Annotated in this window: 51 protein-coding genes and 7 pseudogenes (1 of these 58 running past the window's edge); 33 read left to right on the top strand and 25 right to left on the bottom strand. The window is 68.7% G+C overall.

The window, feature by feature from the left end:
* The 5 genes from ABD374_RS02205 to ABD374_RS02180 all read left to right on the top strand — a co-directional run.
* On the top strand, window positions 1-813 hold the 3' portion of the coding sequence (locus ABD374_RS02205) for an ISL3 family transposase (RefSeq protein ID WP_344489686.1). It extends 768 nt beyond the left edge of the window; 813 of the gene's 1,581 nt are visible here — the last part of the coding sequence; its start codon lies off the left edge, out of view; the stop codon is at window positions 811-813.
* A 64-nt stretch (window positions 814-877) separates the two neighbouring features.
* Window positions 878-1,594 (top strand): transposase, encoded by a 717-nt coding sequence (locus tag ABD374_RS34515; RefSeq protein WP_425577106.1) that lies wholly within the window; start codon window positions 878-880, stop codon window positions 1,592-1,594.
* Complete coding sequence (locus ABD374_RS02195) at window positions 1,491-2,087, top strand: transposase (protein WP_344489680.1); 597 nt, start codon at window positions 1,491-1,493, stop codon at window positions 2,085-2,087. Before ABD374_RS34515 ends, ABD374_RS02195 begins: the two co-directional genes overlap by 104 nt.
* Window positions 2,088-2,652: 565 nt before the next feature.
* Window positions 2,653-3,522, top strand: coding sequence for an alpha/beta fold hydrolase (locus ABD374_RS02185; RefSeq protein ID WP_344489677.1), 870 nt, complete (start codon window positions 2,653-2,655; stop codon window positions 3,520-3,522).
* A 236-nt stretch (window positions 3,523-3,758) separates the two neighbouring features.
* On the top strand, window positions 3,759-4,388 hold the full coding sequence (locus ABD374_RS02180) for a hypothetical protein (RefSeq protein ID WP_344489674.1): 630 nt from the start codon (window positions 3,759-3,761) through the stop codon (window positions 4,386-4,388).
* Here ABD374_RS02180 and ABD374_RS02175 read toward each other — a convergent pair.
* The 3 genes and pseudogenes from ABD374_RS02175 to ABD374_RS02170 form a co-directional block, all read right to left on the bottom strand.
* Window positions 4,357-4,506, bottom strand: coding sequence for a hypothetical protein (locus ABD374_RS02175; protein ID WP_344489671.1), 150 nt, complete (start codon window positions 4,504-4,506; stop codon window positions 4,357-4,359). The genes ABD374_RS02180 and ABD374_RS02175 overlap by 32 nt on opposite strands.
* Before the next feature lie 516 nt (window positions 4,507-5,022).
* Window positions 5,023-5,145 (bottom strand): annotated as a pseudogene (locus ABD374_RS34510) (DnaJ domain-containing protein); the annotation flags it as partial.
* A 30-nt stretch (window positions 5,146-5,175) separates the two neighbouring features.
* Window positions 5,176-5,931: a transposase family protein gene (locus tag ABD374_RS02170; protein WP_344489745.1), complete on the bottom strand. Its 756-nt coding sequence runs from the start codon at window positions 5,929-5,931 to the stop codon at window positions 5,176-5,178.
* A gap of 620 nt (window positions 5,932-6,551) precedes the next feature.
* Here ABD374_RS02170 and ABD374_RS02165 point away from each other — a divergent pair.
* The 6 genes and pseudogenes from ABD374_RS02165 (at window position 6,552) to ABD374_RS02135 (ending at window position 12,617) form a co-directional block, all read left to right on the top strand.
* Window positions 6,552-6,821: a hypothetical protein gene (locus ABD374_RS02165; protein ID WP_344489668.1), complete on the top strand. Its 270-nt coding sequence runs from the start codon at window positions 6,552-6,554 to the stop codon at window positions 6,819-6,821.
* Between the two features lie 35 nt (window positions 6,822-6,856).
* On the top strand, window positions 6,857-8,884 hold the full coding sequence (locus ABD374_RS02160) for a M48 family metalloprotease (protein WP_344489665.1): 2,028 nt from the start codon (window positions 6,857-6,859) through the stop codon (window positions 8,882-8,884).
* A 200-nt stretch (window positions 8,885-9,084) separates the two neighbouring features.
* Window positions 9,085-9,174: pseudogene (locus ABD374_RS02155) on the top strand (IS5 family transposase); the annotation flags it as partial.
* Window positions 9,175-9,461: 287 nt separating this feature from the next.
* Entirely contained in the window at window positions 9,462-11,000 is a 1,539-nt protein-coding gene (locus tag ABD374_RS02150) for a carboxylesterase/lipase family protein (RefSeq protein WP_344489662.1), read from the top strand.
* Between the two features lie 641 nt (window positions 11,001-11,641).
* Window positions 11,642-11,992, top strand: a complete 351-nt coding sequence (locus ABD374_RS34505; protein WP_425577104.1) for a lactate utilisation protein LutB domain-containing protein — start codon at window positions 11,642-11,644, stop codon at window positions 11,990-11,992.
* Window positions 11,989-12,617: pseudogene (locus ABD374_RS02135) on the top strand (LutC/YkgG family protein). The gene ABD374_RS34505 and the pseudogene ABD374_RS02135 overlap by 4 nt, the downstream one beginning before the upstream one ends.
* Window positions 12,618-12,980: 363 nt before the next feature.
* Here the strand turns inward: ABD374_RS02135 and ABD374_RS02130 are convergent.
* From ABD374_RS02130 to ABD374_RS02115, 4 genes are all read right to left on the bottom strand, one after another.
* The gene (locus ABD374_RS02130; RefSeq protein WP_344489659.1) at window positions 12,981-15,572 is read right to left on the bottom strand and encodes a family 78 glycoside hydrolase catalytic domain; all 2,592 of its coding nucleotides are present in this window, start codon (window positions 15,570-15,572) and stop codon (window positions 12,981-12,983) included.
* Between the two features lie 76 nt (window positions 15,573-15,648).
* Window positions 15,649-16,554 (bottom strand): carbohydrate ABC transporter permease, encoded by a 906-nt coding sequence (locus ABD374_RS02125; protein ID WP_344489656.1) that lies wholly within the window; start codon window positions 16,552-16,554, stop codon window positions 15,649-15,651.
* Between the two features lie 5 nt (window positions 16,555-16,559).
* Entirely contained in the window at window positions 16,560-17,444 is an 885-nt protein-coding gene (locus ABD374_RS02120; protein WP_344489654.1) for a carbohydrate ABC transporter permease, read from the bottom strand.
* Between the two features lie 109 nt (window positions 17,445-17,553).
* The gene (locus tag ABD374_RS02115) at window positions 17,554-18,855 is read right to left on the bottom strand and encodes an ABC transporter substrate-binding protein (RefSeq protein WP_344489651.1); all 1,302 of its coding nucleotides are present in this window, start codon (window positions 18,853-18,855) and stop codon (window positions 17,554-17,556) included.
* 236 nt (window positions 18,856-19,091) lie between these two features.
* Between ABD374_RS02115 and ABD374_RS02110 the strand changes: the two genes are divergently transcribed.
* The gene (locus ABD374_RS02110; protein ID WP_344489648.1) at window positions 19,092-20,153 is read left to right on the top strand and encodes a LacI family DNA-binding transcriptional regulator; all 1,062 of its coding nucleotides are present in this window, start codon (window positions 19,092-19,094) and stop codon (window positions 20,151-20,153) included.
* 1,126 nt (window positions 20,154-21,279) lie between these two features.
* Window positions 21,280-23,760, top strand: coding sequence for a glycoside hydrolase family 3 protein (locus tag ABD374_RS02105; protein ID WP_344489645.1), 2,481 nt, complete (start codon window positions 21,280-21,282; stop codon window positions 23,758-23,760).
* A 97-nt stretch (window positions 23,761-23,857) separates the two neighbouring features.
* On the opposite strand, the gene ABD374_RS02100 is transcribed toward ABD374_RS02105, so the two are convergent.
* Window positions 23,858-24,787: a LysR family transcriptional regulator gene (locus ABD374_RS02100; RefSeq protein WP_344489642.1), complete on the bottom strand. Its 930-nt coding sequence runs from the start codon at window positions 24,785-24,787 to the stop codon at window positions 23,858-23,860.
* A gap of 127 nt (window positions 24,788-24,914) precedes the next feature.
* Here ABD374_RS02100 and ABD374_RS02095 point away from each other — a divergent pair, with 127 nt between their 5' ends.
* From ABD374_RS02095 to istB, 16 genes are all read left to right on the top strand, one after another.
* Entirely contained in the window at window positions 24,915-25,916 is a 1,002-nt protein-coding gene (locus ABD374_RS02095) for a fumarylacetoacetate hydrolase family protein (protein WP_344489640.1), read from the top strand.
* On the top strand, window positions 25,913-26,875 hold the full coding sequence (locus ABD374_RS02090; RefSeq protein ID WP_344489638.1) for a cyclase family protein: 963 nt from the start codon (window positions 25,913-25,915) through the stop codon (window positions 26,873-26,875). Before ABD374_RS02095 ends, ABD374_RS02090 begins: the two co-directional genes overlap by 4 nt.
* Before the next feature lie 45 nt (window positions 26,876-26,920).
* Window positions 26,921-28,051: an FAD-dependent oxidoreductase gene (locus ABD374_RS02085; RefSeq protein WP_344489635.1), complete on the top strand. Its 1,131-nt coding sequence runs from the start codon at window positions 26,921-26,923 to the stop codon at window positions 28,049-28,051.
* The gene (locus tag ABD374_RS02080; RefSeq protein ID WP_344489632.1) at window positions 28,048-29,052 is read left to right on the top strand and encodes an amidohydrolase family protein; all 1,005 of its coding nucleotides are present in this window, start codon (window positions 28,048-28,050) and stop codon (window positions 29,050-29,052) included. Before ABD374_RS02085 ends, ABD374_RS02080 begins: the two co-directional genes overlap by 4 nt.
* 10 nt (window positions 29,053-29,062) lie before the next feature.
* Window positions 29,063-30,001 carry a VOC family protein gene (locus tag ABD374_RS02075; protein ID WP_344489629.1) on the top strand — a complete coding sequence of 313 codons (939 nt, stop codon included), beginning with the start codon at window positions 29,063-29,065 and terminating at the stop codon, window positions 29,999-30,001.
* Between the two features lie 121 nt (window positions 30,002-30,122).
* Window positions 30,123-31,094 carry a fumarylacetoacetate hydrolase family protein gene (locus ABD374_RS02070; protein ID WP_344489626.1) on the top strand — a complete coding sequence of 324 codons (972 nt, stop codon included), beginning with the start codon at window positions 30,123-30,125 and terminating at the stop codon, window positions 31,092-31,094.
* Window positions 31,091-31,846, top strand: a complete 756-nt coding sequence (locus ABD374_RS02065; protein ID WP_344489623.1) for an SDR family NAD(P)-dependent oxidoreductase — start codon at window positions 31,091-31,093, stop codon at window positions 31,844-31,846. The genes ABD374_RS02070 and ABD374_RS02065 overlap by 4 nt, the downstream gene beginning before the upstream one ends.
* 154 nt (window positions 31,847-32,000) lie before the next feature.
* The gene (locus ABD374_RS02060) at window positions 32,001-32,756 is read left to right on the top strand and encodes a CoA transferase subunit A (RefSeq protein WP_344489620.1); all 756 of its coding nucleotides are present in this window, start codon (window positions 32,001-32,003) and stop codon (window positions 32,754-32,756) included.
* Between the two features lie 5 nt (window positions 32,757-32,761).
* Entirely contained in the window at window positions 32,762-33,412 is a 651-nt protein-coding gene (locus ABD374_RS02055) for a CoA transferase subunit B (RefSeq protein WP_344489742.1), read from the top strand.
* Window positions 33,413-33,594: 182 nt separating this feature from the next.
* Window positions 33,595-34,809 carry an FAD-dependent monooxygenase gene (locus ABD374_RS02050; protein ID WP_344489617.1) on the top strand — a complete coding sequence of 405 codons (1,215 nt, stop codon included), beginning with the start codon at window positions 33,595-33,597 and terminating at the stop codon, window positions 34,807-34,809.
* A 25-nt stretch (window positions 34,810-34,834) separates the two neighbouring features.
* Complete coding sequence (locus tag ABD374_RS02045) at window positions 34,835-35,875, top strand: cupin domain-containing protein (RefSeq protein ID WP_344489614.1); 1,041 nt, start codon at window positions 34,835-34,837, stop codon at window positions 35,873-35,875.
* A 36-nt stretch (window positions 35,876-35,911) separates the two neighbouring features.
* A complete protein-coding gene (locus ABD374_RS02040) occupies window positions 35,912-36,778 on the top strand; it encodes a fumarylacetoacetate hydrolase family protein (RefSeq protein ID WP_344489611.1) in 867 nt (288 codons plus the stop codon).
* Between the two features lie 101 nt (window positions 36,779-36,879).
* Window positions 36,880-37,323 (top strand): MarR family winged helix-turn-helix transcriptional regulator, encoded by a 444-nt coding sequence (locus tag ABD374_RS02035; RefSeq protein ID WP_344489609.1) that lies wholly within the window; start codon window positions 36,880-36,882, stop codon window positions 37,321-37,323.
* A gap of 134 nt (window positions 37,324-37,457) precedes the next feature.
* Entirely contained in the window at window positions 37,458-37,709 is a 252-nt protein-coding gene (locus ABD374_RS02030; protein ID WP_344489606.1) for a hypothetical protein, read from the top strand.
* Window positions 37,706-38,584, top strand: a complete 879-nt coding sequence (locus ABD374_RS02025; protein ID WP_344489603.1) for a Mu transposase domain-containing protein — start codon at window positions 37,706-37,708, stop codon at window positions 38,582-38,584. Before ABD374_RS02030 ends, ABD374_RS02025 begins: the two co-directional genes overlap by 4 nt.
* Complete coding sequence (istB, locus tag ABD374_RS02020; RefSeq protein ID WP_344489600.1) at window positions 38,581-39,375, top strand: IS21-like element helper ATPase IstB; 795 nt, start codon at window positions 38,581-38,583, stop codon at window positions 39,373-39,375. The genes ABD374_RS02025 and istB overlap by 4 nt, the downstream gene beginning before the upstream one ends.
* 53 nt (window positions 39,376-39,428) lie before the next feature.
* Here the strand turns inward: istB and ABD374_RS02015 are convergent, their stop codons facing one another.
* Window positions 39,429-40,001 carry a suppressor of fused domain protein gene (locus ABD374_RS02015; RefSeq protein WP_344489597.1) on the bottom strand — a complete coding sequence of 191 codons (573 nt, stop codon included), beginning with the start codon at window positions 39,999-40,001 and terminating at the stop codon, window positions 39,429-39,431.
* 556 nt (window positions 40,002-40,557) lie between these two features.
* Window positions 40,558-41,400: a DUF4238 domain-containing protein gene (locus ABD374_RS02010; RefSeq protein WP_344489740.1), complete on the bottom strand. Its 843-nt coding sequence runs from the start codon at window positions 41,398-41,400 to the stop codon at window positions 40,558-40,560.
* A 311-nt stretch (window positions 41,401-41,711) separates the two neighbouring features.
* Here ABD374_RS02010 and ABD374_RS02000 point away from each other — a divergent pair, with 311 nt between their 5' ends.
* Window positions 41,712-41,897, top strand: coding sequence for a hypothetical protein (locus ABD374_RS02000; protein WP_344489594.1), 186 nt, complete (start codon window positions 41,712-41,714; stop codon window positions 41,895-41,897).
* Between the two features lie 120 nt (window positions 41,898-42,017).
* Here the strand turns inward: ABD374_RS02000 and ABD374_RS01995 are convergent, their stop codons facing one another.
* Entirely contained in the window at window positions 42,018-42,917 is a 900-nt protein-coding gene (locus tag ABD374_RS01995; RefSeq protein WP_344489591.1) for an AbiTii domain-containing protein, read from the bottom strand.
* Window positions 42,918-43,159: 242 nt separating this feature from the next.
* Window positions 43,160-44,800, bottom strand: a complete 1,641-nt coding sequence (locus ABD374_RS01990) for a replication-relaxation family protein (RefSeq protein ID WP_344489588.1) — start codon at window positions 44,798-44,800, stop codon at window positions 43,160-43,162.
* Between the two features lie 593 nt (window positions 44,801-45,393).
* On the opposite strand from ABD374_RS01990, the gene ABD374_RS01985 reads away from it, so the two are divergent.
* Window positions 45,394-45,729: a hypothetical protein gene (locus tag ABD374_RS01985; RefSeq protein WP_344489585.1), complete on the top strand. Its 336-nt coding sequence runs from the start codon at window positions 45,394-45,396 to the stop codon at window positions 45,727-45,729.
* Here the strand turns inward: ABD374_RS01985 and ABD374_RS01980 are convergent.
* A complete protein-coding gene (locus ABD374_RS01980; protein ID WP_344489582.1) occupies window positions 45,683-46,072 on the bottom strand; it encodes a hypothetical protein in 390 nt (129 codons plus the stop codon). The two genes, ABD374_RS01985 and ABD374_RS01980, sit on opposite strands and share 47 nt — an antisense overlap.
* Window positions 46,073-46,435: 363 nt before the next feature.
* On the opposite strand from ABD374_RS01980, the gene ABD374_RS01975 reads away from it, so the two are divergent.
* The gene (locus ABD374_RS01975; RefSeq protein ID WP_344489579.1) at window positions 46,436-46,645 is read left to right on the top strand and encodes a hypothetical protein; all 210 of its coding nucleotides are present in this window, start codon (window positions 46,436-46,438) and stop codon (window positions 46,643-46,645) included.
* 158 nt (window positions 46,646-46,803) lie between these two features.
* On the opposite strand, the gene ABD374_RS01970 is transcribed toward ABD374_RS01975, so the two are convergent.
* From ABD374_RS01970 to ABD374_RS01925, 10 genes and pseudogenes are all read right to left on the bottom strand, one after another.
* Complete coding sequence (locus tag ABD374_RS01970) at window positions 46,804-47,232, bottom strand: hypothetical protein (protein ID WP_344489575.1); 429 nt, start codon at window positions 47,230-47,232, stop codon at window positions 46,804-46,806.
* 178 nt (window positions 47,233-47,410) lie between these two features.
* Window positions 47,411-47,746 (bottom strand): transposase, encoded by a 336-nt coding sequence (locus ABD374_RS01965; RefSeq protein WP_344489572.1) that lies wholly within the window; start codon window positions 47,744-47,746, stop codon window positions 47,411-47,413.
* Between the two features lie 187 nt (window positions 47,747-47,933).
* The gene (locus ABD374_RS01960) at window positions 47,934-48,524 is read right to left on the bottom strand and encodes a GTP-binding protein (protein ID WP_344489569.1); all 591 of its coding nucleotides are present in this window, start codon (window positions 48,522-48,524) and stop codon (window positions 47,934-47,936) included.
* A complete protein-coding gene (locus ABD374_RS01955; RefSeq protein ID WP_344489566.1) occupies window positions 48,511-48,882 on the bottom strand; it encodes a DUF742 domain-containing protein in 372 nt (123 codons plus the stop codon). The genes ABD374_RS01960 and ABD374_RS01955 overlap by 14 nt, the downstream gene beginning before the upstream one ends.
* A complete protein-coding gene (locus tag ABD374_RS01950; protein ID WP_344489563.1) occupies window positions 48,882-49,286 on the bottom strand; it encodes a roadblock/LC7 domain-containing protein in 405 nt (134 codons plus the stop codon). Before ABD374_RS01950 ends, ABD374_RS01955 begins: the two co-directional genes overlap by 1 nt.
* Entirely contained in the window at window positions 49,283-51,550 is a 2,268-nt protein-coding gene (locus ABD374_RS01945) for a sensor histidine kinase (protein WP_344489560.1), read from the bottom strand. The genes ABD374_RS01950 and ABD374_RS01945 overlap by 4 nt, the downstream gene beginning before the upstream one ends.
* Before the next feature lie 126 nt (window positions 51,551-51,676).
* The gene (locus tag ABD374_RS01940; RefSeq protein WP_344489557.1) at window positions 51,677-52,450 is read right to left on the bottom strand and encodes a transposase; all 774 of its coding nucleotides are present in this window, start codon (window positions 52,448-52,450) and stop codon (window positions 51,677-51,679) included.
* Window positions 52,348-52,839, bottom strand: a complete 492-nt coding sequence (locus ABD374_RS01935) for a winged helix-turn-helix domain-containing protein (RefSeq protein WP_344489554.1) — start codon at window positions 52,837-52,839, stop codon at window positions 52,348-52,350. The genes ABD374_RS01940 and ABD374_RS01935 overlap by 103 nt, the downstream gene beginning before the upstream one ends.
* A gap of 699 nt (window positions 52,840-53,538) precedes the next feature.
* Window positions 53,539-53,962 (bottom strand): annotated as a pseudogene (locus tag ABD374_RS34500) (IS5 family transposase); the annotation flags it as partial.
* 42 nt (window positions 53,963-54,004) lie between these two features.
* Window positions 54,005-56,005 carry a NucA/NucB deoxyribonuclease domain-containing protein gene (locus tag ABD374_RS01925; protein ID WP_344489551.1) on the bottom strand — a complete coding sequence of 667 codons (2,001 nt, stop codon included), beginning with the start codon at window positions 56,003-56,005 and terminating at the stop codon, window positions 54,005-54,007.
* Window positions 56,006-56,355: 350 nt separating this feature from the next.
* Between ABD374_RS01925 and ABD374_RS01920 the strand changes: the two are divergent.
* Window positions 56,356-56,832: pseudogene (locus ABD374_RS01920) on the top strand (IS5 family transposase); the annotation flags it as partial.
* A 15-nt stretch (window positions 56,833-56,847) separates the two neighbouring features.
* Here the strand turns inward: ABD374_RS01920 and ABD374_RS01915 are convergent.
* Window positions 56,848-57,567: pseudogene (locus ABD374_RS01915) on the bottom strand (IS481 family transposase); the annotation flags it as partial.
* A 15-nt stretch (window positions 57,568-57,582) separates the two neighbouring features.
* Window positions 57,583-57,671, bottom strand: a pseudogene (locus tag ABD374_RS01910) (transposase); the annotation flags it as partial.

Raw genomic sequence — 57,671 nt, 5'->3', positions numbered from 1 at the left:
ACCGAGAACGCCGCAGTGAGCAGCAGGGCCGGGCGCCATGCCCAGCGTCTGTTCGAGGCGGTCCAAGCCCTGACCCGCACCGGCCGGAGCCACAGCTCCGTGGCCCGCGAGCTCGGCCTGGACCGCCGCACCGTCGGCAAGTACGCCCGTGCCCGCACCTGGCAGGAAGTAATGCGCCGGCCGCCCCGCAAGCCCTCCACCCTGGACCCCTACCTCGACTACCTGCGACAACGCTGGGACGAAGGACAACACAGCGCGAAGATCCTGCACGAAGAACTGCAGACCAAGGGCTACCTCGGTCACTATCAGCGCGTGAAGATGGCCGTCGCACCGCTCCGCCGCAGCCTGCCCATCGACGAGCCACGCGAGCGCCCACCCTCACCTCGCGAAGCGGCCCGCTGGATCACCATCCACCCGCACCGCCGCGGCCCGCACATCAACGAGCGCCTGCCCCGGCTCCTCGAACACTGCCCCGAACTCAAGCTCACCCACGACCTGGTCCGCCGCTTCGCCACCATGGTCGACAACCAGGACGCGGCACCCTTGCCGGGCTGGCTGAGTGACCTCGCACAGAGCGGACTCGCTCCTCTCACCGGCCTCGCCGGAGCCCTGCACGAAGACCGACATGCCGTCGCTCAGGGAATCACGACCCCTTACAACTCCGGAGTCAACGAAGGCCGCATCACCGACGTCAAGCTGCAGAAACGGATCATGGCCGGACGTGCTGGCGTCTCTCTTCTCCGCCACCGCGTCGTCCTGATCGCCCACCTTCGCCGACGCTATACGGACCGGCCGACCGTGGCACCGCGATGATCTCCGCCTACGAAAATCTTGCCAGAGCCACTTTAAGGAGTACGCCGACAGCCTGGCCCGACGGATGGGGATGCCGGTAGCGAAGGACACGCTGCTACGGCTTCTTCGAGCCTCCGACCTCGAGGAACCTGGTGCGGTGCGGGTCCTGGGAGTGGATGAGTTCGCTCTTCTCAAGGGGCACAACTACGCAACGCTGCTGGTCGACCTTGAAGCCCGCCGCCCCATCGACGTCCTGCCCGGCCGGGAGGCCGAGACGGTCGCCCGGTGGCTCAAAGGTCGTCCGGAGGTGGAGATCGTCTGCCGTGACCGGGCCTCCGCCTATGCCGAGGCAGCCAGGGCGGCCGCTCCTCAAGCGGTGCAGATCGCGGACGTGTGGCACCTGTGGAACAACCTCGCCAAGGCCGTCGAGAGGACCCTCACCAGCCATTACGCGTGCATCCGCGCCGGTCACGAAGCCGTCAGGCAGCCTGACGAGGAGGCTTCGGTGCCACCACCGGACGGGACACTCGACGTCAACGGGCGCCCGCGCCGGATCGTCGGCCGGATCCGCGAACGACACCGCCGCGTCCACGAACTCCTAGCCCAAGGCCGTTCATCACGTGGGATCAGCCGGGATCTCGACCTGGACTACTACGCCGTCCGCCGATACGCCCGCACCTCGGACGTCGATTACGCTGTTGGTCAAGGTCACCCAGCGACGGACCCTGCTGGACGACCACAAGCCATACCTCTACGAACGCTTCACCGAGGGCTGCCGCAACGCCAGCCAGCTGTTTCGTGAAGTCCGTGACCTGGGATTTCGCGGGGACCGCACGGTCGTCAACCGTTACATTCGCCAGCTCAAGCAAGGTATCGAGACCGCGCCTCCACCTCCAGCGCTGCCCAAACCGCGCCGGGCACTTCGCTGGATGATGACGCACCCCGACCGACTACGGCCACACGAAGTCATCGGCCTCAAGGCGGTCCGGGCCGCCTGCCCCGAACTCGACATGGCCGTCCAGCACGTCCGCAACTTCGCCACCCTCATGCACGACCGGCGAGGAGGGGATGTCCTCGACTGGATCGAGCAAGTCCACGACAGCGACCTGCCCTCGTTGCAGCAGTTCGCCCGCGGCCTCCTCCACGACCAGGACGCCGTCGTTGCCGGCCTCTCCTCAACCTGGAGCTCAGGACAAGTCGAAGGCCAGGTCACCCGCGTCAAGCTGATCAAGCGAGCCGGATACGGCCGAGCCAAACTCGACCTCCTCCGAACCCGGATCCTCCTCAGAACCTGAACACCGCCCCATCACAAGATCAGCGACAGAGTCCTTTAAGGAGTACGCCGACAAGTACCTCCCCTACGCCCTCAACACCTACCGCGTCCTCCTCACCCGCGGCACCCACACCACCCGCATCCACTCCACCGACCCCACCACCCAACACTTCCTCCACACCCTCATCCACGCTGGCTGACGCGACCCCACGGGCGAGGAAGACGAGAAGGCGTCGTGAAGTTCAGCGCGGCGTCCCAGCGGACGGTCAACTGCCGCCCGCGCCTCCGGCCCGCTCGTCCTCCCTCTACAGCACCTCTCCTGACGCCGAGAAACCCCGTGGGCCGATGATCAGAGCCCTCGCGGGGCACGGCCGGCCTGAACGACTGGGCTGACGCGGGCTACGTCGGCGCGCTGCGCCCGCTTGTCACGTTCAGTTCTGGAACTGCACTCCGTGATAGAACGTCGGCGGCCTCCCACCCGCCGACATCGGGGTGGGAGGCCGTATTTGCCGCCCTGACCCGTAACTGGCCCCTCGAAGCGATACGATACGTCTCGTCTAGCCTCAGGTTCACCTTGGAGGAACACCATGGAACGCTTCATCGACGCAGCGCCCGGCGTACGCCTCTGGACGGAAGGTCGGGGTGCCACGGACGCGTCTCCGCTGCTATTGATCATGGGAGCACAAGCACCCGGCCTGGGCTGGCCGGACGAGCTGGTGGACATGCTCACCTCCCGCCATCGTGTGATCCGCTACGACCACCGCGACACCGGTCGCTCCACTTGGACGTTCGACCAGCGGCCCTATCCCCTCAGCCAACTCGCGGAAGACGCCCTCACGGTGCTGGACGGCCTCGACATCGAACGCGCCCACATAGTGGGCATGTCACTGGGAGGGATGCTCACCCAACTCCTCATCGCGGACCACCCCAACCGGTTGCTCAGCGCGACGCTGATCGGCACAAGCGCGCTGAGCGCCGTCCCATACGTCCAGCCGGACGGAACCCCGATCCCGCCCGAGGAACTCCCCGGTATCGCACCCCGCCTGCTGGAGATGTGGTCCCGTCCCGTGGAGGACCTCGGTCTGGAAGCGGAGCTGGAACGGCGGGTCGAGCACTGGCGGATCCTGGGCGGACATCAGCTTCCCTTCGACGCCGAATACGCCCGCGCCCTGGAGCTGAAGGTCATCGAACACACCGGGCACTACGCCACCAGCACCGCGCATGCCCGCGCCGACGCGTCCAACCTGAATCGCACCGAGCAACTCGCCCAGACCACAGTGCCCACCCTCGTCATCTCTGCTCCCGCCGAACCAGTCTTCCCGCCACCCCATCCCCACCACCTCGCCCAGGCGATTCAAGGCGCACGCATCATCGAAATCCCCGGCATGGGGCACGCACTCCCACGTGAGGTGCACACGCCGCTCGCTGCCGCGATCTTGGACCACACCAAACGCTGATGTGCAGCCGGGCCCAAGTGCTGCGGGAACCAAGACTTCCGACCCGTTGGGGGCCCTTGGACCAAACATCCCGCGCCGCCGTGCGCGTAAGGATCATGCGCCGTACGATTGAAGGGTGGACGCGGCCAGGTCGGGCCCGTGCATACCGAGCACTTGGAAGGCTATCCGTTTACCTGGCCGCCACCCCGTGAAGGGAGTCGGCCGCCATGAGTAGCCCCACAACCAAGATCAGCCCCATGACCAAGATGAGAGCCCGTGCCAACAGCGCGCCCATCTGGTGGACGATCATCGTCTGCGTTTCCGTCGGCGTGTTGGGCTACGTGACGCTCTGGGTATCCCATGCCATTGGTTGGCTTGAGTCGGGAGCCGTGCCGTGGCAGCCGGTGGTCGGCATCGTGCTGGTCGTGATCGCTCTGGTGTCGTATGGCGGGTTTTATGTGGCCTCTCGCCGGGCCAGAATCGCCATCGCTTCTAGCTTCCTCCTGACCTTCCTGGTGATGTTGACCTTCGTCCTCACGTTCCCACGCTTCGAGGAAGTCGTTGATCGAAGTTATGCCCGAGGTCTGATGGACGATTTCCGCACCATCGTGATGGCGGTAGTCATCTCCTACTTCGGCAGCGAGGCGGTCGTCGGGTTCACCAAGGTGACGGCGGCGAAGGACGCGGAAGATGCGACAGCTGAGTCCATTCGCCAGTCAGACCGTGATCTGGTGGTGCCTGCGCCGACTAATCCGCCTCCGCCGCCACCGGCGGAGCCGACAACACCGCCTTCTCCCAGCCCAGCTCCAGCCGTCGACCCGGCAGCTGACCCGCCCTCACAGGGCCGCGGCCGTTTCAGTCGCAGTTCGGGGCGTCGACGTATTTGATCCAATCCGCGAGGAAGGCCCACCGCTGTCGGCGCTCGGCCACGGCGTCGAGCTGCGGTTGGCGGCGGTGCTCGTGCAGCCCCTCCAGCGGTTCCCAGTCCGCCTGCTTGTCGACCAAGACCTCGACGTACTCGTACCGTCCATAGGTCCAGCCATCTCGAACGAGACTAGGTTCGACGTTGGCTCGCTCCCAGTACGGAAACTCCGGCGTCCACCAGGCCACGTGGTTGTCAGGCTGGCCGGGGCCGGCCACCGACCAGATGACCTCACTGGCCTTCGTGCTTGAGCCCGGTTTGGCCCGGAAGGAGGAGGTCGCCCGCCCGTCATGGCTGCTCTCAGAGCAGTAGGGGTGATAGGGGTGATTCGCCTGGTCGCTACCCGGCAACGACAACCCCAGCAAGTGAACACTGCCGAGTGCCAGAACAACGGCCAGCAGGACAGCTCCGAGGCCAACCCTCCAGCCAGCGCTGGGTGACGGCTCCGTGGCTGGCGGCGCGGATGAGGGCTCCGGTCTATTCGGCTCTGGTGGCGGCTCCGGGGGTGGTTCTGGCTCGGGCGATGGTTCCGGGGGTGGGTCCGCCGTGGAGCCACCAGCTGTTTGCCGCCGCGTTCGTTCGTCCAGGTCATACGCCCGCCGCTTGGCTTCGTCGCTCAACGTCTCAAAGGCCAGGTCGAGGCAGGCCATCTCCTCGTGGGCCACCGCCTGTTCGTCAGCCGGCCGGCGATCCGGGTGGAGGCGCAGCAGCTGCCGCCGGTACGCCCGCCGGAGAGTGAGCCTTTTCCAACCTCACGTTGATGTGTGATGGAGGACGAGGACGGCCTTCACGATGTCGGTGATGCGGTTCGTGCTGCAGCGGAGCTTCCGCAGGAGCCGCCAGCCCTTCAAAGTGGCCATGGCCTGTTCGCCGAGGCAGCGGATCTTGGCGTGGGTGGTGTTGTGTCGGCGCTTCCATCGCTTGAGGCGGCGGCCTCGAAAGGGCACCCGTACCGGTCGGCAGGCTCCTTGATACGCCTTGTCCGCCCAGCATTTGAGGTCCGCTGCGGCGAGTGCGTCGATGATCCCGTGCTGGCGCGCTGCGGTCAGGTCGTGGGTCGAGCCCGGCAGGGCCGGTGAGGCCCAGAGCAGCCTTCCGGCCGGATCGGTGAGGACCTGGACGTTCATGCCGTGCCGTTTGTGCTTTCCGGAGTAGTACGGGGTGTCGGCGGCGATGCGGTCGATCGGCAGGAGGGTGCCGTCGAGGATGACGAACGCCTTCTTCCGGATCGTTGTCATCGCTTCGGACAGGGACGGGGCGAGGGCGGCCAGGACGTCGACGGCTTCGCGTATGTAGCGGTAGACGGTCGCGATCCCGATGTTGAACCCGGCGGCAAGCTGGGCGTAAGTGTCACCGCATCGCAGGTGAGCCAGAACGAGGAGGGCCTGGCGCCCGGCCGGCAGGCGCCGCCAGCGTGACCCGATCTCTGCCTGTCGGGCTGACAGTTGTCCGGCCAGGAACCGCAGGGTTCGGCTCGACAGATCGATCGAGGACGGGTAGACAAGCACGCGAAGCTCCTGGCGGACATGGGTGATCTTGGTCGAGAACCCGTCTACCAGGAGTTTCGTCATTGCGCAGGAGCGTCCAACTCGCGGCCGCCACCATCCGGTTGGAAAACGCTCAGTCCCCCGCTGCGCGACCCTGAGGCACCAGAACTCGACGATGACGAGGAGTAGGCGGCGTGGACCCGCGGGAGTGAGCGAGGCGAATGCTGATGCTGACGGGCTCGTCCGGGCTAGCGTGGACAGGCTGGACTTCGAGAAGGCGCAGGGGGACAAGTATGGAGACTGAGGCAGCCTCGTACGAGGAGCATACGAACGCAGGAACCGTGCGGGAAGTGGTACACGATGTGGTGGCCCGGGTCGCGCAGGAAGAAGTGCCCGTGATGGAGGGGCTGGCTCGGTTCAGTGACGCCACGGTCGTACGAAGGTTAGGGCACCGGGGCGGGCGGCGGCGTGAGCCGTTGGGCTTTGGGGCAGGTGAGGTTGCCGCGTTGGTTACGGGGGTTGTGTGGCTGGCGCTGGACCAGACCGTACGGCTGCTTGGCGAGCGGGCGGCGGACAGTGCGCTCCGTGGGACGAGGGGCCTGCTGCGCAGGGTACTCCGCAGAAACGCAGAACCGGCGAGAGTGCCTCCGCTGACCACCGAGCAGCTGGCCGAGGTGCGGCAGCGGGTGCTGGAGGTGGCGGCACAGCGCGGCCTGGAGCGGGAGCGTGCCGAGACGGTCGCCGAAGCGGTGGTGGTCAGGCTTGTGCTGGGCACCACGGAGGTGGTACGGCCCGCAGCGCCAGGCGAGTTGGGCGGAGTTGCGGACGGTGGTACGAGCGACAGCGCGGGTGGTGATCCGCCACCGGACACACGAGGCAGCAGCGAGGGCAGCGCACCGGAGAGGCCGTGATGGTGACGGCCACGGGACACCTCACACTGCCGCGCGTGGACGAGCGCTCGATGCCCTCGGGCACCACGCTACGCTTCATTCTGCTGGTGGTGCTGATCGTGGTGAGCAGCGCCCTTATGACCATGCTGACCCTGGGTTCCGGGTTCGGTGCGGCTTCGACCTCGCGCACGGGCAGCACGAATGGTTGCGAACTCGCCGCAGGGGGAGACCCGTCCCGCATCGGCGGGGCGGTCCCGCAGGCGGACACTAGCGCGTACCGGGAGTGCCTGGCCCGCTATGGCCCGAAGGACACCTCGCCCTGGTGGGTATCCGAGGTTTGGCCGCTATTGATGGTGGTGGTCGCCGCCGTACTGATGTGGACGATACCGGCGTGGAAGGCGCGGCGTGGACGGGTCGTCCCGCTGGAGGCGGTGGACGGCGACGGCGCGGTACGGGGCGCGGTGGCGGAACTGGCTACGGCGGCGGGACTGAGGCAGGCGCCGCGAGTGGTCGTCGATCCGACGGCTGTCTCGGCTGGCGCGGTGGTGTTCGGCAGCAACAGGCGGCCAGTGGTGTGTCTGCACGGCGGTCTGCTGGTACGCGCGCGTACCGATCCGGAGGGCTTTCGCGCGGTGCTGCTGCACGAGTTCGCGCATATCCGCAATGGCGATGTCACCCTCACCTACGTCACCGTGGCGCTGTGGCGGGCATTCCTCGGCATGGTGCTGTTGCCGTATGTGGCGCTGATGCTCAGTCTGGCGGTGTGGATGGCGCTGTTCGCTCTGGAGGTACGTGCGCCGCTGGCGCCCGAGACGATGGCGAGTATCGACAGCACCGGGCTGCTCATAGCCCGGCTGCTCGGCCATCCGGCCGTGCTGGTGCTGCTGGTCCACCTCGCGCGGGCGGACGTGTTGCGCACCCGGGAGGTTCACGCCGACCTGACTGCGGTGCGCTGGGGCGCGGCCCCGGACCACTGGGCAGCCCACGCGGCCAGCCCTGGCGGGGCTGCTGTGCCACGCGGCGTGTGGCGGCTATGGGCGTCCTTCGCGGAGCTGTTGCGCACCCATCCGCGGTGGGACCTGCGCCGGGAGGCGCTGGCCGACCCCGCGGAGCTGTTCGGCGTACGGGCGCTGCCGATGTTCCTCACCGGGGTGGCCGCCCCGGTGATCAACGCCCAGGTGTGGTTGTACTCCGGGCGGAGCAGTATCCCGCTGCTGGAGGAGGCTTCCTGGGCGGTGACAGCCGCGCTGGTCGCCGGGGTGGCCGGCGTTGCCCTGTGGCGGGCGGCCGCGCACGCTGTGCTCACCGGGCGGCGCGAGCCTTCCGGTGTACGCGCCGGGTTGTGGCTGGGCGCCGGGATGACCGCCGGGGAACTGGTGGCCTACCAGTCCGGGATCAACACCTGGTTGCCCGGCAACCCTGTAATGCTCCTGTTCCCGTTCGCCGCCGGTGCGGCCTTCGGCTGGTGGACCACCCAGTGCGCCCGGCTGTTGACCAGGACGTGGCCAAGGCGTATCCGGCCAATGGTGGTGCTGGGGGCGGTGGCCGGTGCGGTGCTGCTGGTGTCGTGGTTCGCCTGGTGGCAGGTGTTCGGCGTGACCTACGCGCGCGAGGGCCACTCAACGGCGCGCGCCGCTGCACCCGCCCAGGACCAGACCCCCGCTACCCCGTCCCCCAAGACCCGCGCCCTGCAGGTGTACGCCTGGGAGGTATACGGCGGGAACCGCCTGGAACAACGCTTCATCACCATCAACCGCGAGCTCGAGCCGCTCATCCAGAACCCGCATGCCACCGACGAGTCCCGCACCCGCGCCCAGTGCGCGCAGTTCCGCCGCTTCGCCCACGACGCCGCTCGGTACTTTCCCGTACCCGACCCCCGGGCTCAGACCTTCTGGCGGCGCACCCAGACCTACGCCACCCGCGGCGCCGCGAACTGCGACCGCGCCTTGGACCGCGCCAGTGGACGCCTCCTCGCCACCGCCCTGAACGAATTCACTGACGCCTTGGAATCCATGGGCGCCATGAGCGTCCGCAACCAGAGCATCATCAAACGCGCCGGAATACTGGGACCACGGCGTAGCTGAAGCGACCTTGGGCACCGAGGAGCATCTGCGTCAAATCCTGCGCCTATTAAGCCTCGCAGGCTGGAGCCGATGCTGCGTCAGTCGCCCATCGGGCTGGCGCAGCCTTGGAGCACGATCTGTCCTAGATCGCCCTAAAGCCCCGAAACACGGCGCTACGGACAGCCGATCGGGCGGCCTCCGGCCACGGACGTCGCGCACGGTGCTCCGAAGCCATGATCCCCGTCGCGATGATCGACCTCATAAGCAGACGTCTCACCCGCGAATCCACTCCCAACTGGCGCGACATCTGAACCTCGAACCAAACAACATCGCCGGGACAAAAAGCTCTTTTATTCGGGCGGGAGAGCTGCCGTCGACGAAGTCGCGTCCCGCTCCCGACTCCGCCAGTGCCGGGCCGGCCATGGGCATGACCGGTGATTCGCGCGATGCGGAGGCGCGCACGGGCGCCGAGACTGCGGTGCCCCTGTCACCATCCGAACCCCGCACGGAGGTACCGATGCCCGGTCCGTACACGAGGCACGAGTCAAGGACGGCGCGACGATCGCCGTTGTGGAGGCACCGCTTACGGGGTGTGCTGGTGAGCGCGCTCCTGCTGTCGGCGACCGGGCTGGGCGCCACGCCCGCCGCGGCCGCTCCGGCGGTCGACGACACGACCGTCACCACCCGCTACGGGCAGGTGCGGGGAACGGCGGGTGAGAGGGCCGTCGACTATCTCGGCATCCCCTACGCCGCGCCGCCTGTCGGCGGCCTGCGCTGGAAGCCGTCCGCCCCGCCCGCGCGCTGGACAGGAGTCCGGGACGCCACGATCCCCGGCAACCCCTGTATGCAGACGGACTCGTCGACCCCCTGGGGTGATCTGGCCGGACCCGGCACACCCAGCGAGGACTGCCTCTACCTCAACGTCCACACGCCCGCCGAGCGTTCCCTGCGCGACCGGCCCGTGATGGTCTGGATCCATGGCGGCGGCTTCACGATCGGTTCGGGGACCTTCTACGACGGCGGAGAACTGGCCGCCCGGGGTGACGTGGTCGTTGTTACCCTCAACTACCGTCTGGGCGCCTTCGGTTACCTCGCTCACCCGGGCCTGGCGGGAGAGTCGGCGGACGGCATCTCCGGCAACTACGGTCTCCTCGACCAGCAGGCGGCCCTGCGCTGGGTGCGGCAGAACATCGCTGCTTTCGGCGGTGATGCCGGCAACGTCACGGTCTTCGGCGAGTCGGCGGGCGGCGGCAGCGTCTGCCAGCACCTCGTCTCCCCTCGGGCGGCCGGCCTTTTCGACCGGGCCATCGCCCAGTCGGGCTGCGGCTTCCCGCTGCCCACCCAGGATTCACAGCAGCGCACCGGTGCGACCTGGGCCGGCTCCCTGGGCTGTGCCGACGTCGCCTGCCTGCGCGGCAAGCCCGCCGGTGATCTGCTCACGGCCTCGACGAACCCCACCGCCCGCTGGGTCCCGAACGTCGACGGCCGGGTCGTCCCGCTGCAGATCGCCGACGCCCTGGAGAGCGGCAAATTCCGCCGCGTGCCCGTCCTGCAGGGCACCACCGCCGACGAGGGTCGGCTCTCCGTGGCATCCACCTACGACCTGGCCGGCCGCCAGCTCACCCCGGCCGGGTACCCTGTGGCCGTCCGCGCCCTGTACGGCGACCGTGCCGACGCGATCCTGGCCCGCTACCCGCTGTCACACCACGGCTCCCCCGCCGAGGCACTCGGCGCGATCCTCACGGACTCGCAGTTCGCCTGCCTCCAGTCCCGCACGGCGCGGCTGATGGCCAGGCATACCCGGTCCTACCAGTACGAGTTCGCCGACCGCGGTGCCGTGGACTACCTGGGCCTGCCGGTCAGCTTCCCCCTGGGCGCCCCGCACGGCTCCGAGATCCGCTATGTCTTCGGTGGCGTCTCCGGCACCCCCGCCCAGAACGCCCTGGCCTCCACGATGCTCGGCTACTGGACCCACTTCGCCCACACCGGCATCCCGTACGCGGCCGACGCCCCCCGCTGGAACCAGCATCCGAAGGTGCAGGTGCTCGCGCCCGAGGCGATCACGGCATCGACGACGTTCCCCAAGGACCACAAGTGTGACCTGTGGCTCCCGGAGGCTGTGACCGCCCGCCACTGAACGATGCCAGACACGCGACGGCCCCGCCGCCCGGAGGGCCGGGGACGGGGCCGTCGTGGCGTCGTCACCGAGAGACGAGCAGAGGCACTGTCCGGCCGGCACCGCGCAAAAATCCGTTCGGCGTTTCTGCTCATACGAGAGCGAACGGGTTTTCCGAACGCTTGACAGACGTAGTGAGCACGGCTACTGGGCGGTGAGAGCACGGGCCTTGATCCCTGATGTTGGACACACGAGACACTGGATCCTGAGGATCTGAGAACGGACATCTCGTGGTCATGAAGAACTATCCGCCGGAGTTCAAGGCGGACGCGGTCACGTTGTACGAGTCGCGGCCCGATGCGACGATCAGGTAGGTCGCCGCCGATCTGCGGGGCAATCCGGAGACCTTGCGGAACTGGGTCCGGGCTGCTGGAGCAAGCCGCCCACGGGGACGGCGGACGCAGGAACCAGCCCAGCCGCGGCCCCGCTGGAGTCGGAGAACGCGGCTCTGCGGAAGAAAGTCCGCGAGTTGGCGGAGGAACGCGAGATCCTGCGGAAGGCAGCAAAGTATTTCGCCGGGGAGACGCGCTGGTGAGGAGCCGTAATTTATCTACTGCCGGATTCGACTCAACTTAGCTGCTCAATATGGTAGTTGGGTTGTTGTGATGATTCTGGGTGAAGTCCTGGCGGTGCTGGATGTGGAGTTCGCGGTGATTCTGCCGCATCTGGATGAGCGTCAGCGTCGTCTGTACCTGGCCTCCGAGGCGGAGGTGTTGGGGCATGGCAGGATCGCGGCGGTGGCCAGGCTCGCGGAGGTCTCCGAGTCGGCGGCCGTAAGGGGGCGTGAGGAACTTGCTGCAGGAGCAGCACCTTTGCGTCTCGCCTCCCGGACGCGCAAGCTACACCCCAGAACTCTGCCCGGCCCAGGCGCCCGGCAGTGGACGCAGAGCCGTGACCTGCCCGAACTGCCTGCCGAATCGTTCCGCGACTGGTGGAAGAAGAACCACTCATGACGTCCTCCCGCGACCTCGTCCTGACCCGCGTGCGTGCCGCGATCGCCGACACCACGCCCGCGGCCGACCTCCCCCGTGACTATCTGCGCACCCACACCCCTGACGACCCCGGCGTGATCCTGGACCTGCTCGCCGAGAACCTCACCGACTACCGGGCCGTCGTCCACCGTTGCACCGGCGCCGGACTCCCCGCTCTCCTGGCCCGCATACTCGCCGAACAGGGTGCCGGAAGCGTGGCCGTCCCTCCGGGACTGCCCCCGCGTGGTTGGCCGCCACCGACGTGCGGCAGCGGCCCGACACTCCCCCGCTCACTCCGGGCGACCTCGACGGGACCGACGCCGTCGTGACGGGGTGTGCTCTGGCTGTCACCGAGACGGGCACGATCGTCCTGGACGCGAGTGAGGGGCAGGGGCGCTGCGTCCTCACGCTCGTACCCGACCTGCACATCTGCGTCGTCCGGGCCCCGGTTCAAGTGGTGGCTTCCGTTCCGCAGGCCATGCCGAGGCTGGATCCCACGCGACCGCTCACGTGGATCTCCGGCCCGTCCGCGACCAGTGACATCGAGCTGGACCGGGACGAGGGAGTGCATGGCCCCCGCGCCCTGCACGTCGTGCTGGTCGACTGAGCACCGGCTGTACTGAGCCCGAGAGCGAGCCCTTCTCGTCGCGGTGCACGGGGCGACCGCGCTCAGGTTCTCCCGGCGGAGGCGCCCAGGGCGAGCGCTGGAGGGGACTCCTGACCTGTCGAGGTCAGGAGTCCCGCTGCTTCTCGTAGCTGTTCGCTGCACATGCGGGCTCTTGCGCGAGAACGACCATCAGGGCTGTCTCAACGCGAGATACGGCGGCGAAGTGCCCGTCGACGCCCTCCGAGCGAGGACGACGGAGCAGGGAAAGGGCCCACGGATCGTGAGGATCAGCGAGAGCTGCGGTGCCGGTCCGGGTCAGGCCGGCCCGGCACCGCAGCGGTCTGTGTCCGCGCGGGAAGATCGTCAGACGGTGCTCCGGTGGAGCGCGACGGTGCTGAGGGTGTGCTCGCCGGGTCCAAGCACCACGGCGGCGCAGCCGGGAAGCTCGGCGTTGCCGGTGCAACCCGGTGGCACGGTGACGCGGGCGGTCATGCCGTTCGCGTCCAGCTCCCAGGACAGGGCCGCCGTACCGTACGGCGTCTCGTGGCGGGTCTCGGCCCAGGTGATGCCGCCGCCGGGGCGGGGGCGGAAGGTGAGGGCGCGGTAGCCGGGGGCTGCGGGCGCGATGCCGCCGACGACGCGGTGGAGCCAGTCGGCGACGGCGCCCAGGGCGTAGTGGTTGAAGGAGGTCATGCCGCCGGGGTTGAGGGTGCCGTCGGGGCGCAGGCTGTCCCAGCGTTCCCAGATGGTGGTGGCGCCCTGGGTGACGGTGTAGAGCCATGAGGGGCATTCGGTCTGGGTGAGCAGGCGGTAGGCGATGTCGAGGTGCCCGGTGTCGGTGAGTGCGTCGCAGATGAGGGGCGTGCCGACGAAGCCCGTGGCGATGCGGGCATCGTCATCCAGCACGAGTGTCGCCAGCCGGTCACCGGCGTGCCGCCGCTGCTCGGGTGTGAGCAGGTCGAAGACGAGGGCCAGCGCGTAGGCGGTGGGCGCATCGCTGGTCATCCGGCCCGACGGCAGCACGTAACGGTCGCGGAACGCCTGGGCCACCTCGTCGGCGAGCTTGCCGTAGTGCCGGGTGGAGTCGGTGTCGCCCAGGGCTTCGGCGGAGCGGGCGAGGTGGCGGGCCGAACGCGCGAAGTAGCCGGTGGCCACCAGGTAGCGGTCGGTGCGGCCGGCGGCCGGGTCCTCCGGGGGCGCGGCCGGGTCGAGCCAGTCCCCCAGCTGGAATCCGCTGTCCCACAGCCGGTCGTCCCCGGCCAGCCGCTCGACGAGATCCACCCAGGCCCGGCCGGTCGGGTAGTGGCGGCGCAGCAGTTCCAGGTCGCCGGACCGCTCGTAGAGCACCCAGGGGGTCAGCGGCGCCACGTCGCCCCAGGCGGCACCGGGCTGGACGGGCGTCCAGATCGGGCCACCGGGTATGACGGGGACGTACCAGGGGACGGTGCCGTCGGGGAGCTGTTCGACGGCGACATCGGTGAGCCAGGAGTCGAGCATGCCGACGCAGTCGTAGAGGAACGCCGCGGTGGGGGCGAAGACCTGGAGGTCGCCGGTCCAGCCGAGGCGTTCGTCGCGCTGGGGGCAGTCGGTGGGTATGTCGACGAAGTTGCCGCGCATGGACCACACGACGTTCTCGTGCAGCCGGTTGACCAGGGGGTCGCTGCACTCGAACCAGCCGGTGCGGCGCATATCGGTGTGATGGACCAGCGCCGTCACCGCCCCTTGGGGCAGCTCGCCCTCGGGCCAGCCGGTGATCTCGGCGTAGCGGAATCCGTGCAGGGTGAAGCGGGGCTGCCAGGTGCGGGGCCCTCTCCCGGCGGCGATGTAGGTGTCGGTGGCGTGGGCGTCCCGGAGCGGCCGCACGGCAAGTTCGCCGTCCTCCAGCATCTCGGCGTGGCGCAGGGTGACCGTCGTTCCTTCCGGGGCGTCGAGGGTGAGGCGCAGGCGGCCGACGAGGTTCTGCCCGAAGTCGAGCAGGTGGCGGCCGGGGCCGCGCCGGGTGACGGTGACGGGGGTGACTTCCTGGGTGGCGCGTACCGCGGGGCCCTGGGGGGCGACGAGGGTGCCCGGGGCGCGCTCTCCCACCGCGACCGGGGACCAGTCGGCTCCCGTCCGGCCGGCGGGGGTCGCCCAGTGCGGGTCGTCCAGGCGGGCGTCGAAGGTCTCGCCCTCGTAGAGGCCGCTGAAGAGGATCGGCCCGGGAGCGGCCGACCAGGTGGCGTCGGTGGCGACGAGGGTGGTGGTGCCGTCGTCGTGGGTGATCTCGAGTTGGGCGAGCAGGCTCTGGTCGGTGCCGTAGATGTTGCGGGTGCCGCCGTCGAAGCCGATGTGGCCGCGGTACCAGCCGTCGCCCAGCCACGCTCCGACGGTGTTCGCGCCTTGGACGAGGTGGCCGGTGACGTCGTAGGTGTAGTAACGCAGGCGCTCGCGGTAGACGGTCCAGCCGGGTGAGAGGGCGTCGTCGCCCACCCGGGCCCCGTTGATCTCCGCCTCGTACAGTCCGTGCGCGGAGACGTACAGGCGGGCGCGGGTGACGGGCCGGGAGAGGGTGAAGTCCTTGCGGACGCGGGCGGGGCGGCGGTCCTCGTCGTGGTTCTCCTCCCAGGCGGCGCCCACCGGCACGGCCTGCCAGTCCTGCGCCCGGAGCAGTCCCGCCTCGACGGCGCGGGGCTCGCTCCACCCGGACGGCGCTCCGGCCCCGGTCCATACCCTCACTCGTACGGTGACGCGTTCTCGGGAGGTCAGCGGCCGTCCGGGCCAGGGCACCAGGTTCTGGGCGGCCCCCTCGATGTGGCCGGTCCGCTCGGCGCGGCCGTCGCGCCCGAGTTCGATCTCGTATCCGGTCTGAGTTTCGGTGGAGACCGGCAGTGTCCACGAGAGGCGTGGTGCGGCGACGCCGATACCGAGGCCGTCCGGCAGGTGTTCGAACGACACCGGGGCAGGCTGAAGCAGCATCAGGGGGGCCTTCCGTGAAGTGAGCGGTGGAGCGGTCGCACCGTGGTGCGACGGGGCGGTGCGTGGGGTGGTCGGTTCAGCCCTTGACGGCGCCGCCGGCCAGTCCCTTCATGACCTTTTGGTTCAGGAACAGGTAGATCAGCAGGGTGCCGAAGACGTTGATGCAGATGGCGGCGAACAGCGGTCCGTACTGGGTGGCGCCGAAGTCGCCGGTGAAGTTGAGCAGGCCGACCTGGATGGTGCGCAGGTCCTGGTTGTTGGTGAAAGTGAGCGCGATGAGCAGGTCGTTCCAGATGAAGAAGAACTGCACCAGGCCGACGGTGAGGATGGCGTTGCGGACCATGGGAACGCTGATGGTCCAGAAGGCGCGCAGGATGCCGGCGCCGTCGAGGGTCGCGGCCTCGAACAGCTCGCGCGGGACGGTCTTGTAGTAGGTCGCCATCATGAACACCGTCAGGGGCAGGCCGGTTCCGGTGTAGGTGAGGATCAGCGGCCACAGGGTGCCGGAGAGGCCGGTCTGGAAGTACACGGTGAACAGGGGGAGCAGGATCATCTGCGGCGGAACCATGATGCCCGCGAGGAAGACCAGCAGGGTCAGGTTCCGGCCCTTCCACACCATGATCTGCAGGGCGAAGCCCGCAGCCGTGCCCAGGAGCAGGATCAACGCCAGGGACGGGACTACGGCCAGGAGGCTGTTCTTGACGTACAGGCCGATGTTGCCGGTGGTCCAGGCTTCGGTGTAGTTGCCCCACTGCCACGTGCTGGGCAGGCTCCAGGTGGAGTTGTTCAGGTAGTCGTCGTTGGACTTCAGCGAGGTGAGGAACATCCACACCAGGGGGTAGATCTCGACGACCAGGAGGAGGGTGACGGCGATCTTGACCCAGAGGCCCTTCCACGTGCGGCGGGAGCGGGGCCTCGGCGCACCGGTCGTCCGGGGACCGGGGGCAGCGGTGGGCGGCTTGACGGGCGTGTCGACGGACATGGCTTTCAGCCCTTCGTGAGGTCGCGTCGGGACACGCGGAAGACGACCAGGGTGACCAGCAGGCTCAGCACGGTCAACAGGAGCGCGATCGTGCTGCCGTAGCCGTAGTCGCTGTAGGTGAACGACGTCTGGAACATGTAGAGGGTCAGCGGGGTGGTGTCGTTGCCCGGCCCTCCGTTGGTCAGGGCGACGATGGAGTCGAAGACCTTGAGCGTGCCGTTGATGCTGAAGATCACCGACGACATCAGCACGGGGAAGGACAGCGGCAACACGATGTGGCGGATCAGGCTCAGGCCCGAGGATCCGTCCATCCGGGCGGACTCCAACACCTCTTCGGGGATGTCGAGCAGGCCGGCGAAGAGCAGGACGGCGTAGAAGCCCATCGAGCGCCAGATGTCCATGATGATCAGGACCCAGAAGGCGCTGCCTGCGCTGCCGAAGAAGTCGATCGAGTCGATGCCGACGGCGTTCAGCAGGGAGTTGACGGGGCCGGTCTGCGGGGCTACCTGGAAGAACTTCTGGAAGAGCAGGCCGACGGCCACGGTGGGCAGCACCACGGGGAAGAACGCCAGGGTGCGCACGAGCGCGGACGCCTTCTTCAGGAAGAAGACGTACAGCAGGGCGAGCAGGTAGCCGGCCGCGATCTGGCCGATGGTGACGACGGCGGCGTACTTGAGGGTGAACCAGAGTGCTTCGTGGACGGCCGGGTCGCTGAACAGGCGCTGGAAGTTGTCCACTCCGTTGCCGGAGAAGCCGTCGATGGTGTTGCCCTTGGTGAAGGAGTACCCCAGTGACCACACCATCGGGACCAGCATGATGAGGGAGTACACGAGCAGGGCGGGACCTACCAGGATCAGAATGGCCCTGCGGTCACCGAGGACGCGATGCATGGATGGGTGTCCACTTCGTTGGTCGGGGGCAGCGTGCACGAGTGGTGAGGACGACTCAGGAACGGTGTCCGCGGGGAGGCGGGGGTTCCTGAGCCGCGCGGCGCCGGTTCTACTGGGCGGAGAGGGCGTCCTGGACGGTCTGCATGAAGTCCTGCGGGCTCATGCTGCCGGTCGCCAGTCCGGCGGCGTTGGTCTGACTGACGGTGGTGGCCTTGGTGCTGAACAGGGCCTCGAACCACAGCACGTTCTGCTTCGAGGCGCTGACCGTCTCGCGCACCTGGGTGGTGACGGCGGTGCTGTCCTCGACGGGGGTGTTGACCTTGAAGCCGGAGATGGTCCCGTGGTCCTTCAGCGCGGTGCTGCCGTAGTTCTTCGCGATGCAGGAGACCCAGTCGCCGGTCTTCTTGTCGAAGGTCTTGGCGCCGAGTCCGATGCCGAGGCCGACATTGGAGGGGTACTGGTCGACGGATCCCTTGCCGCCGGCGACGGCGGGGAAGGGCATGAAGCCGACGTTCTCGGCGCCCACCTTGTTCTGCTTCGCGTCGGCGATGTTCGCCAGCGCCCAGCTGCCCATGTAGAACATGCCGGCCTTGCCGCCGAGGAACTGGTTCATCGCGGTGTCGTAGTCGATGGAACCGACGCCCTTGCCGAAGTAGTTCTTCTTGCCGAGGTCGGCGACGGCCTGGGCGGCCTCGACGTACTCGGGATCGGTCAGCTTGGCCTTGCCGTCGGCGACCGCCTGGAGCGCCTCGGGGCCGAGACTGCGGTACAGGTAGGTGCTGACCAGGCGGGTGATGGGCCAGCCCTGCTGTCCTGAGGCGGAGAACGGCTGGATCTTCTTGGTGTTCAGCTTCGCCGCTGCGGCCACCAGCTCGTCCCAGGTGGCGGGGACCGTGATGTCGTTCTCGGCGAAGAGCTTCTTGTTGTAGAAGATGCCCTCGATGTTGTACTCGTACGGCAGCACCTCGACCTTGCCGCCGTACAGGGCCTTGATGGTGGAGACCGCCGCGGGCTCGAGCTGGTCGAGGACACCGAGGTCCTTCAGCTCCTTCTCCAGGTCGGCGACCTTGCCCGACTTGAAGAGCTGCTGGGTCAGCGAGGGGGCATTACCGGCGGCGAACTGCACCGGCAGCGCGTCCTGACCGGCCAGGAGCTGGAGCTTCTGGTCGAGGCCGGACTGCGGGACCGTCTCCACCTTCAGCGGCAGCGCCTTGTTCTGCGCCTTGCAGGCGTCCTTGGACAGGGTACCCAGAGCGGTCTTGACCGTGGTGTTCTCGGTGACGCTCAGGTAGCTGAAGTCCTTCGGCCCGGAGGCCCCGGTCGAGCCCGAACCGCCGCACGCGCTGGCAAGGAGGGCGACGGCGCCGGCCGTGAGACCGGCGCGCACCGTGCGGGAAGAGGGGTTGTTCACAGCGGACTCCTGGTGTGTTTCAAGAGACGGGGCGCGAAGAGAAGGTCAACGGCTGCGGGTCCGACCGGACCTATGTGTAAAACGTTCTCCATATGAAGTGGGCACCACCCTGCATGTCACTGCCAACCTCGTCAAGACGTGAGCGTGTAACAGCGAGGAAAAGCCTCTACTCGTTATGTTCACGGCGTGACACTATGTAGACCGTTACATTGATCGCTTCTTTGGAGGATCCCGACATGGACGCTGCGGCGAAACGTGCGAAGCGCGTCACGATCACCGACGTGGCCCGGCACGCCGGGGTGTCCACCGCCGCCGTCTCCAAGGTCCTGCGCAACGCCTACGGGGTCAGCCCCGCGATGCAGGAGAGGGTGCGCGCGGCCATGGCCGAACTCGACTACCGGCCCCACGCCGCGGCCCGTGGCATGCGCGGGCGGACGTACACGATCGGCATTCTGCTCGACAACATCCGCAACTCGTTCTTCGCCGACATCCTCGACGGCATTCGCGACGAGCTGCACGACAGCGACTACACGGTCCTCATCGGCGCCGCCGGCTTCGGCGCGGACGACCAGGCGCGCACCATCCGTTCCATGGTGGACCGTCAGATGGACGGCCTGATCCTCGTCGCCCCGAGCTCGCCGCGCAGCGAGGTGCTGAGCATGGCCGCGACGACTCCGACCGTGGTCATCGGCCACCACGACGAGTCGGACGTCTACGACTCGGTCGTGGACGCCGACGGGGTGGGCGCGGGCCTGGTGGTGGACCATCTGGTGTCGCTCGGACACCGTGACATCGTCCTGGTGGCGGCTCACGGCACACGGAACAGCCGGTGGAGAAGGACGCCCGAGGCGGTCCTGAGCAGCGGTTACCTGGAGGCCATGGCACGTCACGGGCTGGAGGGACACGCCCGTGTGGTCCAGGCCGCCTATTCCGACGACGGCGGGTACAAGGCCGGCCTGCGACTGATGACGGGAGACCGGCCGCCCACCGCGATCATGAGTGGTGCGGACGTGGCGGCGCTCGGGATATACCGTGCCGCCGACGAGCTCGGCATGCGCGTCCCCGCGGACCTCTCCCTGGTCGGCTACAACAACACCGCCATCGCCGCACTGACGGCGGTCCAGCTCACGAGCGTCGACCAGGCGGGCCAGACCATGGGTGCCACGGCCGCGAGGATGCTCATCGAACGGGTCGAGGGAACACGGGACCGCCCGATGCAGACCACCATGACGCCCCGGCTGGTGGTCCGCCGCAGCACCACTGCGCCCCGGGCCGAAGAGGGCTCCGGCCCGCACTGACCGACACGTCCCAGGTCCTCCGATCTCAGTCCACCGGACCAGGACGAGCCTGACCGGGCCCGGGGCGTCGCGTCGCGGGTCGATGCGGTGCGGTCGCCGAGATGCGCGCGTGCGGTTCACCACGGCATCGCGGGCGGAGAGCCGTTTCGTGCACACCGCCTCGCCCTCGACCGGCAGGCCCGGACGGCTGTGGTGTTCCTCGGCGTCACGGACGCCTTCCGTCAGCATGCCCGGCCGGCCGTGACGTCTCGCTCCGGTGATCGCCGTCGGCACGTCCGCGCGGCCGGGTCCTCCCACGCTGTCATGGACGCCCTCCAGGTGCTTTCACCTGGTCATCGTGGGGCCTCGCACATCCTCGGTCCAGGCCGGCCACTGGGCCCTCCGGCGTGCGGGCACCGGGACGAGGCACGCCGACGGCCCGCAGGCACTCCGGGAAAGTATCGGCTCTCGGCACTTACACGGGTATAGCGGTCACCCATCGGCCTTCGAGAAGAGCTGCCGCATCCAGGACGTGGATGCCGCTCATCCGAACTGTGCATGGTCCTCTTCGTTGTGCCGGCAGCGGACGGGTGCCAGTGTCTTGGGCGTGGACATCGACAGATCCCCACACCACCGCGCCCCCCGGCGGAGCCCTTCCGCCATCGGACATCCGAGCGTCACACGTCCGACAGCGTCGGTGACCCCTGTTCCGTAGACGGACTTGCCCGCCCGCACCCGCGCCTCGCGCGGGGCGGGCCCCGTCGACCGGTCCCCGGTTTCCCCCGCGTTCCACGCCGTTCTCCCCCGCCGCACCCCCTCTACGGAGACTGCCTTGAGAACCTCCCGCCATATGTGTGCCACTGCCGCGGTCGCAGTACTCGCCACAAGCCTGACCGCCTGTGAGGGAACGGAGTGGGGGTCGTCGGACACCGACGGCGACACCCTGCGGATCACCGCCAATCCGACCGATCGCACGGCCATGGAGACCGTGGTATCGACGGCGTGCTGAACGCCCTTGATGAGGTCTACCGGAAGAAGTAACGCAACCGGACCGCTCATGTGCGCCTGAGCGCCATGCCAGGCATCACCTTCCCGTGCTGACCGCGACATCCCACCGTCCCACCCGAATCGTCATGGAAGAGCCGCCATGAATCGCCGTACATTCCTCTCCGCCGCCATCGTGACCACGCTGGTCTCCGGTATCGCCCCCAGCGTTGCCGCACCCCGCCGAGCCGCGGCCGCCGGTGCGGCCCCCGACAGCCGGGCCGTCGCTCTGCTGGCCAGGATGACCCCCGCCCAGAAGGAGGCTCTGGTCCGCTGCGACTTCGCGGCGCTGAGCTCCCTGGGCATACCCGCCCTCACCATGGCCGACGTCTCCGCGGGTCTGCGCGGGGAGACCGGCGTGACCGCCTTCCCCGTGCCCCTCGCCCAGGCCGCGACCTTCGACACGGAACTGGCCGGCCGGCTCGGCCAAGCTCTCGGCACGGAAGGCCGCGCCAAGGGCTACAACAACCTGCTCGGTCCCACCGTCGACACCGCACGCACCTGGCACTTCGGCCGGCAGGCCGAGAGCATGGGCGAGGACCCGCTGCTGTCGGGCACCCTTGGTGCCGCCATCACCCGCCGCATGCAGGCTCAGCACGTCGTCGCCACCGTGAAGCACTTCAGCGCCTACACCCAGGAGGTCAACCGGTTCTTCGTCGATGCCCAGGTCTCCGATCGGGCGCTGCACGAGATCTACCACGCCCCGTTCGAGCACATCATCGACGCCGTGCCCGTCACCTCGGTGATGATGGCCTACCCCAAGATCAACGGGACGTTCGCCACGCAGAGCCCCGCCCTGTTCGACGATCTCAAGAAGACCCTCGGGCTCCAGGGGTACACCGTCCCCGACTTCTGGGCGGGCGACGACCCCATCGCGGCGATCAAGGCCGGTATGGACCTCGGCGGCCTCGGTCCCGGCGGCGTCAAGATCCCCGTGGGCAGCCTCACCAATGGAAGCGTCCCCGTCGCCCGCCTGGACGACGCTGCCCTGAGGATCCTGAACACCATGTACGCCAACGGTCTGTTCGACCACCCCGTACCGGCGCCCGCCGCGAACGTGAGCACCCAGGCCCACAAGGACCTCGCGCACGAACTCGCCGTCAACTCCACCGTGCTGCTCGCCAACCGCGCTCAGGCACTGCCGCTCACCTCCACGGTCAGGTCCGTGGCCGTGATCGGCCCAGTCGGCACCGAAGCCCTCACCGGAGTCTCCGGTTCCACCTATGTCAGCCCCGGTACGTGGACCACCCCGCTGGCGGCCATCAGGGAGCGCGTGGGAAGCACGGTCACCGTCACCCACCGCCAGGGCTCCGTGGGTGACGTCCCCCTCACCCCCGTCCCCGCCGCCGTCCTGCGCACCACTTCCGGAGCAGCCGGGCTGACCGGCGCCTTCTACGCCGGAGCCCAGCCGACCGGCACGCCTCTCTCCACTCAGGTGAGTGCGGGCATCGACTTCACCAGTGCGCCCGTGGCCGGTCTCCCTGCCGTCTGGTCGGCCCGCTGGAGCGGCACGCTCACCCCCACCACCACCGGTCTGCACCGGTTCTCCCTGCTGCCCTCCGGCACGACGAAACTCGTCGTCGACGGCAGGACCGTCATCTCCGGCACCCGTCACAGCCGCCAGTTCTTCCTCGGCCCCTACGACTATCCCCTCCAGGGAACCATCGAGCTCACCGCCGGGAGGACCGTGAGCATCAGCGTCGAGTACACCAACAGCACCGCCGACGCCGGAGCCTGCGGCCTGACCCTGGGCTGGCAGCCGCAGTCCCTCATCCCTGACGCCGTCGCCGCCGCGCGGATCAGCGACGCCGCGGTGGTCGTCGTCAACCGGGTCGCCGGCGAGGACATGGACCACGCGACCCTCGACCTGCCCGGCGACCAGAACCAGCTCATCGCCGCCGTCGCCGCCGCCAACCCCCGCACCATCGTCGTGCTGAACACCGACGGTCCCGTCGCCATGCCCTGGATCAACGACGTGGAAGCGGTGGTCCAGCTCTGGTACGCCGGACGCGCCACCGGCACCGCGCTGGCCGCCGTTCTCTTCGGCGACGCCGACCCGTCCGGCCGCCTCCCGGTCACCTTCCCCGCCACTGCCGCCCAGGGCCCCGGCACGACCTCGGCCGCCTACCCCGGCAACGGACCCACGGTGTCCCACAGCGAAGGCCACCTCGTCGGCTACCGCTACTACGACGCACAGGGCCAGAGCCCGTTGTTCCCCTTCGGCCACGGCCTGTCCTACACCACGTTCAACCTCGGTAGCCTGGAAGTCTCCTACGACGCCAGGAGCAGGACGCTCACCGCCGCTGTCACCCTCACCAACTCCGGCAACCGGGAGGGCACCGACGTCGTACAGCTCTACGCCGCCCTGCCCGGCAGCGCTCAGGCCGAGCCGCGCCGCCTGATCGGCTTCCGCAAGGTCACCCTCGCCCCGAGAGCGAGCACCCGCCTCACCTTCACCGTGAGCGCCCGCGACCTGTCCGTCTGGAACGCCGGCGCCTGGAAACTCACGCCCGGCTCCTACACCATCCACGCCGGCCGCTCCTCGCGCAGCCTGTCCGCCCAGCGCGCCCTGAGCATCGGCTGACCAATACCGCGTCCCGGGACCGGCCGGCTCCTTCCCTGGAGCCGGCCGGTCCCGGAGCGTTCGCGTACACAGGGGCGGGTCGGGCGCCGGGCACTGGTCAGGCCGGGGCTCGGGTCCCCTCCGCGCCCGCCAGCCCCCCGCCGACGCGAGCGGCCGTCTCACGCAGCCAGATGTGGGCCGCGTCGTGCGTGTGCACGGGGTGCCACCACATCGCCTCACGCAGCGGGACCGCCTCGTAGGGCGGCTCCAGCACGCGTACGTCGGCGAGCGGCGCGAGGAGGCGGGCGAGACGGGCCTGGATCAGGGCGATACGGCTGGTGCCCTCAACCAGCAGGGGCAGGAGCTGGAAGCTGTCGACGGCGATCTCGACCCGCGGCTCGATGCCGAGCATGCCGAGCTGGCGCACGGCCGGTGCGTCGTAGGTACGTTGGTAGGTGACCCAGGGGAGCCGGGCCAGGTCGTCCCGGTTCAGTTGATCGCCGACGCTCGGATGGTCGCGCGCGACGAGGAAGACCCAGCGGTCGTCGTAGAGGTCGGTGGCGGGGAAGTCGCTGATGACGCCGTGCGGCATGAAGAGGCCGTCGGTGGTGCTGAGCAGGGTGCCGGTGTCGTCGACCACGGTGGTCGGGGTCTGGGCGAAGCGCAGACGGATGCCGGGGGCCTCGTTGTGCACGACCCGGGCCAGTTCGGTGCCGAAGACGGCGACGGCGTAGTCGGAGGCGACCAGTTTGAACTCGCGGCTCTCCACGGCCGGATCGAAGTCGGCCTGGCTGGCGAAGAGGCGTTCCAGCACGTCGTAGGCGGCGGAGGTGCGGTCGAGCAGGACCTGACCGAGGGCGGTGAGCTCGTAGTGACCGCCGACCCGGGCGAGGAGGTCGTCGTCGAATTGGCGGCGCAGTCGGGCCAGCGCCGCGCTCATGGCCGGCTGGCTCAGGCCGACACGCTGTCCGGCCCGAGTGACGTTGCGCTCCTCCAGCAGAGCGCGCAGCGCGACGACGAGATTGAGATCGAGCCGGCTCAGATTCACGGGTCATCCTCTAGCTGTAGGGCCTCGACCAGGGGACATTCATGCAACAGATGGCAGCCATCCACATAATCGATTTCCCTGATCCTAGTGGGCGGGTCCAGATTAGTCCCACCGCAATCAGGAGGACATGTTCGTGAAACCTGAAACCGAGTCCGTGCTCTTCGCAGGACCGTTCGCCCTCGCCACGCTCTCCGCTCCGGACAGGCCCGCCTTTCCCGCCCTCGTCACGCCGGACGCCCGGATACTGGATCTGCGAACCGTCCTCGACGACGATCAGCTGACCGTCCGAGGAATCCTGGAAGTCTGGGAGACGGCCCTCTCCCGGCTGCGGGCGCTGGCCGGTGACGACGGACTCGGACGGGAGCCGCTGGCGGACTTCCGGGTGCACGCCCCCGTGGAAGCGCGCCAGGTCTTCCAGTCGGGGGCGAACTACCGGCAGCACGTGATCGACCTGCACGTCGCACACCGGGCTCCGGGTGAAGACCGTTCCGAGGAGGAGCGGCGCGCGGAGGCTGCGGAGATCATGGACCGGCGGGCGGCGGAGGACCTGCCGTACGTGTTCATCGGTCTGCCGAGTGCGGTCACCGGTCCGTACGACGACGTCGTCCTGCCCGCCTGGGCCGCGAAGCCGGACTGGGAGCTGGAACTGGCGGCCGTGATCGGCCGTCCCGCGTACCAGGTGTCGGTGGAGGAGGCGCTGGACCACGTCGCCGGTTACACGATCGCGAACGATCTGACCGACCGCGCCACCGTCTTTCGCCGGGACATGCCGCAGATCGGCACGGACTGGCTGCGCAGCAAGAACGCGCCGGGGTTCACGCCGCTCGGCCCGTGGATCGTGCCCGCCGAGTCGATCGCCGACACCGGTGATCTGCGGGTGACGCTGAAGCTGAACGGCGACACCATGCAGGACGAGTCCACCAAGGACATGATCTTCGACGTCGCCCGTGTGGTCGCGTACGCCTCGCAGAGCGCCCGGCTCCTGCCCGGCGACCTCGTGCTGACCGGCAGTCCCGCCGGGAACGGCATGCACTGGGGCCGGCTGCTGCGCGACGGCGACGTCATGGAGGGTTCGGTCACCGGACTCGGCGTCCAGCGCACCCGCTGCGTCGCGGAGGGAACCCCGTGATCCTGGACCCCACCGATCCCGCGTCCTCGGTCGCCCGGGCGGCGAAAACCTGCTCAAACTGGGGGCGTTGGGGCGAGGACGACGTGCTCGGCACCCTGAACTTCCTCAACGAGGCCAAGCGGCGCGAGGGAGCCGCGCTCGTACGGCGGGGTGTCAGCTTCTCCCTCTCCCAGCGCTTCGACATCAACGGCCCCCAGAAGGGCTGGCGGCGGCGAACGAACCCCGTCCACACCATGCTCGACACCGGCACCGACGCCGCCCTCGGCAACCAGGGACTCCCGCACGGCATCGGCGGCGCCGACGACGTGATCACCATGCCGCTGCAGTGCTCCACCCAGTGGGACGGCCTCGGGCACATCTTCGACCACGGCAGGGCGTGGAACGGACGTCCTGCGGAGAAGGTCGTCACGTCCGACGGCGACCTGGTGACCGGCATCGAGCACATGGCCGCTCACGTCGCCGGGCGCGGTGTCCTGCTGGACGTCGGCCGCGCGGTCGGAAACGACGGCGAACTCCCCGACGGATTCGCGATTACCGAGGACCATCTGACGGCCACCGCCGAAGCGCAGGGGGTTGCCGTGGGCCGCGGTGACATCGTGCTCGTGCGCACCGGGCAGCTCGCCCGGGTCCGCCGCGACGGCTGGGGCGACTACGCCGGCGGGCCGGCCCCGGGCCTCTCCTTCACCTGCGCGGGCTGGTTGCACGGCAGCGAGATCGCGGCCGTCGCCACCGACACCTGGGGCTTCGAGGTCCGGCCGAACGAGTTCGAGCACGCCTTCCAGCCGCTGCACCAGGTCGCCATCCCCCACATCGGGCTGTTGATCGGCGAGATGTGGGATCTGGAGTCCTTGGCCGAGGACTGTGCGGCCGACTGCGTGTACGACTTCTTCCTCACCGCGGCTCCGCTGCCCATCACCGGAGCCGTCGGCTCACCGGTCAACCCGATCGCCGTCAAGTAGCCAGTCCGGTCTGCTGACAGGCCGATGGAACAAGGGAGTTCCCTCATGAGCAAAGCCCGTACGGTCCTGGTGATCGGCGGTGGCGCGGCCGGCAACGCCGTGACGGTCCTGCTGCGCCGGGCGGGCCTCGACGTGCATCTGATCGAGGCCAAGGACGACTGGAACGCCACCGCGGGTTCCGGCATCACCCTTCAGGGCAACGCCCTGCGGGTCCTGCGCGAACTCGGCGTCTGGGAGCAGGTGCAGGCGTCCGGGTTCGGTTTCGGGTCGGTGGGCATCACCGCCCCGGACGGCACCGTCCTGCACGCCGCGCGCGACATCCGCTCCGGCGGTGACGACCTCCCCGCCACCGTCGGCATGCAGCGCCCTCAGCTCCAGCGGATCCTCATCGACGCCGTCCGCGCGAGCGGAGCCACCGTGCGCCTGGGCGTCACGGCCACCGCCCTGGACCAGGACGCCGACGGCGTCACCGCGCACTTCTCCGACGGCACCTCGGACCGCTACGACCTGGTCGTGGCCGCCGACGGCGTCAATTCCGCCACCCGGGCCGCGATCGGCATCACCGACAAGCCCGAACCCACCGGCATGGCCATCTGGCGCATCGCCACCCCCCGCCCGGCCGGCGTCACCCGCACCGACCTCGCCTACGGCGGCCCCGCCTACATCGCCGGCTACTGTCCCACCAGCGAGACCACCCTGTACGCCTACGTCGTCGAGGCCAACCGTGACCGGGCCTCCATCCCGCCGGAGTCGTACGCCGACGAGATGCGCTCCCTGGCCTCCGCGTACGGCGGGTTCTGGCCGGAGATCACCGCGCACCTCACCGACCCCGCACAGGTCAACTACACCTGGTTCGACCGGATGCTGGTGGAGGGCTCCTGGCACCGCGGCCGGGTCGTCCTCGTCGGGGACGCCGCCCACTGCTGCCCGCCCACCCTCGCCCAGGGCGCCGCGCTGTCCCTGGAGGACGCGCTCGTGCTCGCCGAGCTGCTGAGCGGGGCCGAGAACTGGGACGACACGCTGTTCCAGGCGTACTACGAGCGACGGATCGCCCGCGTCCGCCCGGTGGTGGAGGCGTCCGTCCAGATCGGACGGTGGCAGCTCGACGGCGTCCGCGACGCCGACGTTCCCGGCCTGATGGGCCGCACCATGACCATGCTCCGGGAGCTGCCATGACCTCGCCGACCGTCGACGTGCACGCCCACGTCCTGCTGCCCCAGGTCGAGGCGCTCGTCGCCGGACTGCCGGGACTGGCGGAGGCCAAGGCGCTGGACGCCCGCCGCAACGGCCCGGCCGCCCTCGGCGTCAGCGGTCCCATGGTGGGCGAGCGCCTCCCTCGGCTCACCGACGTGAGCGTGCGGCTGGCCGCGATGGACGCGCAGGGCGTGGACGTGCAGCTGGTCAGCCCCTCACCCTCGCACTACCACTACTGGGCGGACGAGGGGACCGCCGAGAAGGTCTACCGGCTGGCCAACGAGGCCACCGCCGCCCACTGCGCCGAGGCACCGCACCGGCTGCGCGGCCTGGGACTCGTCCCCCTCCAGCACCCGGACCACATGGTGCGCGCCCTCGACCACGCCCTGGAACAAGGGCTCGCCGGGGTGGAGATCTCCAGCCACGCCCCGGGACGGGAACTGTCCGACCCGGCGTACGAACCGTTCTGGAACCGGGCCGAGGAGACCGGCGCGGTCCTCTTCCTGCACCCCTTCGGCTGCACCCTCGACGAGCGCCTGGACCGGTGGTACCTCTCCAACACCGTCGGACAGCCGACGGAGAACGCTGTCGCCCTCTCCCACCTGATCTTCTCCGGAGTGTTCGACCGGCACCCCGGGCTGAAGCTGATCGCCGCGCACGGGGGTGGTTACCTGCCCACGCACATCGGCCGCTCCGACCACGCCTGGTCGGTCCGCGCGGACGCGGGCGCCGACTGCGCGCACCTGCCCAGCAGCTATCTCAAGCGGCTCTGGTTCGACTCCCTCGTCCACGACCCGCACGTCCTGCGGGAACTGGTCCGCGTCGCGGGGGCCGACCGGGTACTGCTCGGCTCGGACTTCCCCTTCGACATGGGCACCGACGACCCGGTCGCCGTCCTGCGCGCCGCCCACCTGTCCGTGGACGACTTCGACGCCGTACGCGGGCGGAACGCCGCATCCCTGCTCCATCTCGCCTCTGCCTGAGGAGGATTCCATGAACTCCCGTCTGCTCACCCATCTGCGGCACGTCGACCTCGCCGTGCCCGACTACGACAAGCAGCTCGACTTCTACAGCGAGACCTGGGGTCTGACCAAGGTCGCCGAGGACTCCGGCATCTCCTTCCTGGCCGCCGAGGGCTCCCCCGAGCAGTACGTCGTGCGCCTGCGCAAGGCCGAGGAGAAGCGTCTTGACCTCGTCTCCTACGGCGCGGCGACCCCCGCCGACGTGGACACCCTCGCCGAGCGACTCCTGGCCGGCGGCGTGCAGCTGATCTCTCGGCCCGGCGCCGTCGACACTCCGGGCGGCGGCTACGGCTTCCGCTTCTTCGACGTCGACGGCCGCACGATCGAGGTCTCCGCGGACGTCCGGGCACGGCAGCACCGCAAGATCGAGGAGAAGGAGGCCATCCCGGTCAAGCTCTCCCACGTCGTGCTCAACTCCCCCGATCTGGACCGCACCCGCGAGTGGTACGAGCGCCACCTCGGCTTCCGCCTCTCCGACACCCTGAGCTCGCCGCACATGGGCGAAGTCATGCACTTCATGCGGATCAGCAACCAGCACCATTCCATGGCGCTCGCGAAGGGCCCGCACACCTCCCTGCACCACGTCTCCTTCGAGATGCGCGGCATCGACGAGTACATGCGCGGCTCCGGCCGGGTCATGCGCGCCGGCTTCAAGAAGGTCTGGGGCCCGGGCCGCCACATGGCGGGTGACAACACCTTCACGTACTTCCTCGACCCGCACGGCAACACCGTGGAGTACACCACCGAGCTGGAGGAGCTCGACGAGGACACCTGGCACCCCCACGTCTACGACTTCTCCCAGCCCGAGGTCACCGACCAGTGGGGCACCGCGAACCCGATGAACGAGCTCATCGCCAAGGAGTCCTTCAACGACCCCGACCGCGGTGTGTTCGTCGCCCCGCCGGTCTGAGAGGCCCACCCCGTTCCCGGGGACGTGGCAGTCGTGCCCCTGCCCTGGCTCACGCCGCCGCGTCCCCGTGGCCCCGCGCTCCGATGTGCGCGAGGCCCTTCATCCCCCTCCGGAGCCGCACATGCGTTTCGCCGCGTACGAATATCAGCACCGCCGCCGCGTGGCCGTCGTGGAAGAGGACGGCACTCTCTTCCCGCTGCCCGGGGTCACCTCTCTCACCGCCCTCCTCGCCGAGGGCGACGGCTTGCCGGGGCTGCTCGCCGCCGGTGCGGCGGCCCTGGACGTTCCGCCCGGTCCGCACGTCTCCCGGGCACGCCTGCTCCCCCCCTTGCAGCCGGCTTCCGTGAGGGACTTCGTGACCTTCGAGGAGCACGTCGAAGGGGTGCGCCGCACTGTGGAGGGCGTGGCGGGCGTCCCCGAGCAGTGGTACGCGGCGCCGACCTTCTACTTCACCAACCCGCACGCGATCTACGGCCCGCACGACGAGGTGCCCGTGCCGCCCGGTTCGGCCGTGCTCGACTTCGAACTGGAGGTGGGCGCGGTGATCGGCCGCGAGGGCCGCGACCTCACCCCTGAGCAGGCGCGCGAGCACATCGTCGGCTACACCGTGTTCAACGACTGGTCCGCGCGGGACCTGCAGTCGGCGGAGATGAAGGTCGGCCTCGGCCCCTGCAAGGGCAAGGACACCGCCACCACCCTGGGCCCCTACCTGGTCACCGCCGACGAACTCGAGCCGCACCGGGACACCGACGGCTTCCTGCGCCTCGCGCTGACCGCCGAGGTGAACGGGCAGGTGGTCGGCGAGGACCTGCTGTCCAACATGAGCTGGACCTTCGAGGAGATGACCGCCTACGCCTCGCGCGGCACCCGGGTCGTGCCGGGCGACGTCCTCGGCTCGGGGACCTGCGGCAACGGTGGCTGCCTGGCCGAGCTGTGGGGGGTACGTGGCGAGCAAACCCCGCCGCCCCTCGCGCCCGGTGACACCGTCAGCCTCACCGTCGAGGGCATCGGCACGCTGACCAGCACCGTCGTACCCGGTGTCCCGTCTGTGCCGCTGCCGGCCGGCCGACGGCGCACACGGGAGCGGCCGTGAACGACCCGCGTCCCCAGAGGCTTCTGGGCAAGGTCGTCGTCGTCACGGGCGCGGCCCGCGGCCAGGGGGCTGCCGAGGCGGAGGCACTCGCCCGGGAGGGCGCCCACGTCATCGCCACCGACGTGACGGAGTCACCGGGCTGCCGCCGCCTCGACGTCAGCAACGAGAAGGACTGGGCCGAACTGGCCGCCGAACTGCGCGAGGCGCACGGCCAGGTGCACGGACTGGTGAACAACGCCGGCATCACCTGGCGGGCCCGGCTCGGGGACGTAAGGCCCGAGGACATGGCGCGCGTGCACGCCGTCAACGTCACCGGCCCGCTGCTCGGCATCCAGCACCTCGCACCTCTCATGCCCACCGGTGCGTCCATCGTGAACGTCGGCTCCTCGGCGGCGCTCACCGCCCACTGCCCGGTCGCCTACACGACCAGCAAGTGGGCCCTGCGGGGCCTGTCGAAGGCGGCCTCCCTGGAGCTGGGCCCTCGGGGAATCCGCGTCAACACGATCCACCCCGGCTTCATCGAGACCGAGATGACCGCGTCGGCCGTGCCGGCCTTCCGGGAGGCAAACGTCCGCGAGACCCCGCTCGGCCGTACCGGAACCGTCGACGAGGTCGCCCCGCTGGTGGTCTTCCTGCTGTCGGACGAGTCGTCGTTCATCAGCAGTGCCGAGATCCCGGTGGACGGTGGCCTGACGGCGCACGGCGGCGTCAAGTCCGTCTCCGACGCACTGCGGCCGGAGCCAGGCGGGTGACGCGGACCGAAGGCTCGACCTCCCCGAGCACGGGTTCCGACCGCAGCACCACCACGCCCACTCTCCTCCCCGTCCCTGACGAGGCCGCCTCCCGTCACAGGCGCCAGCCGGTCGTCGGCGGCGGACGGATCCACCTGAAAGGAAGGCCCACAGCGTGAACAAGGTCCGAAGCAGTGCCGGTGAGGCGGTCGCCGACCTCCCCGACGGCGCCTCACTGGCCGTCGGCGGCTTCGGCCTCTCAGGTATTCCCGCCGTCCTCATCGACGCCCTGTACGAGCAAGGGGCGACCGGTCTGGAGGTCGTGTCCAACAACTGTGGCGTGGACGGCCGCGGACTGGGGGTCCTGCTGGCCGCCGGCCGCATCGCCCGGGTCACCGGCTCCTACGTCGGGGAGAACAAGGAGTTCGCCCGCCAGTACCTGGGCGGCGAGCTGGAGGTGGAGCTGACCCCCCAGGGCACCCTCGCCGAGCGGCTGCGCGCGGGCGGCGCGGGCATCCCCGCCTTCTACACACCGGCCGGTGTCGGTACCCAGGTGGCGCGGGGCGGTCTGCCGTGGCGGTACGCGCCCGACGGAACGGTGGCCATCGCCTCGCCGGCCAAGGAGACCCGGGAGTTCGCAGGACGTCCTCATGTGCTGGAGCACGGAATCACCACCGACTTCGCCCTCGTACGGGCCTGGCGCGGCGACCGGCACGGCAATCTCGTCTTCCGGCGCGCCGCCGCCAACTTCAACCCGCTCGCCGCCATGGCCGGGCGCATCACCGTCGCCGAAGTCGAACAGCTCGTGGAACCTGGCGAACTGCACCCCGATGAGGTCCACCTGCCGGGCATCTACGTGCAGCGCGTGGTGGAGCTGACCCCGGCCGAGGCCGCTGACAAGCAGATCGAGAAAAGGACCCTCCACGCATGAACACCCTGGGCTGGAACCGCGGCCAGATGGCCGCCCGCGCCGCCGCCGAACTCAGCGACGGTTCCTACGTCAACCTCGGCATCGGCCTTCCCACTCTCATCCCCGGGCACCTACTGCCCGGGGTGCACGTCGTGCTGCACTCCGAGAACGGCATCCTCGGCACCGGCCCCTACCCGACCGAGGAGCAGGTCGACCCGGACCTGATCAACGCCGGCAAGGAGACCGTGACCGTCCTGCCCGGGGCGAGCTTTTTCGACTCGGCGCTCTCCTTCGGCATGATCCGCGGCGGCCACATCGACACCGCCGTTCTGGGTGCCATGCAGGTCTCCGTACGTGGCGACCTGGCCAACTGGATGATCCCCGGCAAGATGGTCAAGGGCATGGGCGGGGCCATGGACCTCGTCCACGGTGCCCGCCGCGTCATCGTCCTGATGGAACACACCGCCAAGGACGGCACGCCGAAGATCCTTCAGGAGTGCACTTTGCCGCTGACCGGTGAGCGGTGCGTGCACCGGATCATCACCGACCTCGGCGTCATCGACGTCACCGACCGCGGCCTCGCCCTCGTCGAAACCGCCCCGGGGGTGACCGTCGAGGACATCGCCGCACGCACGAGCGCTCCGCTGCGCCTGGACAGCATCACCACGGCCTGCTGACCGACCACCACCTCGACGCCCGAGACTCGGGACGGCCGCCTGCGGGCCGGTCCGCTGCCTCGCCATCCCATTGACACCAGAGAAACACCCTCGCACGATAGTCAGTACACCAATGATGGGCATGCTGACCATATGGAATCACTCTCCCTGTGCCCTTCACTCCTTCCCTGCCAGGAGGCCGTATGTCCGTGATCCCCGCCCCGCTCCGTATCGCCGTGGTCGGCGGTGGCATCGGCGGACTGGCCGCGGCGCTGGCGATCGCCCGCGCCGGGCACCACGTCACGCTGGTCGAGCAAGCCGCCCGGTTCGGCGAGATCGGCGCCGGTCTGCAACTCGCCCCGAACGCCTCTCTCGCCCTTGAGGAACTCGGCGTCCTCCCTGCCGTTCAGCGCACCGCGGTCGCCCCGCCCCAGCTCGTCATGATGGACGCCCTGACCGGCGATCAGGTCGCGTCGCTGGACCTTCGCAGTGCCGCCTACACCGAGCGTTTCGCCCACCCCTACCTCGTCACACACCGCACCGATCTGCACGCTGCGCTGCTCGCCGCCTGCCAGGAACACCCCGCGGTCACACTGCGCACCGGCCATACCGTCACGCACGTCGACCAGGACGAGTCCGGGGCCCGGCTGCTCTTCGCCGAGCACCGGCAGGCTCTCGCCGTGGACGCGGTCGTAGCCGCGGACGGCTTGCATTCGCGCCTGCGTCAAACCCTGGTGGGCGACGGAAAGCCGGTCTGCTCCCGGTACGTGGCCTTCCGTGGCGCACTGCCCATGGAACGGATGACGGGCCCGATGGCTCGGCATGCCGCCTCCGAGGCGGTCATGGTGTGGGCCGGGCCCCGCATGCACCTGGTGCAGTACCCCGTACGCCGCGGCCAGTTGTACAACCAGGTCGCCGTCTTCGAGAGCGACCACTACACCCCCGACTCCGACGACTGGGGCACCGAGGCCGAACTCGAGGAGCGCTTCACAGGAAGCTGCCAGACCGTACGCGACGCCCTGCCGCTCATCTCACGCGACCGGCGGTGGCCCCTCTACGACAGGGAACCCATCGAGGACTGGGTGCACGGCCGGATCGTCCTGCTCGGCGACGCCGCCCACCCGATGCTGCAGTACCTGGCTCAAGGCGCCTGCCAGGCACTGGAGGACGCGGTGGCGCTGGGACGCGCACTCGGCCGTCTCGACGACCCCACCCCAGCCTTCATCGCCTACGCCGCGCAACGAAAGGACCGGGCGGCACGCATCCAGACCAACGCCCGCCGCTTCGGTGAGATCTGCCATCTGGAGGGCATGGGCGCCACCCTCCGCAACCTTCTCCTCGCGTCCCGCGGACCCGACGACTTCGACGACATGTCCTGGGTATGGACGCCGGCCGCCGCCGGTGCCCCCGCCCTGTGAGCCGACCACCTCAGGAGGACACACGATGACGACCGACGACACCGTCTACCAGGCCCTGGAGGGTGCGGGCGCCGCGCCACTGTGGCGCTTCTACGGCAACCTGTTCCCCGCCGAGCCCAAGAGCCGGGCCGTACCTTACCGCTGGAGCTGGCAGGAGCTGCGTCCGCACCTGCTGCACTTCTCCCGGACCCTGTCGCTGGAGGAGGCGGAGCGCCGGGTGCTCATGCTGGTGAACCCCGGCCTGACCGACCCCCCGGCTACCGTCAACACCCTCTACGCGGGCTTGCAGATCATCCTGCCCGGCGAGACCGCCCAGGCCCACCGGCACACCTCCAACGCCTTCCGCTTCATCCTGGAGGGGTCCGGTGCCTGGACGACGGTCAACGGCGAACGCGTCCTCATGTCTCCCGGCGACCTCCTCCTGACGCCCGGATGGCACTGGCACGACCACACCCATGAGGGCGACACGCCGATGATCTGGCTCGACGCCCTCGACTACCCGCTGGTCAACGCGCTGGAAGCCGGCTTCTACGAGAAGTACCCCGAGCGCCTCCAGCCCGTCACCCGCCCGGACGACGCCGGCAGCAGGCAGTTCCTCCACGGCCGGCTGAACCCGGTCTGGCTCAAGCAGGACGGCCCCAACTCCCCGGTGACGCGTTACACCTGGGAGGAGACCCGCCGCGCCCTGGACGGCATCGCCGACTCGGCCGAGGGCAGTGACGTCGACGGCATCGTCCTGGAGTACACCAACCCGTGGACGGGCGGCCCGGTCATGCCCACCATCGGCTGCCGCATCCAGCGGCTGCGACCGGGCTTCCAGGGAGCCGGCCGCCGCCACACCGCCTCCACCGTCTTCAACGTCGTCCGCGGCGAGGGCGCCACGATCGTGGACGGCAAGCGGCTGGAATGGTCCGAGCACGACACCTTCGCCGTGCCCGGGTGGGCGTCCTACCGGCACGTGAACACCTCTCTCTCGGCAGACGCCGTCCTGTTCTCCTACAGCGACGAGTCCGTCATGCGCTCCCTCGGCCTCTACCGCACGGAAGACGCCGACCCCGGCGCCTGACCCGACACCGATCCGACACCTCACAAGGAGGCTCTGATGCGCTTGACCCTGTTCAACGAGGGACGGCTCGGACTCGTCGACGGCGATGACCTCGTCGACGTGACCGACCGACTCGCCGGCCCCGGCACACCTGGCCCGGCGGGAGCTCTGCACCGGTACATCGAGACCGCGGCCCGCGACGGCGCCGCCCGGCTCGACGTCTCCGGCCTCCCCCGCGTCCCGCTCACCGAAGCGGTTCTCCGGGCCCCGCTCCCCCGCCCCGGGAAGATAGTCGGCGCCCCGGTCAACTACCTCGATCACAAGGCCGAGATGGAGTACAGCACGTCCATCGCCGACCTCGGTGTCTTCCTCAAGGCCAACTCGTCGGTCATCGGTCCCGGCCAGGACATCGTCCTGCCCTACACCGACAAGCGCACCGACCAGGAAGGCGAACTGGGCGTCGTCATCGGCCGCACCACCAGCCACGTGAGCGCCGGCGAAGCGCTGGACCACGTCTTCGGCTACACCTGCGTACTGGACATCACCGTCCGCTCGGGCGAGGACCGCTCCACCCGCAAGTCGTTCGACACCTTCACCCCCCTCGGCCCGTGGGTCGTCACCGCGGACGAGATCCCCGACCCGGACTCCCTCGACCTGCGCTGCGACGTCGGCGGCACCACCCGGCAGCGAACGAACACCGCCGACCTGATCTTCGGCGTTCGTGAACTGATCGCCTACACCTCCTCCGTCATGACCCTGCACCCCGGCGACGTCATCGCGACCGGCACCCCGGCCGGGGTGGGACCGCTCAGCCACGGCGACCGGGTCGTCCTGGACATCGAACGGATCGGCCGTCTCGAAGTGGGCGTCGACGGGTCACGGGCCGCCCCCTACGAGCAGCGTCCCGGACGTCGCAGCGGCTGACGACGCCGCGCCCGCGAGACGGCGCCGGCGCTCGTAGACTCGCAAGGTGCCGGCCGACACTCCGGCCGGCACCTCTCGGAGACTGCACGAACGGAGCACGGGTGGCGCGCGCACTGGACCTGGACAACTACGTCGGACACCTGATCCGGCGCGCGGAACAGGTGCACACCGCACTGTGGGCCCGGCACGTGTCCCGGGAGATCACCTCGCAGCAGTTCGCCGTCCTCAACGCACTGCGCCGGGAGCCCGGCATCGACCAGCGCACCGTCGCACACCGCACCTCCCTTGACCGCTCCACGATCAACCAGATGGTCCGACGCCTGACCGACCAGGGTTATCTGAGCCAGGTGCGGGACGAGGAGGACCGCAGGCGGACCCTGCTGGGTCTCACCCACGAAGGCGCCGGACTCCTCGATTCCCTGATCCCGCCGGCGAAACGGATCAACGAGCGCCTCCTGGAGTCGCTGCCGGAGAGCGAGCGGGTCCTGGCCACGAAGATCCTCCGCGAGATCGCTTCCACGGACAGCGGGCCGTCCGACGATTGAGCCGGCTTCTCACACTCCCCGTACCGGTGCGGGGTCCGGCCGCGTCACCACGGGCCGCGTCGTGGAAGCCTCGGGGACGATGTGTCGGCCGTTTCTCCTTCCGGCTGTCGTACTCGGGCAAGGCCGTCCACCGTGTGTTCGCCTCCTGCGGCCAGGAAGCTTTCTTCGAAGGCCACGTCCACGCACTGCGGACCCTGGGCGGGGTTCCGCGCACCAAGGTCCGTTACGACAACCTGAAGGCCGCCGTCGCCAGGGTGCTGGGGCAGAGCAGGGGAAGAGTCGAGGCCGACCGGTGGATCGCCTTCCGCTCGCACTTCGGCATCGAGAGCTTCTACTGCCGACCTGGCATCGAAGGCGCCCACGAGAAGGGCGGAGCGAAGGGATGATCGGCTACTTCCGCCGCAACCACTTCGTTCCCGTCCCCGAGGTCGCGTCGCTCGCCGAACTGAACGAGATGGTCGAACAGTGGGACCGGCAGGACGACGCCCGCCGCATCGGCTCTAGGCCCAAGACGGTCGCGGAGTACTTCGCACTCGAACAACCGTTGCTCATGTCCCTGCCCGAGGAACCATTCGAGACGGGCCGACTGTTCACCCCGCGAGTCGACCGCTACGGCCAGGTCCCGGTCCGCACCAACCGCTACTCGGTCCCGATCCGGCTGATCGGAAAACGCGTGCGCGTCGTGCTGCACGCTTCCCAACTGGTGGTTTACGACCAGAACGTGGAAGTCGCCCGGCACGAACGCCTGATCGCGAAGGGCGCCGTCCGGCTGGACCTGGACCACTACCTGGAAGTCTTGGTCCGCAAGCCCGGCGCCTTCCCTGGCTCCACAGCCCTCGAACAGGCCCACTCGGCAGGCAGGTTCACCCCGGTCCACGATGCCTGGTGGGACCAGGCCCGCAAGATGCACGGTGAGCGGGACGGCACCCGGGCTTTGATCGAGGTCCTCCCGCTGGGGCGTCACCTGCCCCATGAGCATGTCGTCGCCGGCCTGGCCGCGGCCCTGCGGGCCGGAGCCATGACCGCGGACGCGGTCGCTCTGGAAGCCCGCAAAGCCGCCCAGGCCGAGACCGAACCTGCACCTGCGGCAGGCCCGCTGATTCCCGGGAACTCGCCAGCGACGGTGACGTCCCTGCACGAATGGCGGCTCGCGCACCTTCCCGCGGACACCAGGCCACTGCTCTCGGTGACCCCCTATGACCAGTTGCTCCGACGCCGCCGCATCAGCGACGGTGACCACCGTGAGGGAGAAGCCCAATGATTCTGCCCCGCCAGCGAGGCTTGACCGAACAGGCCGCCGACGCCGCCATCGACAGCGCCTTTCGGCTTCTGCGGTTGCCGTCGATTCGCAACGAGTTCTCCGACATCGCCGACCGGGCGATGAAGGACCAGATGACCTACCGGGGCTTCCTTGCCGAACTGCTGATGACCGAGTGCGACGACCGGTCCCGCCGCCGCTCGGAGAGGCGGATCAAAGCAGCCGGCTTCCCGCGGGAGAAGTCCCTGCGAGCCTTCGACTTTGACACCAACCCGAACATCGACGCGGCCACCATCCACACCCTTGCAAGCTGTGAATGGATCAAGAAGAGTCAGCCGCTCTGCCTGATCGGCGACTCCGGCACGGGCAAGTCCCACCTGCTCATCGCCCTGGGCACCGAAGCGGCCATGAAGGGCTACCGGGTCCGCTACACGCTCGCCACGAAGCTGGTGAACGAGCTGGTCGAGGCCGCCGACGAGAAGCAGCTGAACAAGACCATCGCCCGCTACGGCCGCGTCGACCTTCTCTGCATCGACGAACTCGGCTACATGGAGCTGGACCGCCGCGGCGCCGAACTTCTCTTCCAGGTTCTGACCGAACGTGAGGAGAAGAACAGTGCCGCGATCGCCTCGAACGAGTCCTTCGGCGGCTGGACGAAGGCGTTCACGGACCCGCGGCTCTGCGCGGCCATCGTCGACCGCCTCACGTTCAACGGCACCATCATCGAAACCGGGACCGACCCCTACCGCCTCGCCACCACCCGAGCCCGAGCCGAACAGGCGCCTACGGGATGAGCAGGCAGTCGGTCCCGGTCAGCAGGCGAACGAGGCCGATCCAAGGAGAGCGGTCAAAGATCGAGACCCGCCCGGTTGATGTCGACCAGGTCCGGGTCCTGGGCCGCGAGCGCCTGCTCGAAGGCTTGCCAGCCCTGGGCCCGGACGAAGTCGGCTTCGACTGAAGTAATGGGGACCAACCAGATGATTGCGACGTCACTGCCGTTCTCGATCGTCACGGAGAAGAAGTCGTCGTCGAAGTAGACCGGCAGGGCGGCATAGAGAGCCGTCTTGCTCCCGCCCGGGAGAGGGACCGGCAGAGGGATCACGTCACCGCGCAACACTGCGTGGCCACCTTGCACCATGCGCTCGGCCACGAATTCCACCACCCTCGGCAACGGGCCGGACTCCTGCCCGTCCTTCAAGTAGTCGCAGGCCACGAGTTCCAGGTGGTAGTGACGATCCGACGTCCGGACTCGCAACGGAGTCCGAAACAGCCCGATCGTGGCGAACGCCTGGACCTGCGGGAGCTGGCCATCCCGGAACCACGCCACCTGGGGACTGCCCTGAGGAGCCCCGTCACGGACCGGCCAGGCACCGCCCATGCGGCCGAGCCGGCCCTCAAGGTGATCTATCAGCTCAGGCATCGGGCACTCCTCATCCGGCACTCGCTGTCCGCGCCACTCGCGTTGGCGATGATCTCCAGACAATAGCCCTGGCAAGGCCGAACCGAATCCAGACCCCCAGCTGTCATCACCCGCCAGTCAGCCGCTCCGTGACATCAAATCTCAACGACATTTCCCGGCCTCCCGATCCACAGGTGCCATCCGAGCTCGGCAACAAACACCTCCCTCAGTCGTCGACAGAGCCACCGCGTAGGCGGCGTCGCAGTGGGCGCCGGCCAAGCTGTTGCAGTCGCCGCACAGGCTGTAGAACCATATGCCGCCCTGGGCGGCGCGTCCGTGGCCCAGGACCCGGTCGGCCAAGCGTACGTTCGCGCTGACTACCCGGTCCCTGTTGCCGGCGGCCTGGGGCGGCACGTGTGCCTTGGTCATTTTGCGGACGTCACCGCAGAGACCACACGGGCGGCTGCCTGCGCTACGCAGGTCAATCCCCAGAGTTCCAGGCGGTCTTCTGTCAACCACGCGGAGAGCCTAACCGGAGCCTCGGACAAGGCCGGAACGGTTTACGCCTGCTCCCACCTCAGAGGCCCACCCCCTGCTCTGCCACCTTGTCCCGGTCAGGGGTGTGCCACAGCTGGGGAGCGAGGCGGTGGGTGCTCCACAGTCCAGCGACGTTCGATGTTCTGGCGAGCGGAAAAACGGGATACTCCAAGACGTAATGAGGAGCAGAGTGCGTCTGCCCGTCCCATGGTTTGGGCTGGCCCAGGCTGTTCGGCTTCCAATGCTTCCAGGGGTCGTGCTGCGGGTGGTGGATCACGAACTGGTCGGCCACGTCATAGGCGACCTCCACGAGCGCGAAGCCGATGGCACCCTTGGCGTGCATCAGGTGGTCCACCCACTTGCGCGGGTCGGCGGCTCGGGTAGCGGGACCGGGCAGGAACAGGAAGCAGTGAGGGTCCAGCGGGAGCATGACGTCGCTCAGTGCGGCGGCGCGCAGTTGGTCTTCGTCGTCAGGGCGGTTCCATACGGCGATCGGGGTGTCGCTGGTCAGCAGACACATGTCGCTGAAGCCGAGCGCCCACGGACGTGCTTCCAGGGCGAGTGCCAAGGTGGCGATGTTCTCGACGATGTAGCGCAGGTGGGGGTTGTTCTGCGCGAGCGTGCGCACTTCCGGCGGAAGGCCGGTGATGTCCGGTGCTTCGGCCCGCTGATGGATGAGCCGTTTCCGCTGGCGGGTGGTGCGCAGGATCTGGGCAGCCATCCACCAGGCGAGGACATGGCGCTGGTACGGGCCCAACGGCCAGTCCGGCGTGAGCGCCCATTCCGGGTCGTGCAACAGCACCTTCAGTACTGGGTCAGCACGTGTCTCAAGGGAGGTGAACAGCTTCTCAGCAGCATGGTGAGGGACTCCCTCAGCACTGATCCCCCTCCGAGCAGGGCTGGCTCACGCGGCTTGGTCGGTTTGCTGAGCGTGAGCCGCCCGGCGCAGCTCGTAGCGTGCGGCCGGTACCGAGGGGGAGGTCTGCCAGTAGGGGTGCCACCAGAGCCGGAGGGACAGGCGTAGCAGGTGGCGGCGTAGGGCGGTGGTGTCGCGGGGCGGGGTGCGGCGAGCACGCTGTAGGTGGCGTTCCAGGCGGCTTGCGTCTGCATGAGGTCGTCGGGGAAGTCAGTCGCGTCCATACCTGTATCAGATCGCTTGTTCGATTTTGGTGTCACTTCAGGCCCCGCCGCCGCTTGGAGGAGCTGTTGCGGGCGTACGGGCCGGGCAGCAGGCCCGCCTCGCACAGCTGGTACGCGTTCACTGGGCAGCCCAAGACGCTGGTCATCCTGGAGCAGATGGAGACCAACACGTCCGGTCCGCGCGGCCAGTGGGAGAAGGAGCTGGAGACCATCCTGCCGGACGACCTCGATTTCGCATAGGACCGCGGATCCGCCTCAACCGGTGAGCAGCCGGGAACCAACAGCGGGGCCGGGCAGGATGATCCTGCCCGGCCCCGCTGTCGTCGGTCCAAGGGTGACTTCGAGCAACCTGCAGCAGTATCAGGGCTCTCCGTCGTGGGACGGGCTCAGGGTCAGGATCTCGCCGAGGGCTATGTAGGTCTGCAGGAATACGAAGCGTGCTTCGCCGATGGTGACCTCGGCATGAGTGCCTGCAGAGCACCGCTCGTAGAGATCGGACAGTGTTCGACGCAGCCGGTCCCTGCGGCTCTTGGACGCCCCGCAGACGTGGGTGTGGGCTTGGAGCCGGTTCAGTACTTGCTGAGGACCGACCTTCAGGGTGGCCTCGGCCCCGATCGCATACGGCTCGTCCCGGGCCGGGAACACGTAGTCCGCACAGGAGTCGATCAGGCGGCGGCAGGTGGTCAGGGCCTGGCTCACGGACTCCGGGTCGCCGTCCCGAAGGCGGTCAGAGACGCGCTCGATCTTGTCGAGCGCAGTCCCGCTCGCCGCCGCCAACGATCCGTCGATCAGCTTCTGAGTGTCCGCGAACAGACTCGCCTGGAGCGCGCTGAACAGGAGCTCGTGGTAAATCTCGGTGACCATGTCGTAGACGGTCGCGACGACTTGCCCGCAGACGCCGTTCGCCGTGCTGAGCGCTTTTGAAAGATTGATGATCCGTTTGTCATGGTTCCCCGACGCAACAAGGGCCATGTCGCCCGAATAGTTACCTCCGCCCTGCATGGCGTCGATGGCCCTCTGGTTGGACTCTGCATTGGCCTCTATCTTCGCGATCGAGCTGGTGTAAAACTTCTCCTCCTCCTTGTCTGCCCAGCGGCCGGCTCGTCCGACCCACTCCCGTGCCGAACCGTCGGTCGGGTACCCGCTGCGCTCGAATCCGAGGAACTCCGTCAGCTCGGTGTGTCCGACCAGCCGGGCAAGCCTGCTCGCCTTCAGCACGACCTCGGACGCCTTCAACCGCTTGAGCTCGATGTCGGTCAAAAGCTCGTCTGCAACGTGGATCGCTTCTTCTTGTCGCCCCACTGCCGACCACCCGTCTGCTCGAACTCTGCTTGGTAGGAGTCGTATCACGCAGGGCCGACACCCTGTCTCGATTATCCGGCGGGCATGACAGCAGCTCGCCCGGCACTGACGGTAGGGGCGTGTCGGTCTACAACCGCACCAGGATCCTCGACTCCCACCCCCACCTTGGGCTTGCCCACGCCGCCGGAGGCTTGCCCGCATCAGCGGCGCAGACGTGAGAACCAGCCGGTGCCCTTCTGCTCGTTACCCTTCTGTTCGGGCACGGCCTGGTCCTGCTCCCGGCCCCCGATCTTCACGCCCGGCCAGGCTTCGTCCCAGTCGGTCTCGTGCCGCTGGTCGCAGTCCCCGCACAGGGTCGGACGGGCCTCCGGAGGAAGGGCGTCCCAGCCGGTGCGCTCCACCGCCTGCCACCGCTCGTCCGTGAACGCCGCCCTGCACTTGGTGCAGCGGGGACGACGGGTGTAGCGCAGGAAGTGTTTCCGCTTTGCCCAGTCAGGAAGCGGCTCTGGGTGCTCCTGCCGGTCATCAGCCTCGTGAGCGGCGGCGGCCGCGTGTTTGCAGCCGTCATACAGGTGCGGGTGGGGGTCCTTCGGGGTGCCCCAGTCCGTCGCCTGTGCCGCCTCCCACCGTTCGTCGGTGAACCTCGCCCCGCAGCCGGTGCAGACGGGACGGCGGGCCTCACGCTCGGCTGCCTTCTTCGCAGCCTGCTCCTGGGCTGCCCGCCGCACCTGTGCCTGGTACTTCTCCCGGTGGGCCTTGGCCTCTTCCCGGGAGCGGGCATCGGCCGCCTCACGGCGGGGATTGCCGATCGCTTCCCGCAGGGGCTGCATGTGGGTACGGCCGAAGCGGAAGAACACCGGTCCGTCCGGGCCGTGCTCCGTCAGGTTCCCCAGGCCGGTCGCGATGATCGGGATCTTCCCGTCGTAGACGGTGAAGCCCTTCTGCCGCTGCCCCTGCCACAGGTGGGAGGTGAGCGCGCTCAGCTTCGAGACGGTGGTATCGGGGTTGCGCTCACCGAGGCGGTTGAACACCAGCAGGACCGGCGGGTGCGTCCGGTCGCCGGACCAGGTGTCCGGAGCGCTCCAGCGGGTGCGCCACATCGGGCGCTCCTTGCCGTCGGTGTCCTTCACCTTCCGCCGGAAGAAGCGGGCGTACTTCTGAAGCTTGTCGGCGAGCTCCTCCGGCGTCTCGTGGCAGTTGTCGACCTCGATGAACAGCAGCGGCACCTGGTCCTGCGGTGCGATGAGCACCAAGTCGGCCTGGGCGCCGCCTTTGCCGGGCGCGTTCCACGTGCCGGTGGCGGGCAGCGGGACCTCGGTCCAGAACGAGGCGATGGTGCCGATGCCGTCCGGTCCGTCGACGGCGGCCTGGGCGGCGGCCTGGACGTGCGGCGGGTCGTCGGCGAGCCGGGTCATGTTCGGCTTCGGGCGCAGCAGCGCGATGACGGTCTCGTTGACGGACATCGGGTGGGAGGCGCCGCTGGAGCCCGCGCCGCGCGCGGTGGAGCCCATCTCCGTCACCGGGCGCCGCATCTCGTAGGAGGCGGCCTGAAGGCCCTTGAGGGTCAGGTTCCGCAGGGAGTCGCCGGTCTCCGTGGAGCCGCCGTTCTCGGACAGGCCGTGCTTGCACATGTCGGAGAGCGCGCCGGTGTGCGAGGCGGTACGGGCCTGCTTCCGCTTCGACGCCGGTTCCTTGTCGGCGTGCCCAAAGCTCAGGTGCGGTGCACCGATCCGCTGGATCTGATCAGCCGTCGCCATCTTCAGCGCTCCGAGCACGCGCAGCACATCACCGCGGTAGCTGTTCGTCGGCCCCGCCGGATTGTTCTTCCGCTTCCCCGCCATCAGCTCTGCCCCCTCGTTGCTCGCGACCGGCCGCCGGCCGACCGCCGCTGCTGGCCGCGCCCGGCCTGGGAGATCATCGGGCTCCCCGGAACCCGATGATCTCCTCCACTACGGACAACAAGAGGAGAGAAGAAGGTTGTGGCGGTACGGAATTCACGCAGATTAGCGTGCTGACCACGGGTTTTACCGCGCCCGTGGGTGCCGGGCACCAAAGGGGGATCCCAAGGGGCCTCCGAAGGGGCGCCCGCAGGAGCCTGCCACGGCCTGCCCGCCACCGGCCGGCCTTCCACCCCCGTCGGCCCGCGGGCTGCCCGCGCCCGGTCCGTGAGTGGGTGGTCGTCATCGTTCGTCTCCCTCGCTGCCCCGGTCCGGAGCCTTGGCCCGAAGGAGCAGCGTGCGGGAGACCCCCTTGTCCGCGGTCTGACGGCGGCCGACAGCCGGGGTGGTCAAGCGCGAAGCCGGACCCGCGTGTCTACCTCATCGCTGCCGAACGACTCGGGGCGCCAGTCCACCGCTGCGAAGACGTCCTCGCCGAGGCCGCCGCCGAAGCGCGGGCCTTCGGCGCCGGCCCGGCGACCGCCGTCGACGAGCTGGTGGGCGGCCTGGTCGGGCAGTTGGCCGACTGGCAGCAGTCGATCGGCGAGCTGGGCCGCGCGCTCACCACGGCAACTGAAGGCCGACCGCTATCCGGCTGGTCCACCGGCGCCGGCCGCACCGAGGACATCGGGTGGCGCCAGGCCCGCACCACGCTGCTCCAGGCCGTCACACGCCACCACCACGCTCACCTGCTCGCCGCCATCGTCGAGCTCAGCGGTGAGCTGGAGCTCCCAGCTACCCGTAACGGACGCTTCAGGGGCGCGGTCATCCCAGAAGGCTGCGCGGTCAGCGCCGGCCGCCGCCGATGCGGCGGTCGTCGGCCAGTCCGGTAAGCGGACCGAACTCGCGGGCAAGCTCGTTCCACGTCAGAACCTCACCACAGCGGGCCGGGAACTCCTTCGGGTTGAACTCGGGCATGGTCCAGGTGCCAGTGCCCCGGTCCCGCAGCCACAGGTCCCCGTCACCGTCGACCACAGTCGGCGGGACCGGTACGGGCTCGGCCTGATCGGTGGGCTCCCAGGTGACCCGGCCCGGGTGGGAAACGCGGCGCAGCTCGGTGGTGGCCAGCCGCGCGGCCAAGTCACGGGTGGACTCTTCGGCGTCCTTGACCGACGCGAGTCGGAATGCGTCGTCAAGTACGGGCAGGGTTGGATTCTTGCTGCGCTTTGAACTCATACGCTGACTACCTCCGGTGGGGGGCGTCACATCCGTTATGGCACCCCGTAGAGGAACACGGTATCCGAGGCGGGAGCCGGGCCGGCTACGACCACTGTCCAGGTGGAGGCGCTGGCACACCGGGCGGTGGGGCTAGGTGGTGAGCTGGTCCTGGACGTGGCGCAACCCGTGGTGGTAGCGCTCAGATATGGCGGTCCGGGTCTGAGAAGGTGAGGCCGCCGGGGGCGAGCGGACGTCGGGCCGGGGCGGGTGCGGGCTCAGGCTCGCCGGGCGGCTGGCGGAAGTCGGCGCCCTGCTCGACCGGCATCAGCCGGCGCCCACCCGCCTGGGCGGGTATTCGCCTCCAAGTGCCGCATCACCGCGGTGAGCATCGCCGTGCGCCTGGGCTCCGCCGCCCGCTCCAGCAGCGCCGCCTTCGTCCCCAGCGCGTACCGGGCCAGCACCGCCATCCGGTTCGTACCGACCGGCAACCAACTGACCTGGCCGGTCCAGCGCCGGATCGGCATCCATGTCACCACCCGAACCACTCACAACAACCCACTGAACAGCAGAGACTCCGCACCTACGCACTGACATCACAATGCCGAACCACCACCGACAAAAACCCGCAGATCATCAGGCCCGCCACGGGTCGGGGCATGGGAATCGTGCGCGGCTGTCGGACACGCCTCAAGGTGTGGTGGAGCCCTGCTTCTACCTACCCGAGCTCTACTACCGCTGCCAGGACTCTGTCATCGGGGAATCTGGTAGTAGCCTGCCGGCGGCAGGGTCAGCGCGAACACCGTGCCGTGCCGGCGGCGGATGCCGCCCACGCTCGCCGCTGAGGGCTCGCAAACGAACCGGTAGGCGTTAGCTGGTGGTTCGGGCTCGGGAACCTGCGAGCCTGGTTGGTCCCAGGTAAGGGTGTGCCCGGCATGAGTCATTCCGCCCCCTCTGTCCTCGTGAGCATTGTCGTGAGTGAAGGGGATACCGGACAAGGCATGCTCCCCTGCGGCGAGAATCCTGGTGATGGCTTCAGCTGATGGCAGCGGGGAACTGTAGTAAGCCTTCAGACGCATCCGGCAGGACACCCGATAGGCAGGCCTCACCGGGTTGAACAGGTCCCAGCCGACCATTCCGCGGGTGTAGCAGTCCTCCAGGACCACGAGACGCAACACCAAGGGCGTGCTCTCCGTGTAGGCCTGGGCGATGCGAGCCCGGCCTCGGCGGTTTGCCGGGCCGTCCGCGCGGCCGCGGTGCGGCGCCAGTAGGAGAAGCTCGAGCGGGAGAGGCCGAGGATGTCGCAGAGCCGCTTCACGCCGTGACGGCGCTGGTGGTCGTCAACGAACTGGTAGCGGTTCACCAGCGCGTCTCCGTCGCGGAATACCGGGCTGCCCTGCGCAGGATGTCGTGCTCTTCCTCCAGCTCACGGATCCTCTTCCGGGCCGCGGCGAGCTCCGCCTGAACAGCGTCGCCGCCGGCTGGCGCAGCGGCCGCCGGCGAGGAGTGGGCGCCTGGGCGGCGCCCGTCGGCGGCCCGGATCCAGTGCCGCAGCGTCTCGGTGTTCACCCCGAGATCCCTGGCGACCGATCTGATCGTCGCTCCCGGCCTCGACCGGTACAACGCGACAGCATCCGCCTTGAACTCGGCGGGACAGTGCTTCATCCCCACGGGGACTCCGTTCTCCTGAACCATCAAGATTCAAGTGTCTCCGGTGTCCAAAACCCGGGGTCAAGGACCATTTTTACAGTCCCCCGACACCAAACCGAGAGATCGTAGCTGGACAGGCCAGGCCAGTGACGTCCTGGGCCCCTCTCTCAGCTCGGTCACCATCCCCTGGTCGCGGTCGTGAGCCTCCACGCCATCACGTGGCAGGCCGCAGTCAGCCGGTCGCCGCGACCCCAGCTTTGGTGATGAGCATGTCCAGAAGCGAGAGCAGCGCACCGCGCGCGTCGTCACGGGAGCGGGCATCGAGCAAGTGGATGGGTGTGTTCGGATCACGCAGATGCAGCGCCGCCCTGATCTCCTCGGCGGTGTAGGGCTGTTCGCCGTGGAAGCAGTTCGCGGCGACCACGAACGGAAGCCCTCGGTTCTCGAAGAAGTCGACGGCCGGGAAACTGCGGTCGAGGCGTCGTGTGTCGACAAGGACGATCGCCCCGAGTGCCCCGTTCAGCAGGTCGTCCCACATGAACCAGAAGCGCTCCTGGCCAGGTGTGCCGAACAAGTAGAGCACGACCTGTGCGTCGGTGAGGGTGATGCGGCCGAAGTCCATCGCGACGGTGGTAACCGCCTTGGACTCGATGCCGTCGAGGTCATCGACGCCGATGCCCGCGCTCGTCAGCCGCTCCTCGGTGCGCAACGGCTCGATCTCGGAGACCGTCTCGACCAGGGTCGTCTTGCCGACGCCGAATCCCCCAGCGATGAGGATCTTGACGGGGGTCGCTTCCTGGGCAGGGCTGTCATATCCGGGCAAGGTTGTCCCTGATTCTCATGAGCAGGTGGACATTGGTGGTCTCGGTCCCTTCCAGGGGTGACCGGTGCTCGATCAGCCCCCGATCCGCGAGTTCGCCGAGAAGAAGCGTCATGGGAGTGAGGCGGATGCGCATGCGCGCCGCGATCTCGGCGACCGCCCGGCCGCCCGGAGGCGAGCACATCGCGAGGATGGCCTGCCACTCGCTGGGCAGGCCGCCGTGGCCGTCCGCGACGGCCACCGCCGTGATCGTGGTGTCCATGGTGAGGGCGGTGTGTGCAGCCGCCGTACGTCCATCGGTCAGCGCGTACAGCCGCGTCCGGCGGTGGCCTCCCTCTCGCGGCCCGGGCTCGTCCGCCATTACGACGGCTGCGCCTGGCCGCGATCAGGCGTGCTCAGCCACTCACCGAGCGCCTGAGCGGTGCGTACGGCTTCACCGCCCAGCTCCCCCAGCCGCGCCTTGCGGGAGGTCACCACGATGAGCGTGCTCCCCTCCCCGCACCCGACGATGCAGAGATAGCAGTCGTCCATCTCGACCAGCTGGCGGATCACCCGGCCGCCGTCGACCTCCCTGGATATCGCCTTCATCGTGGAAGCGATGCCGGAGGACGCGGCGGCTATGCGCTCCGCCTGTTCCCGTTCCAGCTCGTACGAACTGAGCTTGATCCCGTCGTTGGACAGGAGTACGGCTCCCTGGATGCCGGCGATCCTGCTCAGGTTGTTGTCCAGGACGCTGTAGATCATGTCGTTCGTTGTCATCGTCATGGCTGATCCTGTCGGAGTTCTTCTTCCACTGTCTGAGTCCCGTGTTCATAGTCCGCCCAGGCGTCGGCCACTTCTTCAGGTGTCGCCGCATCCTGATGGACGGCAGTCTTCGGTACGTGTGGCGCGCGGAGCTGCTCGGCAATGTGAGCCTGTGGGACCCGCTCGGGGAGGGCCGGCTTCGCGTCACCGTCCCGTGTCACGGAAGGGACCGGCGGCTTACTCTTCACCGGCCGCTCGGGCGAGCGCCCCGGCGTCCTAGGGCCGGCCGCCCCGGTCTTCGCGTGCAGGACCAGATCGGGCTTACGTTCGTCGAGCGGGCCCGGTGCCGGGGCGGGCGTCGCCGCACGCGGCGCTTCCTTTCCCGCCCGGACCGGTTCGGTCGGCACAAGGAGTTCCTCGGGAAGAATCACCACGGCCGACGTCCCTCCGTATACCGAGCGGCGCAGCGTCACTGTGGCCCCGAGCTGTTCCGCGATGTGGCCGACCACGAAGAGTCCGAGCCGGTGCGCGTTCTCCGCCAGGACGGAATACGGCGGGGCCGAGTGCAGACGCCCGTTCATCTCCTCGTAGGTTGCGGCGGTCACCCGAGGCCCGCGGTCCTCGATGTCGACCAACAGCCCGTCTGTCACCAGTTCGGCACGGACGACCACCTTCGACTGCGGCGGGGAGAACCGGGTGGCGTTGTCGAGGAGTTCTGCCAGGAGGTGGCTGATCTCGCTGATCACCCGCGGTACCACGCTGATCTCGTCCAGGGCCTGGCGCTCGATCCGCCGGAAGTCCTCGACTTCCGCGGCGGCTTCGCGCAGCAGGTCGGCGACGCGCATGGGCTCGGTGTGCGGATCGGGAATCTCCCCACCTGCCAGGATGAGCAGGTTCTCGATCTGCCGCCGCATACCCACTGTCAACTGGTCGGATCGCATCAACCGGGCGAGAAGCTCCTCGTCGTGCCCGAAGGTGTCCTGCAATTCGTCGGTGAGGGTCAACTGGCGGCTGACCAGGTTTCCGGTGCGCGAGGCGATGCCCGCGGCGAACATACCGAAGCCCTGACGCTCGGCCGCGAGCCGCGCATGCCCGTCGACGGATACGGAGACGACCCGGGCGAACGCGTCGCTGATGCGTCCGACCTCGTCCTGGTCTCCGCTCACCGCGGGCAGCGCATCGTCGTCGACGGGCTGCCCACGCTGGAGCCTGGCCACGACATCCGGCAGCGTGTCCTCAGCCATGGCCACCGTACGTTGGTGCAGACCGCGCAGGCGGCGGAGCACGGAGCGCGTGGTGAGCACGATGACAGCCGCGACGGCAAGGACGGCTGCACCGTTTCCGACGATCAGCCAGATGACCTCGTTCTCCAGCTGCGTAGCCTTGGCGTCGGCGCGCACGAGCAGTGCTCGCCCCTGTTCCGCGTCGAGCGCGGCAACGCGCGCCGCGAACTTGTCATACGCGGCCCGCCAGGCGTCGGCCTCCTTGGGCAGCTTGATGCCGGACGCGGTGTTCTGGTGGTCGGAGATGACCGCGTCCTCGATGCGGACCTTCGTCTTCCAGCCGTCCGAGGCGAAGACCTGGTCGTAGGCCGCTTTGTCCTCGGCCGTCAGATACGGCGCGACCCACTCGTCGTACTGGTACCGCTGGGATCCGACGGAGTTGACGAATTCGGCGAACCCGGAGGGGCTCAGACGCCTGGACGGCCCGGCCATGGCGAGGATGGTGGTCTCGCGTGCCACCATCTCGGACACCGTGAACACCGTGACGACCACGCCGCTCTCCTGGATAAGCTCGGCGTCTTCCGCATGGCTGAACTCGTTCTGGTACACCCGGATGATGCGGTCGACGAGGTCGGAGTAGTAGCCGATCGTCCGATCCGCGTCCCCGCTGCGGGCGTCCGCGCGCTCGCGGAACGCGGCCAGATCCGCGAGGCCATGCTTCAGCTCCGCGACGTAATGTTCGTCCTCGCGCCCGGTCGCCGCCAGAGCTCCGTCCGCCGCCCGGCGGAACTCGTCCGCGGCCCGGTCCGTGGCCGCGCGCCGCTCGCGCAGCTCTTTTTCGGACACGGAGCCGCCCGCCCACCATGTGGCGGTCATCGTCCGCTCAGCCTGCACTTTGACCATAAGCCTGGTCAGGGGTACGTCGATCCGCTTACCGACTGCCACATCAGCGCGCAGTTGCTCCGACTGGTGCATCAGCGGTTGTGCGGTCATAACCACTTGGGCACTCATCGCCAGAATAGGGACGATTGCCAGCCAAATGAGCAGCGTACGCAGGCGCAAGGTACGCCGCCGACGAGTCGGCGACTGCCCTCCTGTGCCTTCGGGTTCTATGGGAGACATCAGTCCTCGGGGAGCGGGGAAACAGTGGGGACGACCGAACAGCCGAGACCAGGCGCAGTCCTAGGTTCAGGACTGGGGGAAGTCCGGTTCGGCTTTGAGGCGACGTGGGGTACCGATCATAACCAGCCGCACCGGAGAAACGGAGAGATGACTTCCGTTAGCCACATGTGGTAAGGGCGACGGAGACGTTGCGTACCGGACGTTGGCGTTCACCTGACGCCTGGGCACAGGCGTGCTCGTGCAGACAGGGCAACCCGCTCCCCCGGTCGCACGCCTTACTGATCTTTTCGTAAGTTCGGTGGGTGTAGTGGGTGGATGCTCAGGCCCGTATGGGCGAGAAATGACCNCCGGGTTCAGCTCGGGAGCACAGGCGGGTAATCGTTCCAGGGCGAGCCAGTCCTGTTCGGCGACCCAGGCCCGCATCGCCCGGCTCCAGTGGGCGGACAGGCCGTCCCAGACCAGGACCACCCGCTCGCCGCGGTAGAACACCTTCATCTGCTCCAGGACCTCGATGAGGGCGGCGGTGTCGTAGCTGCCGGGCTCGAGATGGAAGCACAGGCGGGCCCCGCGATCGGGGTCGGTGGAGTGATAGCCCAAGGCCCCGGCCATCGACGCGCGCTCCCAGTTCAACCGGTGCCGCAGGAGCGGAGTCCGCCCTCGGGACGAGTAGGTGCGGCGGATGTGAGGGAGCAGGGAGACGCCCGGTTCGTCGAGGAAGACGATCCAGGTACGTGTGTTCACGGCCCCTTTTTGGTGCGCGGCCCCTCGTGCGCGATCCAGCGGGCGACCTCCCACTCGTCCCTCTCCACCGCCCGCCGCTCGGGTCGCTGCAGGCTCCATCCGAGCCGGCCGGTCAGCAACCGCCACACCGACGCCCGCGACAAAACCACTCCGGTCACCCGCTCGACGACCAGACCGACCCGCTCCAATGTCCACAGATCAGCCTCGAAGCCATGGGCTTGGGCGCCTTGCTCCAGTGCGGTCCGCACCTGCTCAACCTGGATGTCGTCCAGCTTGGGCGGACGACCGGTGGGACGCAAGGCATCGGCGCCACCCTCTTCCCAGACCCGTTTCCACCGCCGGACACTCTCCTCGCTGACTCCCAGCGTCCTCGCGATCTCGGCACCCGAACGTCCCTGATCGAACAACTCCGCCGCCCGCACACGCCGCGCCTCGGCCAACTGCGGCCGCGTCAAAGGAGGAACAACAGACGAAGGCTCGAAAGACACAAACCCAGGGTGCCACCGTCAAGCCCGCCATACCCACAGAGCTAACGAAAAGATCAGTAAAAACGGATGTTCCGTTCAAATGATCTGAAAATCGGCGTTCGGTACCGGCCCATGCCCCGGGCCACCGGCACGCCGCAGCACAGGCCAGAAGGGCGGTGACCCACACAAGGGACGAAACCAGCCCGCAGTTGACAAAAACCCCAGGAGCCGCTGCCGTTCGGCCTCGGTGACGCATCACGTGCCATACATCTCCGCGAGCCGGACCATGCTCACCCCAGAGGCCCCGCTGGCCGACGGGACCCGTAAGCAGATGGCCCGGGCCCATGCAACGCCCGAGGCGACTAATCGCACTGGACAGTGAATGCCTGGATCCCCCGATCCCCCTGGCCGTCAAGGCCTACTCAAAGAGCGGCATCGCTGTCCGTTGCGGGGTTCGCGGTGATGACGCAGGCGCCGGGCTGATGCCTCCGTTTCTCCAGGCCCGTGAGGCGTCTGTCAAGAGCGGCGCAGCCTGGCGCCTCCGTGATCATCGGGAAACTCGCGGCGAGTGCTCGGACGTTAGCACTCCAGCAGCGGTTCGTGTCCTGAGCTCGCGGTTGTCGTTGTCCTGGCATGGAGGGCATGTCTGAAGTCGGTTGCTGGGCTCTGGAGTTGGAGTCGGTGTTCGCTCGGATGGCTGGCCGGTTCGGGCGGGCGGAAAGCAAGCGGCCGGCAGTTGCTGTCTGAGGCGAGGTGGATCTTCGTGGTCAGTCCGCCGCGGGATCGCCCGAGGGCATGGCCGTCCGGCTCGCCCGCCGGGGCCCCTCTTGACGGGCCCCGGCGGCGTGCTGGTGGGGTCGACCGCGACGACCCAGTCGAGGTCGCCTTCGGCGTCGGCCTGGGTGAGCAGGGCGGTGAAGACCTTCTCCCAGATGCCATCGGCGGCCCACATCCGTAACCGGTTGTGGGCGCCCTTCCATGACCCGAAGCGTCCGGGCAGGTCCATCCACGGCGTGCCGGTGCGGTACTTGAACGCGATCGCGTCGATCACCTGCCGGTGATCCCGCCACCGCCCGCCCCGCTTCGGTGTCCGGTCCGGCAACAACGGCTCGATCCTCGCCCACTGGACATCAGTCAACGACACACATCAACCAACGATCCGATGATCTGACGGAAACGGCCTAGGTCAGGGCTTGGGTGGCGCGGTGCCGCCGGAGGTGGTGACGGCGAAGGCGTCCTGGTCGATGACGCGGTTCTCGCCATGGAAGGCCCACATCAGGCTCCCGCTGTGGGAGTTCTGCCTCTCGTCGATCATGCAGACGCTATAGCCCTTCGCCCCCGTGGCGATCGGCAGGTCCTTGACGTTGCAGTTGTCGTGCACGGTGCGGCCTGGGCCGCCCGAGGTGGCAGCGCCCTCGTTCGTGGACGCGAAGGGGTACTCGTCGCACGAGCGCCCCGGCAGCACCCGGGCGTTGCGCACGGGCCCGGACTTCGGGCAGGACAGCTGCCGGTTGATGTCCCGCTTGCCCTTGTCGGCCTGCCGGTGCAGCGGCCGCCCGGGGGCGCCGGGCAGCCCGGACTTGATGGCCTCAGCCACGTGCCAGGTCTGCTCCGGGGTGAGGGATGTCAGCTCGAAAGTGGGAGTGAAGCCGGAGACGACACAGCCCTGCCGGTAGCCGCCCCGGCTTGTCTTCATGGTGGAGTCGCAGCGGAACTGGCTGTTCCGGATCGTGCCGGGGGTGGAGTGCGTCACGTCGGGCGAGGCGTTGCCGAAGCTGTAGGCGAGCTGGAGGGCAGCGCTTGCGGACGTGTTGTCCGCCATCGACTTCTCCTTCCACGTGATCACGATCGCTTTCGTGCTGTTCGGCTTGATGATCGATCCGCTGGCGGGCCCGTCGATGCTGTAGGTGCCCGATCCGTTGCTCGGTTTGTAGACCAGGGTGGGGGTGCCGACCTTGTTGATGAAGTTTCCGAAGTGGATGCGGAACTCCTGCTTCATCTCGCCGGACTTGTGGGAGCTGAGGATGCCGACCTTGACGACGAACGGCATCCTGCCGATCTCGGCGCCCTTGGTGTCGTGGACAATCAGCGCCTGGTCCGTCCAGATGCCGCAGGCGTTCTTCCGGTTCACCCGCCACTGGCCGTCCCAGGGGGCGGTGGTGCACCAGGCGGGGATGGTCGTTCCGTGGGTGTCAGGCCCGTCGATGATCGGGTCCTCGGGCTCATCGGAATCGTCCAGCGGGGCCCGGACGGCGACTCCCTCCCTGATACAGGAGATCCCGGCCTTACAGGCGTCGAGGTCACCGAGCCTGCCCGAGACCTTGGGGTTGGGCGCGGAGGTGTTGGCATCCCTGGCGAAGTCGTCCAGGGTCACCGGCCGCTGCTCGTCCACCGTGGGGTCGATGTCGCCTTCCTCCGGGGTGGCCCCGGAGGCCGGATCGGTCGGAAAGCCCATGGTGCCGAACTGGAACTCCTGATCGAAGGAGGAGCCGCGCGGCTTCTGGTCGGCGATCGGGTAGCCGTACGGGCCCTTCTCGTACCCTGACAGCGTCCACTTCGACAGCAGGCCGCCGCTGACCGGGTGCGCCCCGTACGCCTCGGTCCAGTAGATCATCCCGTGCTCGAAGCGGGAGCCGCGCCCCAGACCGTCGGGGGTGGTGAACTCGTCGCTGACCGGGTAGCCCAGGTAGCCGCCCTCCCAGCCCGCCTCGCCCCACTTGTCTCGGATCGCGCCGCCCACCGCGTACGCCTCGTTCAGCTTCCAGTAGATGGTGGACCGCTCGAAGTACTGACGGCGCCCCACACCGTCGGGGTTCACGATCTCGTCCGAGGTGGGATAGCCCACCTTGCCTGCCTCGTAGCCGTTGCGGGCCCACGCGGCGAAGAAGTGGTTCACGACCGGGTGGGCGCCGCCCTGGGGGGACCAGTAGATCGGCCCGTTCACGAACTCCGTCCGCTTGCCGTACCCGTCGGGGTTGGTCAGCTCGTTCGACTTCGGCAGCGACAGGAAGCTGTTGGGGCCACCCAACTCGTTGTACTTGTTGCGAATCGCCCCGCACACCTCGTACGGAGCGGGCCAGTACACCTGGCAGTCCCCGGCGGCCGCCAGCCGCGCTTCCATCGTCTCGGCCTTGTCGGCGTCCTTCTTGCTGAAGCCACGAGGGACCTGCTCGCGATCCGAGCGCATCCTGCCCGGACTGATATGGAGCTCCGGGCTGGCTGTAGGCCGCCACCTCGGTGAAGCGGGCGAGGCAGATGAGGCGCTGGCAGTACTGGCCGTGCTGCCCACCATCGCGAGCACCACAGCCATGACCACCAGCAGTTGTCGTCTGAACATCCCGGTCTCCTAGCTCGTCACGGCGCGTCCTGAGCACGCCGCCCGCAGTAGTAAAACGCAGCATCCGACCACGCCCGCTACCCGTGTTTGAGCCAGCTTTCCGGCCCCGTTGAAGCATCAGGCCGGCCGCGGTGCTCCACGTCACCTGTCGCCCCGGGGCTCCTCGCGCCCATCCCACCGTCGAGCCGGACGACCATGCCCTCGGGCGATCCCGCGGCGGACTGACCACGAAGATCCACCTCGTCTAAGACAGCAACTGCCGGTCGCTCGCGTTCGTCCTCACGCCCGGACAGGCCGGTGAAGCACCCGCGTTCGAGCGGGTTATGGCCCGGCTGCGGGTGCCCCGCCGGACCGGCCGCCCCAGGGTCACGCCGGACGTCATCCTGGCCGACAAGGCCTGTACGTCCCGGGCGATCCACCGTCATCTGCGGCGGCGCGGAATCCGAGCGGTGATCCCACAGCCCGCTGACCAGGCCGCCCACCGTAAACGTCTCGGCAACCGCGGCGGCCGCCCGCCGGGCTTCGACCGCGACCTCTACAAGCAGCACAACACCGTCGAACGCTGCATCAAAAAGCTCAAGCAGTGGCGCGGCCTGGCCATCCGATACGACAAGAGCGCCACCACCTACCTCGCCGGACTCCACCTCGCCGCCATCTTCATCTGGTCAGCGAGGTGATCCGAAGGAAACGGCCTAGGTGTATTGCCTTGTGAGGTTGGGGACGCGGCTGGCGGGTGGCTGGGCCTTGAGTGTGATGTGTCCGCGGTGGTGATTGTAGGTGTGCAGCCAGATGGGGTATGCCTCGCGTCGTTCGGTCTCGGTCCGGTAGGTCTTGGCGTAGGCCCACTCGTCGAGCAGGGTGCGGTTGAACCGTTCGGCCTTGCCGTTCGTCTGCGGCCGGTAGGGGCGCGTGCGCTTGTGTGAAATTCCCTGCCTGACAAGGGAGTTGCGACACAGGTGCGACTTGTAGCAGGCCCCATTGTCGGTCAGGACCCGCTGGACTGTGATCCCGGCAGCGGTGAAGCAGGCGTGGGCGCGGGTCCAGAACCCGACGGCGGTTTCCTTCTTCTCGCCGGTGAGGATCTCGCTGTAGGCGGGACGGGAGTGATCGTCGACCGTGTTGTGCAGAAAGCTCATGTCGGCGCCTGCCCGGTTCTTTCGGCCTGCTGGTCGGCCGAGGGCCCTGTGGCCTCCGCCGTCGGGGATGTTGCCGAGTTTCTTGATGTCGACATGGACCAGGTCACCGGGAGCGGCGTGCTCGTAGCGGCGGCTCACACGGCCGGTGGGGCGGTCCAGATGGGCCAGGCGGGCCAGTTTGCAGCGGGTCAGGACGCGATGGACGGTCGCCGGGTTCAGCCCGAGCAGGTAGGCGATGCGAGCCGGTCCCCAACGGCGCAGAACCCGGACCTTGATACTGACTTCGGCTTGTCAGGGTGTGGCTGGGTCGTCGAGGGTGAGGCCGGTGCCGGCTATGAATCCGTCGAGTGTGTCGGGTCGGTATTGAAGGCGTTTGAGTC

The organism is Streptomyces enissocaesilis, assembly GCF_039533765.1.
Classification (GTDB): domain Bacteria; phylum Actinomycetota; class Actinomycetes; order Streptomycetales; family Streptomycetaceae; genus Streptomyces; species Streptomyces enissocaesilis.
Note: the sequence above shows the minus strand (reverse complement) of the source record. Positions and strands in the feature narration are given on the sequence as shown.

What these genes read in the sequence shown, in the direction of transcription:
- ABD374_RS34515 (WP_425577106.1), top strand. Translation starts at nt 878, where the DNA reads ATGGGGATGCCGGTAGCGAAGGACACGCTGCTACGGCTTCTTCGAGCC.
- ABD374_RS02185 (WP_344489677.1), top strand. Translation starts at nt 2,653, where the DNA reads ATGGAACGCTTCATCGACGCAGCGCCCGGCGTACGCCTCTGGACGGAA.
- ABD374_RS02180 (WP_344489674.1), top strand. Translation starts at nt 3,759, where the DNA reads ATGACCAAGATGAGAGCCCGTGCCAACAGCGCGCCCATCTGGTGGACG.
- ABD374_RS02130 (WP_344489659.1), bottom strand. Translation starts at nt 15,572, where the DNA reads ATGCTGCTTCAGCCTGCCCCGGTGTCGTTCGAACACCTGCCGGACGGC.
- ABD374_RS02125 (WP_344489656.1), bottom strand. Translation starts at nt 16,554, where the DNA reads ATGTCCGTCGACACGCCCGTCAAGCCGCCCACCGCTGCCCCCGGTCCC.
- ABD374_RS02120 (WP_344489654.1), bottom strand. Translation starts at nt 17,444, where the DNA reads ATGCATCGCGTCCTCGGTGACCGCAGGGCCATTCTGATCCTGGTAGGT.
- ABD374_RS02110 (WP_344489648.1), top strand. Translation starts at nt 19,092, where the DNA reads ATGGACGCTGCGGCGAAACGTGCGAAGCGCGTCACGATCACCGACGTG.
- ABD374_RS02105 (WP_344489645.1), top strand. Translation starts at nt 21,280, where the DNA reads ATGAATCGCCGTACATTCCTCTCCGCCGCCATCGTGACCACGCTGGTC.
- ABD374_RS02095 (WP_344489640.1), top strand. Translation starts at nt 24,915, where the DNA reads ATGTTCGTGAAACCTGAAACCGAGTCCGTGCTCTTCGCAGGACCGTTC.
- ABD374_RS02085 (WP_344489635.1), top strand. Translation starts at nt 26,921, where the DNA reads ATGAGCAAAGCCCGTACGGTCCTGGTGATCGGCGGTGGCGCGGCCGGC.
- ABD374_RS02080 (WP_344489632.1), top strand. Translation starts at nt 28,048, where the DNA reads ATGACCTCGCCGACCGTCGACGTGCACGCCCACGTCCTGCTGCCCCAG.
- ABD374_RS02075 (WP_344489629.1), top strand. Translation starts at nt 29,063, where the DNA reads ATGAACTCCCGTCTGCTCACCCATCTGCGGCACGTCGACCTCGCCGTG.
- ABD374_RS02070 (WP_344489626.1), top strand. Translation starts at nt 30,123, where the DNA reads ATGCGTTTCGCCGCGTACGAATATCAGCACCGCCGCCGCGTGGCCGTC.
- ABD374_RS02050 (WP_344489617.1), top strand. Translation starts at nt 33,595, where the DNA reads ATGTCCGTGATCCCCGCCCCGCTCCGTATCGCCGTGGTCGGCGGTGGC.
- ABD374_RS02045 (WP_344489614.1), top strand. Translation starts at nt 34,835, where the DNA reads ATGACGACCGACGACACCGTCTACCAGGCCCTGGAGGGTGCGGGCGCC.
- ABD374_RS02040 (WP_344489611.1), top strand. Translation starts at nt 35,912, where the DNA reads ATGCGCTTGACCCTGTTCAACGAGGGACGGCTCGGACTCGTCGACGGC.
- ABD374_RS02025 (WP_344489603.1), top strand. Translation starts at nt 37,706, where the DNA reads ATGATCGGCTACTTCCGCCGCAACCACTTCGTTCCCGTCCCCGAGGTC.
- istB (WP_344489600.1), top strand. Translation starts at nt 38,581, where the DNA reads ATGATTCTGCCCCGCCAGCGAGGCTTGACCGAACAGGCCGCCGACGCC.
- ABD374_RS02015 (WP_344489597.1), bottom strand. Translation starts at nt 40,001, where the DNA reads ATGCCTGAGCTGATAGATCACCTTGAGGGCCGGCTCGGCCGCATGGGC.
- ABD374_RS01990 (WP_344489588.1), bottom strand. Translation starts at nt 44,800, where the DNA reads ATGGCGGGGAAGCGGAAGAACAATCCGGCGGGGCCGACGAACAGCTAC.
- ABD374_RS01980 (WP_344489582.1), bottom strand. Translation starts at nt 46,072, where the DNA reads ATGAGTTCAAAGCGCAGCAAGAATCCAACCCTGCCCGTACTTGACGAC.
- ABD374_RS01965 (WP_344489572.1), bottom strand. Translation starts at nt 47,746, where the DNA reads ATGGTTCAGGAGAACGGAGTCCCCGTGGGGATGAAGCACTGTCCCGCC.
- ABD374_RS01955 (WP_344489566.1), bottom strand. Translation starts at nt 48,882, where the DNA reads ATGGCGGACGAGCCCGGGCCGCGAGAGGGAGGCCACCGCCGGACGCGG.
- ABD374_RS01950 (WP_344489563.1), bottom strand. Translation starts at nt 49,286, where the DNA reads ATGACGATGACAACGAACGACATGATCTACAGCGTCCTGGACAACAAC.
- ABD374_RS01925 (WP_344489551.1), bottom strand. Translation starts at nt 56,005, where the DNA reads ATGCGCTCGGATCGCGAGCAGGTCCCTCGTGGCTTCAGCAAGAAGGAC.